Source organism: Arcicella aurantiaca, from assembly GCF_003148625.1.
Classification (GTDB): Bacteria; Bacteroidota; Bacteroidia; order Cytophagales; family Spirosomataceae; genus Arcicella; species Arcicella aurantiaca.
On sequence record NZ_QGGO01000006.1, the window covers coordinates 1 to 57,671 of the forward strand.

Consider the following 57,671-nt stretch of genomic DNA (forward strand, 5'->3'; position numbering starts at 1 on the left):
TGGTGGATTGGGTAATTGGTGGATTGGGTAATTGGTGGATTGGATAATTGGTGGATTGGTTACTGGTAGATTATTGGGTATATACCAATTCCCAATCTACCAGTACCCAATCCACCAGTAACCAATCGACCAGTAACCAATCGACCAGTACCCAATCTACCAGTACCCAATCTACCAGTACCCAATCCACCAGTAACCAATCCACCAATACCCAATCTACCAGTACCCAATCCACCAATAACCATTAACTAATTACCAATAACAAAAAGATGTAAATAAAAAAATGCAAAATATAGTTATAAAAACAACGCCAAATGATAACGTAGCAATCGTGGCAAATCCAACAGGATTAAAGCGTGGTGCGATAGTTTTAGATAGCGTTGAATTAATAGAAGACGTCCCGATGGGACATAAAGTGGCGTTACAAACACTTCAAGAAGGTGATGCTGTTATTCGTTACAATCAAATAATTGGGTATGCTAATCGTATTATCGAAAAAGGAAGTTGGATAAATGAAAGTAATATCAGTTTGCCACAACCGCCTAATTTAGAGGATATTCCATATATAAAACCAAATCTTCCAGAAGTTGAAGCATTAGACGGTTTTACCTTTCAAGGCTACAAAAATGCTGATGGAAGTGTAGGTACAAAAAACGTATTGGGAATTACCACAAGCGTACAATGTGTTGCGGGAATTACCAATTTCATCGAAAATAAAATTAGAAAAGAATTACTGCCACTTTATCCAAATGTTGATGATGTTGTAGCTTTTAATCATAGTTACGGTTGTGGAATTGCCATTGATGCTCCTGCTGCCATAATTCCTATTCGTACCATTAAACACATTGCCCAAAACCCAAATTTCGGTGGTGAAATTATGATTATTGGGTTAGGTTGTGAAAAACTTCGACCAGAACGTCTTTTGCCAGATGACAATAATCAATCTTCTATTCTCTATTTACAGGATGAACGTTTTGAAGGTTTTTACGAAATGGTTGATGGTATTATGGAAATGGCGGAAAAACATCTTCAAAAACTCAATCAACGTACAAGACAAACTTGTTCAGCATCAGATTTAGTAGTTGGAATGCAATGTGGCGGTAGCGATGCGTTTTCGGGATTAACAGGAAATCCTGTTTCGGGTTTTGCCGCTGATTTAATCGTAAAAGCGGGCGGAACGGTTTTCTTTTCAGAAGTTACGGAAGTACGAGACGCTATTCATTTACTTGTACCACGTGCAGTTGATGAAGAAGTTGCTCAAAAACTGAAAGATGAAATGGCTTGGTACGACAATTATCTGAATCTTGGAAAAGCCGACCGCAGTGCCAACACAACTCCGGGAAATAAAGGGGGAGGATTAAGCAATATCGTAGAAAAAGCTCTTGGTTCGGTAGCAAAATCAGGGCTTAGTCCGATAGTTGATGTTGTTTCTCCGGGTGAAAAAATACGTAAAAAAGGATTGAATTTCGTGGCAACTCCTGCCAGTGATTTTGCTTGCGGAACTTTACAATTAGCCGCAGGAATGAATATGCACGTTTTCATTACGGGACGTGGCACGCCTTATGGCTTAAATATGGTTCCTGTTATTAAGGTAAGTTCAAATTCAAAATTAGCAAACCGTTGGCACGATTTAATTGACTTTGATGCGGGTCCAGTGGCTTTTGGTGCAAAAACTATTGAAGAAATGGGTTGGGAGTTATTTCACCTGATTCTCGAAATAGCAAGTGGAAACAAAAAAGTAGCCACTGATAAATTAGGTTTATATAATGATTTAGTGTTATTCAACCCCGGACCATTGACGTAAGTGGTTATTGGTTACTGGTTATTGGTTACTGGTTGATTGGTTACTGGTTGATTGATTACTGGTTGATTGGTTACTGGTTGATTGGTTACTGGTGGATTGGTTACTGGTGGATTGGTTACTGGTTGATTGGTTGATTGGTTATTGGTGGATTGGTTACTGGTTGATTGGTTATTGGTAAATTAGTAATTGGTGGAAATGGTATTTTATAATAACCTTTTATCAAAAAAAATTGAACCAATAACCAATCCACCAATCCACCAATAACCAATTAACCAATTAACCAATAACCAATCCACCAGTAACCAATCAACCAATAACCAATTAACCAATTAACCAATTAACCAATAACCAATCAACCAATTAACCAATAACCAATTCACCAATAACCAATCCACCAACTAACCAATAACCAATCAACCAGTAACCAATAACGAACCATGAAACTTCCGAAAATTAAAGAATTCCATATCACACCCATTGCGGTAGTTGACCCGCCTTTACTCAATGCCGCAGGACTTCATGCTCCGTATGCTTTGCGTACTGTGGTGGAACTTGTTACAGAAGATAATATCAGCGGAATTAGTGAAATTCCGGGAAATATCGAAATTGACAAGGCTCTCGAAAAAAGCAGACAGTTTATCATTGGCAAAGACCCATTTCAGCTCAATCAAATTCGTGATATTTTGGTTGCCAATTTTGGGATAGATAAAATGTCTGACCGTGGTGATGCTCCTTGGGACCAACGTACTTTGGTACATATTTTTAGTGCCATCGAAGTAGCTTGTTTAGATATTATAGGCAAAATTGTCAACCGTCCTGTTGTTGATTTATTGGGAGGAAAAAGACGTGATGCCGTACCATTTTCGGCATATTTGTTTTATAAATACGAAGGTGCAGGTGGCGAATTAGCGTTTGGAACTGATCCAAATGCCACAGGTTGGGATGCTGCCCGACAAGCAAGTGCCTTGAATCCAACGGAGATTGTGGCACAGGCAAAAGCCATGTGTAAAGAGTTTGGTTTTCAGTCTATTAAATTGAAAGGAGGAGCTTTTGAACCACGTCAGGAAGTTGATGCTATTTTAGCTTTACACAAAGAATTTGGCGAAAACACACCGCTTCGTTTAGACCCAAATGCCCTTTGGACGGTTGAAACTTCCATTAAATACGGTAAAGAAATGGAAGGTATTTTAGAATATTTGGAAGACCCATGTCGTGGACAAGAAAACATGGCTACGGTAAGAAAAGCCCTAAAAACACCTTTAGCAACCAATATGTGTACGACTTCTTTTGAGGATATTCCAAGAAGTTACACTTTGGGTTCGGAAGATATTATTTTGTCTGACCACCATTTTTGGGGTGGTTTGCAAGACTCTATGAAATTGGCGAGTATTTGCGAAACTTTTGGAAGAGATTTATCTATGCACTCAAATTCTCACTTGGGAATTTCATTGGCGGCAATGGTTCATTTAGGAGCAGCCATTCCAAATTTCCGTTATGCTTTGGATACGCATTACCCTTGGCAATCAGATGAAATTATTGTAGGTGGCAGAATGAAATTTGAAGACGGAGCAGTAGCAGTACCAACGGGAGCAGGTTTAGGGGTAGAATTAGACAGAGTTGCTTTGGCAAAACTTCATGAAAATTATAAAAAATGTGGTTTGACCAAACGCAATGACGAAATAGAAATGCAAAAAGTACAACCAGATTGGAAGTTTAAAGCAACAAGATGGTAGGTGGTTATTAGTGAATTGGTTATTGGTAAACTGGTTATTGGTGTATTGGGAATTGGTTATTGGTCTATTGGTTACCCCAATGACATTTAATAGACCAATAACAAGTAACCAATTTCCAATAACCAATACACCAATAACAAGTAACCAATTTCCAATAACCAATAACAAATAACAAATAACCAATAAAAAGTAACCAATTCTCAATTATAAGTAAAAATTTAAAAATGGAATTATCTAAAATAAAATCATCGCTCGAAGACGGGCTTCTTTCTTTCCCCATCACAGATTTTAAAGAAAATGGCGAATTTAACGCTGAAACTTTTGCCGACCGTGTAGAATGGTTTGTTAGTCATGACGTTTCTTCGGTTTTTGTAGCAGGTGGAACAGGTGAATTTTTCTCAATTACAGCCGACGAATATGAGCAAATTGTGAATATTTCTGTAAAAGTTGTTGCAGAACGTGTTCCTGTTATTTCAAGCGTTGGTAAAAGTGTTTCTGAGGCAATTGCGTTTGCAAAAATTGCTGAAAAAGCAGGTGTTCACGCTCTTTTGCTTTTCCCTCCATATTTGACCGAATGCCCACAAGATGGCGTTTTTGAATATGCGAAAGCAATTATGCAAAACACCTCATTACCTGTTATTTATTACAACAGAGCAAACGGTGTATTATCGGCAGATTATATTAAAAAATTGGCAGAAGTTTGTCCTAATTTTATTGGTTTAAAAGATGGAACAGGCAATATGCAAGAACTCAACGATACGATTAAAACGGTCGGGAAACGTCTTTCATATATTGGAGGTGTACCAACTGCTGAAATTATCGCAGAAGCATATTTATCAATCGGCGTAAACACTTATTCATCGGCAGCCTTTAACTTTGTGCCAGAATTAGCCAATAAATTTTACAAAGCATTACGTGCAGGGGATTCGGCAACGGTCGAAAAAATCACAAAAGATTTTTATATCCCATTCGTAAGATTGCGTAGTAAAAAGAATGGTTATGCAGTAAGTCTCATTAAAGCAGGAGCAAAATTAATTGGTAAAAGTGCAGGAAATGTGCGTCCGCCACTTACAATGCCTACCGATGCCGAAGTAGAGGAACTGAAAAAGATTATTGAGCAAAGTATTTAAAAGTCGTTTATTATCCCAACAATTATGTCTCTAACAGGTAAAAATATTATCGGATTTGCCAGTTCATCAGAAGGGCAAGTTACCCTCAAAGCTATCAATCCAAGTACAGGAGAAAATCTAAGCACTGATTTTTTCAAAGCAACCATCAACGAGTTGAACTCTGCCGTTGAAAAAGCTGATAAAGCTTTCCAGATTTATAGAAAAAAATCAGGACAAGAAAAGGCTGCTTTTTTAGAAAAAATTGCCGAAGAAATTGAAACCTTAGGTGACACGCTTACCGAAAGATACATGGCTGAATCTGGTTTGCCACAAGGTAGAGCCGTAGGTGAAAGAGGCAGAACGATTGGACAATTAAAACTTTTTGCTCAATTATTAAAAGATGGCTCATGGGTAAATGCTCGCATTGATACCGCTTTGCCCGACCGTCAGCCATTGCCAAGAAACGATATTCGTTCAATGGAACGTCCTTTGGGAGCAGTGGGTGTTTTTGGTGCAAGTAATTTTCCATTGGCATTTTCTGTGGCAGGTGGCGATACCGCATCTGCTTTAGCCGCAGGTTGTTGTGTGGTTTTCAAGGCACATCCTGCCCATTTGGGAACTTCCGAATTAGTTGGTCTGGCTATTCAAAAAGCGGCAATTGAAACCAATATGCCCGATGGCGTTTTCTCTTTGCTTTTTGATGATAGTTTTGAAATTGGTCAAGAATTAGTAAAACATCCAAGTATCAAAGCCATTGGTTTTACAGGTTCGTACAGAGGTGGAAAAGCTATTTTTGATACGGCAGTTGCTCGTCCAGAGCCGATTCCAGTTTATGCAGAAATGGGAAGCGTAAACCCTGTTTTTGTTTTACCAAAAATCATTCAAGAAAAATCTCAGTCGATTGCTCAAAACTATGTGGCTTCGGTTACTTTGGGCGTTGGTCAGTTTTGTACAAATCCGGGAATGTTATTGTTGGAGAAAAATGCAGATTTCATTTCAGCATTAGAAACTCAAATTCAAGAAGCAAACGGCGGTGTAATGCTAACAACAGGTATCAAAGATGCTTACAGAAAAGGCGTTGAAAAATCTGAGAATTTGTCGAAAGTAATCGGAAAAGGTAAAACACCAAGTGGTTTTACTGCCGTTGAACCTGTGTTATTTCATGCTGATATTGATACATTAATTGCTAATCCGCATTTATCAGAAGAAATTTTTGGACCAACAAGTATTGTTGTAGAAGGAAATTCAAAAGATGAATTATTAGCAGTAGCAAAATCACTTGCTGGACATTTGACTGCAACCGTTTTTGGAAATGAAGAAGATTTGAATGAATACCAAGACCTTTTGGAGATTTTACAACAAAAAGTGGGTCGCCTCATTATCAACGGATTCCCAACTGGTGTAGAAGTTTGTCATGCAATGGTGCATGGTGGACCATTCCCATCAACTACCGATTCGAGAAGTACATCGGTTGGCACGGGAAGTATTACCCGTTTTACTCGCCCAGTTTGTTTTCAAGATTTCCCAGATTCTTTATTGCCAGACGAATTAAAATCAGGTAATCCATTAAATATTTGGCGTTTAGTAAATGGTCAAAATGAGCAATAGTTAGGTGTTGGGATTTGGGCATTTGGATTTAGGGGTACTATAAAGTTGACTATCAATGGCGAAAAATCCCAACCCTTAGTTAAGAGATTTGATGTGTACTTTACGGAAGTTGTCGTTCAAAACGACGACTTCCGTTGAGACTCAGATACGAAATGCCTTTTTTAAATTAGTATTATTGAATCCATCATTGCAATCCTCAATTTGTACCTACTTTTTCCAGAAAAACACTTAAACTTTCTTCGTGCGGTACTAGCAATTTTTTACGAATTTTCAGTCTTGCCGTTTCTACGCCCCTTGCCGAAATATTAAGCAATGGTGAAATCTGCTTATTGCTAAAATTCATTTTTACAAATGCACAAAGTCGCAATTCACGTTGTGATAATTCAGGACTGATACTTTTGAGTTTTTTAAAGAAATCGTGATTGACTTTTTCAAAATTTACATCAAAAATTTCAATAAAATCATTCCCAATTTTCTGAGAATTCAGTTTTTTATATATTTCAAATAATTTCTTCTTCGATTCGTCACTTTTGAGCAACGTTTTAAGTTCCTGCAAATCGACTTTAATCTCTTGAAAAACCTCAGATTTCTGACTTAACATAGAGGTATAATTTGCCAATTCTTTACTCTTAACAATAATATCTCTGTCCAATTCCTCAGTGTATTTATCTATTTGGGCTTTATCCTCTCGCAGTTTTAATCTTTCAAGTTCTAATTCTACTAATTTTTTAGATTTTTCAATTTCTATTCTTGTTTTAATATGCTCATTATCAATGCGTTCTTTGATTGTCAAGTAAAGGTGTCTTAGTCCAAAAAAAGAAACCAAAACGTAAATAAAATACGCAAAATTCGTTTGATACCATTTGGGTTTAATCACGAAAATCATCGTCATTGGTGCAGCTTCAAGACCAGAAAGGTTTCGTGATTTTACCGAAAATTCATACTTCCCTGGACTCAGATTGGTATATTCTTTAAAAGGATTTGCAGTCCAATTCGACCAATCTTTTTCATCATTATTTAACTTATAACAATACTGAATTCCAATATTTGAAATCAACTGCGGTACACAAAATTCAAGGCGTATTGTTTCAGCACCATTAGGAATTATTACTTCATTATTGCCATTATTGATAGGTAAATCATTCTCCGTTTGAGCAATAGAATAACACATTCTGCTCAGTTGTGTTAAGGCAGGTTGTAAAGGTTTTGTCTTTTGTGTGTTATATAAAAATAGTCCGTCGTGCGTACCTACAAACACTTTTTCGTTCTCAAAGGGTAACACGATTTCCATTCCTTTATTAAATATCCCTTTCAAATTGAGGAATAAATTTTTCTCAAAACTTGAGCTTTTATCCGTAAAAAAACCTAATTCATCATCTTCGATAGCCCATGTTTTTCCATTTGATTGAAAAATTCTACGTACATTTTTTATTGGATTTAATACTTTATTGAGTGTTTCAAATGGCGTAAAAGTGTTTGTACTTTCATCAAATTGATAAATACCAGTATTGGTCGTAAAAACGATTCCCCCATTATAATGGTGAACATTGATATTAAATGGAGATTTAAACCCATTGGTATTTGTGTAGTTTTCAATTGACTCAACTCGCTGATAATCATTGTCTATTCTAATTCTGAACACTCCTTTATAACCATGACAAACCCAATAAGTATTAGGAATTTTATCTGCCACAATATCTCTCGTGGATTCATTGAAACCGTTGATTTTATTTTGAATCAACCAATTTTCGCCAATATTCTTCACTAAATAAACGCCGTTGTAATTTGAGCCTAAATACCACCCTGATTTATTTTTGATGGGTGTCAATTTCCAAAAACCAGCTTGTGTTGATATTTTCTGATAACCATTATCGGTAATTTTCAAAATTCCAATGTTATGTGAAGCGATAATGTCATCCCCAAAACTTTGTACCGCCCAAGCTTGCCCTTTTAATTTCGGAATAGGTTTAAAATCAAAATTACCACTCATAATATTTTCGGGTAATTGAGAGAAAAATACACCTTGATTGGTTGCCAAATAGATTTTTTTATTCTTAATCAAAATATCGAAGATGGAAGCTTTATCGTAAATATTTTGATAGGAGGAACGATACGTTAAAAAATTCAAGCCATTATTTTTCAAAATCCAAAGGTCACCTTTTGAAGTTTGGAAAAGATTTATAATTGGATTGTTTTTGATAGAATTTTGAAAGTCTGGGTTTTGACTAATCGTATTATTTTTATAGTCGTACCAAAGCAATTTTGTACTTAATGTGCCTAAAAGATATAAATCGCCATCTTTATGAATGGCACAATTCAGTTGGTCTATTTCACTATCCGAGAAAACAGCTTTGAGGAATTTTACTTTCTGAGTTAGCGTATTTCCAGAAAAAATCTTCCCACTCCGAGTAACAATCAAGATTTCATTGGGAACTGTGGTTGGCAATATGGCAGATGTAACTTCATCTTGAAAATAATTTGGTGGGAAAACCTGCTCTAATTTTTTGCTGGCAAGATTTAAAGACAAAAAGCCCTTTTCCACATCTTGAATAAAATAGTTATTACCGATTTGACTACCATAAATAAATGTTTTCGGGGCATTCACGATTGTCGCTACATTTTTATGAATAATTATCAATTCATTATACGACATCAAAATAATGTGTTCTCCAATACTATTGGCTCTCCAAATATTCTCAAAATTTCGATTAGATAATTTCAGTTGATTAACCATTGAATGGAAAGCATATTTTCCAAAAACATCTTTTTTGAGTATCCCAAAATCATTATAACCGCCTGCATATATTTCGCCATTGCTTGTTTTTACTAAACTGTAAATAGATGAATTATTTGGCAAAAAAATCTTTCGCCAATTATTACCATCATAACTCACGGCTCCATCATAATTGCCAAAAAACATCGTCCCATCATTAGCTTCACAACCGATAGTAAAATGAGAATCACTTTTAAAATCATTTTTTGTAAAGCCAATAATCGAAGCTTTTGAGCTTATAGAATTATTGGAAGATGCTGTTGGTTGATACTGTGCAAAAACTACTGTAACACAAATCAATTGAAAAATAATAAGCTTAATTGTTGATAAAGTTTTTTTCATGGTGTTTTAACGACAAATAGATTTAATAACCATCATGACAACAAAGATACAATTTTATATATAAATAGTGACATTGATTAAATTTTGCAATTTGCTGATAATCAATTGATTGAATTTTTTAAGCGTAATTTTAACGTATAGGTTTTAATGTAAGAACGTAATTGAAGTGTATCTGTTTTTTATCAATAAAGTTACTCTCATATCTAATATTGTTCCCAGTTTTTAAATAACTCTCCAAGAGAATTAGACAATGTTTCTTCTTGGGTTTTTGAAAAAGCACAATTTTAATCCAAATTTTTAATCTTAAAAAATTTATGAAATTTAAAAATTACTTGTGTTTATTATTGCTGAGTATGAGTACACTTTCTGTTTTTGGGCAGACTGTAGAAGTGCGAGGAAAAGTAATTGATGCCAATTTGAGTATTGGGATTTCGGGAGTATCTATCTCAATCAAGAACTCCACAAGAGGTACGACAACCAGTGCCTCAGGCGATTATCAGATAAGTGCTTCAGCGAGTGATGTATTAGTTTTTTCATTTATTGGTTATAAACCTGTTGAAAAAGCAATTGGTAAGGCTTCTGTAATAAATGTAGCTCTCGAAGAAGATGTTAAAGGATTGAATGAAGTGGTGGTTATTGGTTATGGAACACAGAAAAAAAGCGTTGTAACGGGTGCCATTTCAAGTATTAAAGCCAAAGACCTTGAAAATATTCCGAGTGGTCGGATAGAAACGGCTTTACAAGGTCGTGTGTCTGGGGTTACCATTGCTGCTAATGCTGGTCAACCGGGTTCGGCATCAACGGTACGTGTTCGTGGTCTTACTACTTTTGATACTTACGGCGGTAATAATCCACTTTGGGTTGTTGACGGTGTGATAATTGATAATGGAGGAATTGGCTTTATTAATCAGTCAGATATTGAATCAATTGAAGTGCTTAAAGATGCAGCTTCTTTGGCTATTTATGGGGCTCGTGCTGCATCAGGGGTTATTTTAGTTTCTACTAAAAGAGGGAAATCTGGAAAGTTAAGCGTTAATTATACAGGCTTTGTAGGGAGTTCTTCTCCTGCTAAACAATTGAATTTATTGAACGCAAGCGACTACGGAACTGTCATGAACGAAAAGTCGGTAGCCGCAGGTGGTAATGTTTTATACCCAAATCCGTCTTCATTAGGTGCGGGTACAGATTGGCAAGGAGCAATTTTTAATAATAATGCACAAAGAGCAAATCACGAAATTAGCATCAGTGGGGGCAATGATGTTTCAAGCTTTTTCCTTTCAGCAGGAACACAAAATCAAGATGGTATTGTATTGAAAGATATTTCTGGGTATAGAAGAGATAATTTGCGTTTAAACTCTACGCATAAACTTTCAAAGTTGATTTCTATTGGTCAAACATTGGCATACTCTCACCAAAAAACGGTCGGAATTGGTAACACAAATAGTGAATTTGGAGGACCATTAAGTTCAGCAATAAACTTAGACCCAATAACGCCATTAGTTGTTACTGACCCAACGGCGGCGGCTTCTTCAATTTATGCAAGCAATCCTGTATTAAGAGATAAAGAAGGCAGACCTTATGGAATTTCTTCAATTGTGGGACAGGAAATGACTAACCCAATTGCATATCAGCAAATTAGATTAGGAAATTTTGATTGGTCGGATGATTTCGTTGGTAATGCTTTTATTGAAGTATCTCCGCTTTCAAATCTAAAATTCAAAAGTACAGTTGGAGCAAAACTTTCATATTGGGGAGGCGACTTCTTTACGCCAAAATACTATTTAAGTGCAACGTCGGGAGCTGCTAAAAATACTTTCAGCAGAAGTTCAAACACAGGTTTAGGTTGGAATATTGAAAATACCGTTTCTTATAACAAAAGTCTAAACAATCATAATATTGGCGTTTTATTAGGACAAGGTTTATATATTGACAACATCACAAGTGGTACAAGTATTACTTATTCTGACTTACCTGTAAACACTTACGACGACGCTTCTTTCAACTTTTCATTGCCTGCCGCTCAACGTACAGGTAGTGCATACACGGGTGTAGAACATAGAGTTACTTCATTATTTGGACGTTTAACTTATGACTTCAAAGAAAAATATTTGTTCACAGGAATTATCCGTAGAGATGGTTCATCAAGATTTGGCGGGAATAATAAATTTGGGATTTTCCCTTCATTTTCAGCAGGTTGGGTAGTTTCAAATGAAGATTTTTGGAAAGAAAATAATATCGTAAAATCACTTAAAATTAGAAGTGGATATGGTGTAACAGGTAACGATGCGATTCTAAACTTTGGTTATTTATCAACAATTGTAGGTGGAAGAAACTATACTTATGGTACAGGTGGCGTAGATATTATTTCTGGATTTAGCCCAAGTGCTCCTTCAAATCCTGATTTGAAATGGGAAGAAACGGCTCAAACTAACATTGGTATTGATGCAACTCTATTGAAAAATTTAACCTTAACCTTAGAAGTATATCGTAAAAAGACCTCAGGAATTCTCCAAACAATTACACTTCCAGGTTATGTTGGAGCAACAAGTAGCCCCGTTGGAAACGTGGCAGACATGGAAAACAGAGGTTTAGAAATTGAACTTGGTTACAGAAAACGCTTTGGAGATTTCAACTTTTCAGCAAACGGAAACGTATCATTCTTGAAAAATGAAGTAACCTATTTAGGAAACGGCATTTCATTTATTACTTCTGGAGCAGCAGGTTTTCAGTCGATGGGGTCAATTACAAGAACACAAGTTGGACAACCTTACAATGCTTTCTTTGGATTGCAAACTGCGGGAATTTTCCAGAATACTGCCGAAATCAACGCTTATAAAACTGCCGAAGGAAATGTTATTCAACCAAATGCAAAACCTGGAGATTTTAAATGGGTAGATACCGATGGAAACGGAGTAATTAATGATAATGATAAAACATTTCTTGGAAATGGTTTGCCAAAATACACCATTGGATTAAATGTGGCGATGGATTATAAAAACTTCGATTTTATGTTTTTTGCTCAAGCGTCGGGTGGAAACAAAATTTTCCAAGGACTTCGTCGCTTAGATATTTTAAATGCTAATTATCAATCAAGTGTATTGAGCCGTTGGACAGGTGAAGGAACTTCAAATACGTACCCAAGATTAACCAATAATGATACAAACGGCAATTTTGGAAAAGCCTCTAATTTTTATTTAGAAGATGGAGATTTCGTAAGATTAAAGATTATTCAATTAGGTTACACATTACCAAATGCTATTATTAGTAAAATTGGAGCTCAAAAATTAAGAGTTTTTGTCACTGCTGAAAACTTATTAACACTTACAAAATATACAGGTTACGACCCAGAAATTGGGGGAAATGTCTTCGGAATCGACCGTGGTTATTATCCACAAGCTCGTTCAATTCAATTTGGTCTTAACTTAAAATTTTAATGTAAAATTACAAAAAGATGAAACGTAATAAATTCAAATATTCACTCATTGCCATAGCAACTTCTGTATTAGCTTCTTGTAGTTCAAGTTATTTAGAAGTATTACCCAAAGGCAGTAGTTTAGAAGCAAGTTATTATACAAATCAGTCTGAAGCATTTGCGGGATTGGTGGCAGTATATGACATCATGCGAAAAAATTCTGGCGGTTTTGAAAACATGATAACGATGCTCAATGCAGGTTCTGACGACACCGTAGCGGGTGGTGGCGGTGCAACAGATGGCGTTGGACTACAAAGTTTTTCAAATTATACAATCAGTCCAACCACTGTACCCGCAAGTTATTGGGGCGACCATTATCAAGGTGTTTTTAGAGCTAATTTTTTACTCTCAAAACTTCCTAATATTCCGATGGATGCAACGCTGAAAGCAAGATATACTGCTGAATCTCAAGCATTAAGAGCTTTGTATTACTTTAACTTGGTTCGTTTATTCAAGAACATTCCATTAATTACAACGCCACTTGCATCAACAGAAATTTACAACGTTGTGCAAGCAGAACCATCTGCCATTTACGCACAAATTGAAAAAGATTTGAACGATGCTATTCCTGTTTTACCAATTTCTGTTCCTGCTTCAGATGCAGGACGACTAACCAAGGGAGCAGCACAAGCGTTACTCGGAAAAGTATATTTATATGACAATAAGTTGAGCGAAGCAGCAGCACAATTGGCAATTGTCAATGGAACACCAAACGGAGCAAATCCTTATGGATATAAATTGTTAAACAATTTTTCTGATTTATGGGTTGTTGCCAATAAATTTAATAGCGAATCTATTTTAGAAGTTACCCATACCTACGCAAGTAATGCGGGTTGGGGCAACTGGGGTTCAGGTACGGACGAAGGAAATTCGGTTGTACAAATGATTGGACCAAGAACTTTAACACGTCCAACAGGTTCAACTGCACCTGCTTATTATTCTGGAGGTTGGTCTTTCAATCCTGTTACACAAGATTTATACGATGTTTTAAAAAATGACCCCCGTTTTTCAGCAACCATTTTAGACGCAAAAGCTCTAAAAGCGGCTAAGCAAATTAACTATATATCTGGTTATCAGGATACTGGATATTTTATCAATAAATTTATGCCAAAGCAATCTGATGTTTCAACGGGCTTGGGTAATATCGAGTTAAATTTTAGACAAAACTCATATATTATCAGATTGGCAGATTCTTATTTGATGGAAGCAGAGGCATTAGGCGGTACTGGAGCAAGAGCTCAGGCATTATTAGATGCGGTACGTTCACGAGTAGGATTACCTTCTATTCCAGTTTCACTAAATGCCATTGCTAATGAACGTCGTTTGGAACTTGCTTGTGAAGGACACCGTTGGTTTGACTTAGTAAGAACAGGAAAAGCTGCCACTGTATTATCAAGTAAAGGTTTTAAAGCTGGAAAAAATGAAGCATTGCCTATTCCTTTTAAAGAATTGGAGAATACTAAAATCAAGCAAAACCCGAATTATTAAGTATAAGGTCTAAGTTAATTTTTAGAAATTACTTCCAAATCCAATATGGCTTAGGGACAAACTTCCCGAAAGTTAAAACTTTCGGGAAGTTAATCGGCTTAACGAAACGACATTACTTCCAGTCTCAATTTGGAAGTAATTTCCTCACATTTCATCAACAATCACTTGTTTCTTTTTAAATTACATTTTCAAAGGAAGATTACTTTCTTGAAAAAAATGTAATGCTTATTTCCAAACTCATTACCGATTCAAATTCCAAAATAATCTGTTAAATATCTAACTATCAATAGGTTAAAATATTTAATTCTATTGACTCTCCAACTATGCGTTCCTTAATATCAACTATTTTTCTCTTTCTGATTTGGGCTTGCGATGTAAAATCGACAAACTCAAATGTTTCACCACAACAACCGCCCACAACAACGCCAGTTGTTTCTAATAATCCTGTTTTGAGTTATTGGCTCACAACTCCCGACCAAACTATTTTGTTACAAAAGCAAGGTGACGTTACATTTTATAAAAGCACCAATGCTAATGTTTCTATTGAAGTTGATTCTACCCAAGAATTTCAAAGCATCGACGGTTTTGGATTTACCTTAACAGGTGGAAGTGCCAAACTTATCAGCCAATTAAGTGCTTCCGAAAAAAGTAATTTATTAAATGAATTGTTTGGTAAAGAGGCAAAATCAATAGGAATTAGTTATTTAAGAATTAGTGTTGGAGCATCAGATTTAGACGAAAAAGTATTTAGTTACAACGATTTAGAGCTGGGTCAAAAGGATGAAAACTTAGCAAAATTCAGCTTAGAGCCTGATAAACAATATCTTATTCCAATACTAAAGGAAATTATCAAAATAAATCCTTCGATAAAAATCATGGGAAGTCCTTGGTCGGCACCAGTTTGGATGAAAACAAATGGCAAGTCAATCGGCGGGAATTTATCGCCAGAATATTACCAAGTATATGCCAAATATTTAGCAAAATACATTGCCGAAATGAAAAAAGAAGGCATCACAATTGACGCCCTTACTTTACAAAATGAACCCCAACATGGTGGAAATAACCCAAGTATGGTAATGAGTTTCACCGACCAAGCTAACTTTGTGAAGAATAATTTGGGTCCACTTTTTCGTAAAGAAAATATCACAACAAAAATTATTGTTTGGGACCATAATTGTGATAATCCCGAATATCCAATCAATGTTTTGAACGATAATGAAGCAAATCAGTATATTGATGGTTCAGCATTTCACTTGTATGCAGGGGACATCAGTGCTTTATCAAGAGTACATACACTTCATCCAAACAAAAATTTATATTTTACCGAGCAGTGGACTTCATCAAAAGGGGCGTTTGGTGGAGATTTACAATGGCACGTTAAAAATGTGGTGATTGGTTCTGTAAGAAATTGGAGTAAAGTTGCTTTAGAATGGAATTTAGCTAATGATGCTAATTTTCAGCCACATACACCTGGCGGTTGTACAGAATGTAAAGGTGCTTTAACGATTTCAGGTTCAAATATTACTCGAAACGTAAGTTATTACATTATTGCTCACGCTTCTAAATTTGTTCCAGCAGGGTCAAAACGCATCCAAAGTACCACAAATAGCAATTTGCCAAATGCCGCTTTTATGACTCCCGAAGGGAAAAAAGTTTTGATTCTTGAAAATGACAAAACTACCAGTATTGACATCAATGTAAAGCAGTCTGACAAAATTGCTGTAATGACATTACCAGCAGGTTCGGTCGCAACAATAGTTTGGTAAAAAGTTTGAGTTTAATTTTAGATAAATTTTATGATTTTAAAAATGGGTGTCAAATTTTGGCATCCATTTTTTGTTTGTAAATCTTTAGCGATAAATTTTGTAGAAATAGATTTTGAGCATTTTTTACTTTTGATAATCTTTAATTATCAAAAGTAATTATATTTGTTAAAAATATAGAAAAATGAACTCAAATCTCGCTATCACAAAATTAGAATCTTCCAATGAATCAATTTCTCTATCCACAGAATTGAAAGAGAAATTAAACGAATATGGAAGATTAGGTTTACAAGGTGCTTATAATACTCAAAGAGCCTATAAAGCGGATTTGAAAAATTTTAATGAATGGTGCGATGCCAATGGGCAAGTCGCATTACCTGCTTCTCCAGAAACCTTAGCGGGGTATGTCGCACATTTAGCGGATAACTGTAAATGGGCAACCATCAACCGTCGATTAGCTGCCATTTCAAAATTACACCAATTACAAAACTTAGAAACGCCAACGCAAAATAGAGTTTTCAGAACTGTGATGGAAGGTATAAAGCGAGCAAACGGAATTCGTCAAAAGCAAGCACCAGCATTTAAACTCAATAAATTAAAGTCGATGCTTCGAGAAATTGAAACTGATAGCAATGCAAAATTAAGAGACAAAGCACTATTACTTTTAGGATTTACAGGAGCTTTTCGACGGTCAGAATTGGTAGCATTAAATGTTGAAGATTTGCAATTTACAGAAGAAGGTTTGATAGTTTCTATGAAAAAATCTAAGACAAACCAATATGGAGATTATGAAGAAAAAGCCATTTTTTATAGCCCAGAAGCTATTTTATGCCCTATTAGAACATTACAATCTTGGATACAAAGGTTAGAAAAAAATACCGATGCTTTATTTGTAAGAGTACGAAAAGGTGATAAAATAACGGAAGATAGACTCACAGACAAAACGGTTAATGACTTGGTAAAAACCTACTTGGGAGAAGAGTTTTCTGCACATTCACTTCGAGCATCTTTCATAACAATTGCTAAAATAAATGGAGCTGATGACTCAGAAATTATGAGACAGTCAAAACATAAAACCTCTGCCATGATTCAACGATACACTCGAATTGAAGACATAAAACAACATAATGCGGCGATGAAACTGGGTTTATAAACATGATTAGAATTAATTATTTAAGTCCAATCGAGAAGAATTATTTTTTTAACGGATTCTCAAGCGATTTGAAATATTAAAAAAACTTCAAATAAAAAACTTAATCTTTCTGAAAATCAACTCATTAGACCTTGAAATTATAGAAAATTATACTTCAAAAAGCTTATTTATTCAAAACAAAATTACTTTATGATTAATTATTGAACACTATTTATTATTTGTCATTTATTCGTATATTCAATTAGAAATTGTACCATACAAAGAGTAAAATTGACTAATCAATGAAATGTTTTCATTTTACTATTTATTATTTTCTTTTATTTATTTTTATTTTCGATTTATTCCTTTTAAATTTGATTCAACATTATGGCAATACTACCAAATCAGCGACGAGATAAAATTTTAGAACTACTTAAAGAAGACGGTTCAGCCAAAGTGGTTGATTTATCGAGACTCTTTAAAGTAACGGAAGTCACGATTCGGCAAGACTTAGAAAAGTTAGAAAGCGAAGGCTTAATTATTAAAGAACACGGTGGAGCTTATTTGAAAAATGTTGAAGACCAAGTAAGAAGTTTTTCATTAGTGCATCAAGACAATCTTGATAAAAAAGAAAGAATTGCTCAAAAATGTTTAGAATTTATTGAAAGTGGCGATACTATTATTTTGGATTCGGGAAGTACGACAACTGAAATTGCCAAGAAATTAAAAGGACTTAAAAACCTAACCGTCATTACAAATGCGTTAAATATCGCATTAATGTTGGGAACGGAGTCTGGGATTGAAGTTATTATGACAGGAGGGGAATTTAAACCACCAACCCTTTCATTAACAGGACAAAAAGCGGCAGATTTTTTTAAGGGATTGAACGTACAGAAACTATTTTTAGCAACGGCTGGAATCTCCTTAAAATCTGGACTTACATACCCGAGTATCAGCGACTTAGTGGTAAAAAAAGCAATGATTGATGCCGCAGAAGTTACTTATTTGGTAGCAGATAGTAGCAAAATTGGGAAAAGTGCTTTAGCAAGTTTAGGAGCGTTATCACTCATAGATTATATCATTACCGATACAGGAATTGAGGAAAAACATAAGCAAGTTTTTAATGCTAATGAAATAGAATTGATTATTGCTAATTAAATAGCCGTAGCCGTCAGGGAGACTAATTTTTGTGGTTGAAAATCTAAAATAATGTGAGGTCTGTTTATTTAATTCTCTCAAAAAAACTACTGAACTAAACTAAAAAGAGATAATTAAGTATCTAAATCAAATATTATTTTAATGTTGAACTGACGGCTTCGGTATTTTTTAAAAGAAATATCCCAAAACAATTTCCATAAATCAATAATGAAAAATAAGTTACTCTTCGTCTCGTTCTTGGCTGCATTGACGCTTTCTATATCAGATAATTTCGTCTCTGCTCAGGCATCAAATTCAATTATAAAAAAGACGGTTTCTTCAAAACCACGAACAATCGTTACCACCGATGGAGAATTAGACGATGTAGATTCATTCATTAGATTATTACTTTATTCAAACGAGTTTAATATTGAAGGCTTAATTATTTCAAGTTCTCAGTGGCATTATAAAGGTGATGGAAAAGGAACAAAATTCACCTCTGAAATGGAAACCACTAAAAAGATTTATGGAGAAAGAACAGAATTGCGTTGGCCCGGTACAGACTGGATTTACAATTTGGTGGACGCTTATGGAAAAGTGTATCCAAATTTGAAAAAACACTCTACTGATTATCCTAAACCAGAGCATCTGAAAAGTTTAATCAGCATTGGAAATATTGACTTTGAAGGTGAAATGGAGAAAAATACAGATGGCTCTAATTTTATCAAAAAGAAACTACTTGATGACGATATGACACCGCTTTATTTGCAAGTTTGGGGTGGTACAAATACCATTGCAAGAGCATTGAAGTCAATCGAAGATGAATACAAAAACACCCCAAAATGGCAAGAAATTTATGCAAAAGTGTGCAAAAAAGCCATTATTTATGCGATTCTCGACCAAGATGCAACGTATAGAAAATACATAGAACCTAACTGGAAAGACATCAAGGTTTATTATAATTCAAATCAGTTTTGGAGTTTTGCTTACTTCTGGAAAAGAGCCGTTCCACAAGAACTTCACCCATATTTGGAAGGTAAGTTTATGAACAATATCATAAATAATCATGGGGCATTAACAAAAATGTATTATAGCTATGGCGATGGAAACCCTCCTGCGGGCGAAATTGACGATATTTATAGTAGCATGGAAAAAGCTCAAAAAAATCAGTGGGGAAGTTTTGGGCAATATGATTTTATCTCAGAAGGAGATTCCCCTGCTTACTTGCATTTGGTTGATATTGGTTTAAATAATCTTAACAATCCACAAGATGGTGGTTGGGGCGGACGTTTGGTACAATCAACCAAAACACCAAGCCGTTGGGAAGATGGAGAAGCTGCCTCAGATTATAATCCATATACTAAAAAAATGGATAAAGCTTATGCACAAACTCGTTGGATTCCTGCCATTCAAAATGATTTTGCTGCTCGTGCTGATTGGTGTATTAAAGATTATAAAAATGCAAATCACGAACCTAAAATTAAATTAAATACTGCCTCAAAATTAACGGTTGCTCCTAATAGCACCGTAAAATTAAGCGGAACTGCAAGCGACCCTGACGGCAATACTGTAAATTATCATTGGTGGCAATATGACGAAGTAGATACTTACGGAGGTAAAGTTTCTATTCAAAATGCAGATAGTAAAAGTGCGTCATTCAAAATGCCAAGTGACATAAAAAAAGGAGAAACAATACATTTAATATTAGAAGTAAAAGACAATGGAATTCCGCAACTAACTCGTTATCAGCGAGTTGTTGTAATGGTAAAATGAATACTTTGAATGGGGGCAGATGTAACACGGGAATTTCTTCCGTGAAGCAGAGTCAAGTCTATTTGTAGAATTCACGGGAAAGATTCCCGTGTTACAAATAATATAAACGATTATTTAAAAATATGAAACAATTAAGTTTAGGCGTTATCATCGGGAATCGTAATTTTTTCCCTGATAGTTTAGTTGAATTAGCACGAGTTGAAATCATTGAAGTGCTAACAAAAATGAACATCAAACCAATTTTATTGGATAGTAACGATACAAAATTAGGAGGTGTAGAAACATTTGGTGATGCTCAGAAATGTGCTACATTATTCAGACAACACGCCGACGAAATTGTAGGTGTATTGGTGGTACTACCAAACTTTGGTGATGAAAAAGGGGTTGCAGATACCCTCAAAATGGCAAACTTAAATGTGCCTGTTTTAATTCAAGGTTATCCAGATGATTTAAACAAATTGGATGTTGCTCGCAGACGTGATTCGTGGTGTGGCAAAATTTCGGTTTGTAATAATTTATACCAATATGGAATTAAATTCTCATTGACATCTCAACACGTTGTTAGACCATCTGACGCAAGTTTTCAGCAAGAATTGAAAGATTTTATGGCTGTTTGTAGAGTTGTAAAAGGTCTGAAAAATGTAAGAATTGGAGCAATCGGAGCAAGACCAACTGCCTTTAATACAGTACGTTACAGTGAAAAAATCTTACAAAGAAACGGTATTTCAGTAGTTACTTGTGACCTTTCTGAAATTCTTGGAAAAGCTAATAAATTAACAAAAGACGATTCAGTTGTAAAAGAACGTTTAGAGAAAATCACTAATTATGCCAAAACGGGAAAAACGCCAAGTGAAGCGTTAATTCAGATTGCCAAATTAGATGTTGTTCTGAATGATTTTATGGCTGAAAACGTACTTGATGCAACGGCTATTCAATGCTGGACTTCATTACAACAAAATTATGGTTGTAATGTATGTACAAGTATGAGTATGATGTCTGAAAATATGTTGCCAAGTGCTTGTGAAGTTGATGTAACAGGAACGCTGTCAATGTATGCGATGCAATTAGCGTCTGGTTCGCCAAGTGCTTTGGTAGATTGGAACAACAATTATGCAGATGATGAAAACAAATGCGTTTTATTCCACTGTGGAAACTGGGCAAAATCATTCTTACCAGATATTGAAATTAGTAACGCTCCAATTTTAGGAACTACCGTTGGCGTAGAAAATACCTACGGAGCATTAGATGGAAGAACACCAGCCATGCCTTTAACTTACGGACGTTTAAGCACAGACGATTCAAAAGGAATTATCAAAGCGTATATAGGTGAGGGTGACCTTACTGATGATGCACTAAATACATTTGGAAACCGTGCCGTTGCCAAAATTCCTGATTTACAGAAATTAATGCAATACGTTTGTAGAAATGGATTTGAACATCACGTAGTAATGAATGCGTCGAAAACAGCAGGCATTTTGAAAGAAGCATTTGAAAATTATATGGGTTGGGAAGTTTACCAACACTAATATTTAGAATAATTGTAAAAATAAGGATACCGTTTAACTTCCCGAAAGTTTTAGAACTTTCGGGAAGTTCGTCAAAGTCAAACATGGTACGTTTAAATTTACAAATTTCATTAAAAAGAATAGATTTGGAAAAGGTCGAGATGGTTTTGTGGTAAAAAGCAAAACCATTCTCAAATTTAATGAACTATTTGGTTGAGGTAAAGTATAAATAATTTCAAGATGAAAAAGCTTACAAATTTCCTTCATAATTGTACCAAAGCAAACATACTTTTTTGCGTAACAACCATTATCTCAATCGTTTACACAAATAATTTATTGGCTCAAATTACGGATAAAACAAAACCACGAATTGTAATCACTGCTGACCCAGAATTAGATGATAACAATTCGCTTATTCGTTTTATTTTGTACAGTAGCGACCTCGACGTTGAAGGACTCATTTATACAAGTAGTGGTTTTCACTGGAAAGGCGATGGAAAAGGAACAAAATGGTTTGTTCCAGGAAGAGAATATGCTCGTTTTGGCTTAAATGAATGTCCATGTACTTCGTGGCGTTGGGCTAAGGATGAACGATTTATCCATGATATTGTAGATGCTTACGAAAAATCATATCCAAATTTAAAAGTTCATAATCCAGAATATCCTGACCCAAAAATATTAAAGTCAAAGATTAAATATGGAAATATTGAATTTGATGGCGAAATATCAAAAAATACCGAAGGCTCAAACTTAATCAAATCATTGATTTTAGATAATAAGCCCGGTCAATTGTACATTACTGCTTGGGGCGGACAAAGCACTATTGCAAGAGCTTTAAAATCAATCCAAGAAGATTATGAATTTACTGTTGAATGGGAAAATATCAAGAAGAAAATCAACCGAAAAGTTGTCCTTTTACCTTCTGGCGACCAAGACGATACTTATGCAACCTACATTAAACCAAATTGGCCAGACATTGAATACAGACAATTTAGTGGCGGACCAAATTATGGATATGGAGCTCAATTAAGAGCTACCAAAGGAGATTCTTTATATTTAACAGCATCATGGATGAAAGAAAATGTATCAGACAGAGGAGCTTTGGGTAGTTTATACAGAGTTTGGGGCGATGGAAAACAGATGGTAAAAGGAGATAAATTAGATTATTTTGGATTGTCGGGACACTCTAACGAAGAACTCAAAAAAATGGGTTATGCGGTTTGGATGCCTGTTCAGCCAAAAGGAACTTGGTTGGGCGAAGGCGATAATCATACCTTTATGAATATGCTTGGCAATGGTTTACGTGCCTATGAATTAGGCACTTACGGAGGTTGGGGCGGTAGTGTAAATAGCAAAAGAGAAGCTATCAATTTTGCAACTCCAACGGATACAAGTGCCAATGCAATGGCAAATATGTTAGGTTCGATGAACACGAAAAATGCCGAGGGAATGGCTTATCCAAACTTTTTTCCACAGGCTCAACAAAGTTTTGCGGCAAGATTAAAATGGGCGGTTACGCCTCAATATACAAATGCCAATCATGAACCCATCGTTAATGTGGAAGGAACTATGACAGTGATGGCTTCGGCAGGTGAAAAAATTAGATTAAATGGAATGGTGTCTGACCCTGACGGAAATACCGTTACCCCAAAATGGTGGCAATTGAATGTTGGAACTTATCTTAACAAAGTGCAAATTTTAACACCAAATGCTTTGCGAACAGAAGTTCAGATTCCGAAAGATGCCGTGGGTGGACAAACAATTCATTTGATTTTTGAAGGAACTGACAATGGAACACCGTCGCTAACAAAGTATCAGCGAGTAATCATTCATGTTAGAAAATAAATAAAATTTGGATTTTCCATAACAGTAATTTCGGCTTCTGAGCCAGTTTTGGAATAAAACCTAAATAAAATGACAAGTATAGAATTGCAAGAGAAGTCTCGGATTTATAGAAGAAAAATCCTCGAATACATCTACAAAGCCAAAGCAGGTCACACAGGTGGAAGTTTATCTTGTATCGACATTCTGAATGTATTGTACAACGATACGATGAATGTAAATCCTGAAAATTTCAAGTCTGGCGACAGAGACAGATATATCCAAAGTAAAGGACACTGCGTTGAAGCCCTTTTTGTGGTTTTGGCAGATAAAGGATTTTTCCCAGAAACCGACCTTGAAACATTGTGTAAATATAAGTCGCATTATATCGGGCATCCAACTCGTAAAGTCAATGGCGTAGAACAAAATACGGGGGCTTTGGGTCATGGTTTACCAATTTGTGTTGGTACAGCTTTGGCGGCAAAAATGGACGAAAAATCTTACCGAGTATTTACTTTATTGGGTGATGGAGAATTGCCAGAGGGTTCAAATTGGGAAGCATTTTTATCAGCATCTCATTATAAGTTAGATAATTTATGTGCCATTTTGGACTACAATAAATTACAAATTACAGGTAAAAATGCCGATGTTTTAAATACCGAACCTATTGCTGACAAGCTAAAAAGTTTTGGTTGGGCAGTACGTGAAGTAGATGGAAACGACCCTCAAAAATTAAAAGAAACATTAGACCAATTACCTTTTGAGGAAGGAAAACCAAGTTTTGTGATTGCTCATACCATCAAAGGGAAGGGTGTAAGTTACATGGAAAATCAATTAAAATGGCATCATGGCGTTCCTTCTGCGGAACAATATGAATTGGCAATTTCTGAACTATCTTAATAATGAATGATATAAAAATGCCCACGGTAGGGCTTGCAAATCTTGAAGTTTTTGCCGCCACACTCGAATCGCTCGCTGCGGTGGATAGAAATATTATTGCTGTAACAAGCGACTCACGAGGTTCTGGTAAATTAACGCCTTTCGGTCAGAAATTTCCAAAACAAATTGTTGAAGTCGGTATTGCAGAACAAAACTTAGTTGGTGTTGCCGCAGGTTTAGCTTCGGCAGGCAAAACCGTTTTTGCGGTATCTCCTGCTTGTTTCTTGACGGCAAGAGCCTTAGAACAAATTAAAAATGACGTTGCCTATTCTGATAATGCAGTCGTGTTGGTCGGAATCAGTGCGGGGGTAAGCTACGGAGCATTGGGTACGACGCATCATAGTTTACATGATTATGCCGTTTTGAGAGCCATTAATAATTTAGTGGTGGTTGCTCCTGCTGATAATTTTGAAACGGAACAAGCCATTTTACAAGCAGCGGCTCTTAAAAAACCCATTTATTTGAGATTTGGGAAAAAGAATATGCCCGTTGATTTAGTTATTAGTGATTGGTCGGGCGGTGTTCCGCAATTGGTTACTGGTGAAAAAACCGATAACCAATCAACCAGTAACCTGTTTCAACTCGGAAAAGGAAGAGTAATCAGAGAAGGTTCAGACCTAACTTTTATCGGCACAGGAGAAACTGTTTTACCTGCTTTTGAAGCTGCTGAAAAATTAGCATCTGAACATGGAATCCAAGCAAAAGTGGTGAGTATGCACACCATTAAACCGCTGGATTATGAATTAATAAATACGATTGCTTCGGAAGGGAAACCGATAATCACAGTTGAAGAACACATGGTGAATGGAGGTTTAGGTGAAGCGGTTGCATCATATTTAATGCAAAATGCACATCGTAACTCATTCAAAATCATGGGAATTCCTGACGAATATACTGTTACGGGTTCACAAAATGAGATTTTCAAGCATTATGAAATCACGGGAGAAGGCATAGCGAAAGAGGCATTAAAATTATTGGCTTAATGAAAAAATATAAATTTTCTCTCTGGATACTACTCATTCTAAACTTCATAAACTTTTTTTCTCATGCTCAATCGAAAGTACAGCAATGGGATAGATTTGAAGTAAAACTTGAATATAAATCACAGAAAAATAATTTCTCGGAAGTCAATATTTCAGCGATTTTTACAGGAAAAGACACCACTATTTCTGTTCAAGGTTTTTATGACGGCAACAATACTTTTGTTATTCGATTTATGCCAAACAAAATGGGTATTTGGAAATATAATACCCAAAGTAATGTATCTGAATTGAATAACAAAAAAGGTGAATTTGAATGTGTAAAAGCAGAAGGTAGCAATCATGGAATGGTGAAAGTCAGCGAAATTTATAATTTCAAATATGCTGATGGAAAACAATATTTTCCGCTCGGAACAACTGCTTATGCTTGGACACACATGGCAAATGACGTTCAGGAGTTGACGCTTAAAACCTTAAAAAACACAGGTTTTAATAAAATCAGAATGGGCGTTTTTCCTAAAAATTATGATTTAGTAAAGGAAGAACCAACACTGTACCCTTATCAAATTAAATCAACGAAAAAAGATTCGTTAGGCAAAGAAATTAAAGTTTGGGATTTTACACAATTTAACCCTGCCTTTTTTCAACATTTAGAAAAACGAATTGATGAATTAAAAGATTTAGGGATTGAAGCAGATTTAATTATTTTTCATCCTTATGATAAAGGACGTTGGGGTTTTGATGAAATGTCAATGGAGGCTAATTTGCAATATATCAAATACTTAACAGCTCGACTATCATCTTTTAGAAATGTTTGGTGGTCGATGGCGAACGAATATGATTATGTAAAAAGCAAAACCGATGCTGATTGGATTACGCTCACAAAAGCCGTTGTTAAAAATGACCCATACCGACATTTATGCTCAATTCATGGAAGTACAGGTAGATATTTTGACTATTGGCGACCAGAATTTACACACGTTTCAATCCAAGACGAAGCCCCTGTGATGAATTATGGTGCAGCTCCAATTGTGCGAAATATTTATAATAAACCCACCATTTTTGATGAAGTGGGCTATGAAGGGAACCTCAAACATCGTTGGGGAAGATACAGTGGCGAAGAAATGAACCACCTGATTTGGATGGGCTTAATCGGTGGAACGTATGTTACCCACGGAGAATCTTATATGTTCAAAGACCTCAGAGATACCATATTTTGGGGAAAAGGAGGAGAATTTAAAGGAACAAGTTGGAAGCGAATCGCTTTTATTCGGAATATTTTAGAAAAAGCCAATGCACCCATTGAACAAGCCGACCTAAGTAGAGATAGCAAAATTGCGACAACAGGAAAGGGAGTTTATTTTATCTATTTTGGAAAAGATATGAATGAAACTTGGCTGTTCAATTTGCCAAGTAAGAATGCCAATTTTGAAAAAGTAAAAAAGGGAAATCGTTATAAAGTAGAAATTATTGATACTTGGGACATGACGATAAAAGAAGTTCCAAGCATTTTTGAAGTCGGAGAAGTGAACGATTATCGCCTTTATGACAAAGACTTAAAACAGGTTAGATTGCCCCTGAAACCATATATTGCTTTGAGAATTACGAAAATAATTTAATTAGAAACATGAATATCAATTAAAGATTGTTTCTTAAAATGCGAGCACCAATAATTTTTATGGATATTTCTGCGTATGTTTTTGCGTGAAAATGGATAAATTTTGAATTATTCGTATAAAATCGAAATTTATGAATATTTTTGAATAAAAATATGCGTATGAAAAAAACAGAATCTTTAATGCTGACAAAAGAATTCGTCAATCTTATGACTGAAATTGACGAATTTAAAGGGGCTTGGTTAGCTTTGGGAAATATTGCACCAGACCGATTGTTACAACTTAGAAAAGTGGCAACGATAGAAAGCATTGCTTCGAGTACCCGTATTGAAGGAAGTTTATTGACTGACCGACAAGTTGAAAAATTGATTGGTAACCTTCAAATTCAAAAATTTGAGACTCGAGATGAGCAAGAAGTGGCAGGGTATGCAGATTTGATGTCAATCGTTTTTGATAATTATAACGATATGCCATTGTCTGAAAATTTCATCAAACAACTTCATGGTTATTTGATGACGTACAGTGAAAAAGACCAATGGCACAAAGGGCAATATAAAAAATTTCCGAATCACGTTGTCGCCACAGATGGTTTTGGACAAGTTATAGGTATCGTTTTTGAGACAACAACACCCTTGGAAACACCAGTTAAAATGCAAGAATTGGTGGACTGGACAGTCGAAAATTTGAATAAAAGAGACTGGCATCCACTGTTAGTGATTGCCTTTTTCACCGTTGTTTTTTTAACCATCCATCCTTTTCAAGATGGAAATGGACGAATTTCAAGAGTTTTGACCACCTTTTTATTACTAAAAGCAGGTTATCATTATGTGGCTTATAGTTCTCTTGAAGCAGTGATTGAACAGAGAAAACCCGATTATTATTGGTCATTGAGACAAACACAAACATCTCTCAATCAAGATGAACCCAATTGGTCACCGTGGGTTTTGTTTTTTCTAAAATCGCTAAAACAACAAAAAGATAATTTAGAAATTAAGATAAAACGAGAACGCTTATTACTGACACAATTACCAAATATGTCGCAAACAATTTTGGATTTACTCAGAGAAAATGGCAGAATTACCATCAAAGAATTACAAATCTCGACACAATACAATCGCAATACTTTACAAAAGCATCTTGAAAGTTTAGTCAAAACAAATCAAATTCAACAAAATGGACAAGGTAAAGGCACATGGTATTCGTTGATATAATTAAAATCAAAATATGAAAAATTATCTCTTTTTAATTTTATTGCTATTAGGCTGTCAGACAAAAACGACTGATAACTCGCCTAAAAAAGTAGCGGTAATCATTTCAACGCTCAATAATCCTTGGTTTGTAGTGTTGGCGGAAGCCGCTGCTGCAAAAGCAAAAGAATTGGGTTATGAAGCAAAAATATTTGATTCTCAGAATAATACGGCACTCGAAACTGACCATTTTGATAATGCCATTGCCTCTGGATATGATGCCGTTTTGTTCAATCCTACTGATGCCGATGGTTCAGTTGTGAATGTAAAAAAGGCGAAAGAAGCAGGTGTAGCAGTATTTTGTATTGACCGAGAAGTGAATTCTGCCGATGCAGCTACTTCGCAAATTCTTTCAGATAATTATTCGGGCTGTGTTTCTATCGGAAAATATTTTGTTGAAACGATGAATAAAAAAGGCAAATACGTTGAATTGCTTGGTTTGGTGGGAGATAATAACACTTGGAATCGTTCAAAAGGTTTTCATTCGGTAGTTGATAAATTCCCAGAATTGAAAATGGTTGCTCAACAAAGTGCCGATTTTGACCGTAATAAGGGCTTGGAAGTAATGGAATCAATTTTACAGGCACATCCAGATATTACTGCCGTTTTTTGTGGCAACGATGCGATGGCGATGGGAGCTTTTCAAGCATTAATTTCTTCTGGAAAAGCCAATCAAGTAAAGGTTTTTGGTTTTGACGGTGCAGACGATGTGTTGAGTTCAATCAAAAGCAAAAAGATTTCAGCGACGTGTTTGCAGTTTCCAAAATTGATGGCACAAACGGCGGCTATTTTTGCCGACGAATATTTTAATGGTAAACGAGATTTTCCTAAAAAAATGCCCGTAGCCGTTGAATTAGTTTCACAAAAAAACATCGCCGACTATGAATAAGATTCTAAAAAATATTCTTGGAATAATCGTTTTAGGAGTTGTTGCTTACAACTCTGTGTATTTTAAAAAGTTGGACGAAGTTAAAAAAGGTAATGGCAAAAATACATTAGATGCAAAAGCTTATGCAAACAGTTTTTATCAGGATAAAATCTTGCCAAATTCTAATAAAGCCATCGCAATCAATGAGTTAACTGAAAAATTGAAATCGAATCCCGAAGAAACTTTCAAACAATTTGCACATTCATTGGGTATCGGGAATATTCGTTATTTTTTGATAAAAGCTACAGGAAATGTTACGAAAATCAACGAAAACACCATTGATATTGAAGTAGATGGAAAACCATATTCAGTAGCTACTGAGTTTATTTTTGGTAATGCTGTTAGAGATGCTTCTGGAATCATAACGATGACTACTTTTGATAATACAATGGATTTCAACAATGTGTCCTCAGAATTAAATGAGATTATTCGTAATAAAGTTGTACCAAATTTAAAGAAAAAAGCAACGCTTGGAAGTCAAATTAGTTTGGTTGGAGCAGTAGAATTAAATCAAAAACACTTGAAATTGAATGAGATAGAGGTAATACCAGTTTCACTTAATGATAAGTGATATTCTACTTTAACTTCCCGAAAGTTCTTTCACTTTCGGGAAGTTCTCAATAGGATTCAACTTCCCGAAAGTAGAAATAACTTTCGGGAAGTGCTAAAAAAATATCATTCATAACTCATCATTCAAAAACCATGATTTTACAAGTCCAAAATATAACCAAACGTTTCTCTGGTGTTGCGGCACTTGAAAATGTCAATCTTGCCTTCGCAAAAGGAAAAGTTACTGCTGTGTTGGGTGAAAACGGAGCAGGCAAATCAACTTTAATGAAAATTTTGTCGGGTGTTTATCCCGATTACGAAGGACAAATTATCTATAAGAATCAATCTGTTCATTTTGCCAATACAAAAGATGCTCAAAATGTAGGAATCGCTATTATTCACCAAGAATTAAATTTAATTCCATATCTGAGCATTCAAGAAAATATTTTTCTTGGGCGTGAACTTACCAATTCTTGGGGTGTACTTGATAAAAAAGCTATGTTAGCAAAAACTTCTGAATTGCTAAATACGCTTAAATTATCGCTCAATCCAGAAACATTAGTTGCTGACCTTAAAATTGGACAACAACAAATTATAGAAATTGCCAAAGCTTTATTGCTTGATTCTGAGGTGATTATCATGGACGAACCTACTTCTGCAATATCAGATTCGGAGGTTGAAGTGCTTTTTAGTATCATCAACGATTTGCTAAATGCTGGGAAATCAATTATTTATATTTCTCACAAATTAGACGAGCTTCGCAAAATTGCTCATAATTATGTGATTCTTCGAGATGGGAAAAGTATTGATTCGGGAGAATTAAAAGATATGACCCATGATGAACTGATTGCCAAAATGGTGGGTCGGGAAATTAAAATGATGCAAAGAAACGTTCCAGATTTCTCCGAAAATAATTTGTTAAAAGTTGAGAACTTATCTTTAAAATCAACACAGAAAAATAAGGATTCAATTCTCAAAGACATCAATTTCCATCTTAAAAAAGGTGAAATTTTAGGAATTTGTGGTTTAATGGGAGCAGGAAGAACCGAACTATTCGAAACGCTTTTTGGCTTACACCCACAAAATATTGAAGGTAAAATATCAATAAATGGAAGTGATTGTAAATTCAAAAAACCGTCCGATGCCATTAATGCGGGTTTAGCTTTTGTAACCGAGGACCGCAAGCACGAAGGTTTAGTCTTAGGAATGTCCGTTAGAGAGAATTTATCAATTACTACCTTAAAAGATTTACAAAAAGGATTTTTTGTTGATGAAAAAGCGGAAGTAAATTTAACAGCCGACTACATTAAAACGCTGAATATCAAGACATCAAGTCAAGAACAATTTGTAAAAAATTTAAGCGGTGGCAATCAACAGAAAATTGTAATAGCCAAATGGTTAGCAACAAAACCGCAGATTTTATTATTGGACGAACCCACCAGAGGCGTTGATATTGGGGCAAAAAATGAAATTTATAAAACCATTGTCCAATTAGCAGATGAAGGTTTGGGTATAATTGTCGTTTCATCAGAATTACCTGAAATTATGCTATTAGCTGACCGTATTTTGGTGATGGCAGAGGGAAAAATCACCGCAGAAATGCGTAAAGAAGAAGCCACAGAAGATAAAATTTTAAAAGCAGCAATTATCTGATTTACGATTTACGATTTTAGATTTACGAATGGTAAATGGTAAAATGAAATCGTAAATCATAGATTCTTAAATCGTAAATATGAAAAATATAGCTAAATTCCAGTCACTTATCGCATTATTTATTTTATGCGTTTTGATAAGTTTTTTGTCGGATAAATTTTTGACAGTTAATAATGGGTGGAATGTTTTACGTCAGATTTCAGTCAATATTGTTATTTCTGTGGGCATGACATTGGTCGTTCTCACCGCAGGAATTGACCTTTCCGTAGGCTCAATTTTGGCAATTAGTGGAGCTGTCACGGCAGGTTTGCTTAAAAACGGCATTGCCATTCCTTCGCTCAATTTGTTCATCGGTTTTTCTTTGTTAGGAGCAATTTTAGCGGGTTTAATCGTTGGGTCGCTATCAGGTTTTTTTAGTGGATTTACCATTACTCGTTTCAAAATTCCTCCATTTGTTGCAACGCTCGCCATGCTGACCATCGCTCGTGGTTTGACGATGCTTTATACCGAAGGTTTCCCAATTTCAGAATTAGGTGAAAACTTCGCTTTCTTTGGTACAGGCTGGCTTTTAGGCATTCCCGTACCTGTTTGGATATCAGGATTAGTAATTTTAGTAGCCGTTTTAATGACTCAAAAAACACGTTTGGGGCGTTACATTTATGCGATTGGTGGCAACGAAAATGCGGCAAGATTATCAGGAATTAACATCAATCAAGTAAAAATATTTGTGTATTCTGTGGCAGGAATGTTAGCAGCCGTTGGTGGTATTTTGGTAACTTCTCGTTTAGATTCTGCACAACCAAACGCAGGAATTAGTTACGAATTAGATGCTATTGCAGCCGTAGTAATTGGCGGAACATCGCTTTCGGGAGGCAGAGGAACAATTATGGGTACAGTTTTGGGTGCAGTTATTATTGGTGTTTTAAACAACGGTTTAGTTTTACTTGACGTTTCGCCATTTTGGCAACAAGTGGTAAAAGGATTAGTGATTTTGGTTGCGGTAATTATTGATAAGCAAAACAGTAAGCAGGATTAAAGCAGGTTAATATTTTAGGGTAAATACTTACATTTGTTTAAAAACAATCTCAACACAAAATTTATCCTAAATACTAATGAAAAAACTGTTTTTACTTCTTCTTTTAAGCGTTGAAATATTCGCTCAAAAAAACAATTCACTTCCAAGAAGTACGCCCGAAGCTGAAGGAATTTCTTCCGAAGCAATCAACAATTTTATTGATGCAGTTTCAAATAGTAAACACGAACTGCACAGTTTTATGATTGTCCGACATGGAAAAGTTGTCGCTGAAAGTTGGTGGAATCCATATCGTTCTGATTTAAAACATACCCTTTATTCAACGAGTAAAAGCTTTACGGCAACCGCAATTGGTTTTGCTGTTGCTGAGAAAAAACTTACGGTTGACGACAAAGTAATTTCGTTTTTTCCCGAAGATTTGCCTGCGAAGGTGAGTCCAAATTTGGCGGAATTAAAAATCAAAGATTTATTGAGCATGAGTGTTGGGCATGAAAAAGAAAATTCTGCCATTATTGCCACAACCGACAATTGGGTGAAAGGCTTTTTAAATACGCCTATTGCTTATAAACCCGGTACAAAGTTTTTGTATAATTCACCCGCAACTTATATGTTATCGGCAATTGTGCAAAAAGTAACGGGACAAAAAGTTATTGATTACCTAAAACCACGATTATTTGAGCCTTTGGGAATTTCGGGTATGGATTGGGAAGTTGACCCTAAAGGTATCAATACAGGCGGTTGGGGCTTGCGACTCAAAACCGAAGATATGGCAAAATTTGGTCAGTTATTCCTTCAAAAAGGTATTTGGAATGGCAAACAAATTTTACCTGCTTCATGGATTGAAGAAGCATCAACCATGAAAATCATGCAAAATCCTGATGCTCCACAAGCCAAAAAAGACTCAAGTGACTGGCTACAAGGTTATTGCTACCAAATGTGGCGTTGTAGAAATAACGGTTTTCGTGCAGACGGAGCGAATGGACAGTATGTAATTGTGTTACCCGAAAAAGACGTTGTAATTGCCGTAACTGCTGAAACCACTGATATGCAGGGTGAAATCAATTTAATTTGGAAATATCTTTTACCTGCATTTCAAGCTAAAAAATTGCCCGCAAATAACACTTTGTTTTCAAGTTTAAAGGCAAAAGAAGCAAGTTTAGCCTTAGCAATACCGAGTAAAAATGTTCTTTCTGAGTCTGAAACAAAAGTTTCTGGTAAAAACTTTGGGATATTTTCAAGCAATAGAAGTTTTGAAACTATTTCATTCGATTTCAACAATGAAACTTGTATCGTAAACTTAAAATCTGATTCTACGACGCACAAACTTGCATTTGGTGCGGGAAAATGGGAATTGGGTGAAACAACAAAATTTGGTCCTTATTTGGTAGAACGTGGCAGAGCAAACCGAGTAGGTTTACCTGCGTTTAAAGTTGCTGGTAGCTATACTTGGAAAAATGCCAAAACCTTAGAATTAACCCTTCGTTACATCGAAAGTCCACATACTGAAACCATCGTTTGCACTTTTGATGGCGACTATGTGAACATTGATTTCCAAAGTATTTTTAACCAAAAGGCAAAACGTTTTATCTCGAAAGGTGTTTTAGTAAATAATGTCTCGAATCCTGCGAAATTGATAATTAGAGGTGATGACATGGGTTATTCTCATGCTGGAAATGAGGCACTTATCAAGTCATTTACGGAAGGAATCGAAACCTCAATTGAAGTAATTGCTCCTTCACCTTGGTTTCCAGAAGCAGTAAAATTATTAGCTCAAACACCAAAAGTGGACGTTGGTTTGCATTTTGCCATAACCAGCGAATGGGATAATATCAAGTGGAGACCTTTAACAGATGCACCGAGTTTGAGAAACAAAGATGGGTATTTTTACCCGATGCTTTTCCATAATCCCAATTATCCGAAACAAGCAGTTATTGACAACGATTGGAAAATTGAGGATATTGAAAAAGAATTAAAAGCACAAATTGAATTGGCGTTAAAATATATTCCTCGACTAAGCCATATTTCTGGACACATGGGAAGTACAGGTTTTACTGAAGAGGTAAAAAATATGGCTCGTCGGGTAGCAAAATCTTATAATTTGAAAATGGTTGACGTTGATTCTCAGAAAGATAACGACATTGCTTATGTTGGTTTTGATTTCAACAATAAAACTACCGAAGAAAGAATTCAAGGATTTATTGCGATGTTGGACAAATTAGAAAATGGTAAAAACTATGTTTTTGTAGAACATCCCGGACTCGATAACGACGAATTAAAGGCAATTTCTCATATCGGTTATGAAGACGTTGCACAAGGACGACAAGATGTTACAACCATTTTTACCAACGAAAAAGTAAAAGAAGCAATCCTTAAAAAAGGAATCAAATTGGTGAGTTATAAAGAGGTTTTTAAATAAGTAAGAAATTTAGAATTGATAAGGTAATCAAAACATAGTCAACTTTTGAAAAGTTGACTATGCTAAAGTTGAAATAAAATTATTAAAATTAAATATGAAATTCGTTTTAGCTATCGACCAAGGAACAAGCAGTACCAAAACATTGATATTTGACAATGCGGGAAAAGCTGTTGCGAAAGGTTGTGTTGATTTAAAGACAAATCATTTCGATAATGGTTTTGTGGAACAAGACCCAGAAGGAGTTTATCAAAATGTGTTGGATTCTGTTCAAGAATGTCTTGAAGATTTTTCGTCAAAAGGATTTGATATTCAAGACATTGCTTCGTGTGGAATTAGTAATCAACGTGAGACTTTTGTACTTTGGGACAAAGCAGGAAACGCTCAAAGTCCTGCCGTTGTGTGGGCTTGTAAACGTTCAATTTCTATTTGTGAAGACCTAAAATTGAAAGGTCAAGAGCCATTAATTAAAGAAAAAACAGGCTTAATCATTGACCCTTATTTTTCGGGAACAAAATTGCTTTGGCTTTTGCAAAATGATTCGGAATTAAAAGCTAAAGTTGAAGCAGGAGAAATATTTTTTGGAACGGTTGACTGTTGGGTTTTATACAAAATGACCAATGGCAAGTCTTTCAAAACGGATTACACCAACGCTTCAAGAACCTTATTTTTCAATATTCATACCTTAACTTGGGACGCTGATATTTTAAAACTTTGGGGATTAGAAAATCTAAATTTACCAGAAGTATGTCCTTCATCTTCGGATTTTGGAGTATTCGATTTACGATTGTTAGAACAGACTAATAGTAATCGTAAATCTCAAATCGTAAATCGTAAACTACCCATTACTTCATTAATCGGAGATTCTCATGCGGCTACTTTTGGAGAAGGTTGTTTTGAACAAGGTACTGCCAAAGTTACTTTAGGAACAGGGAGTTCAATTATGATGAATATTGGCTCGAAACCAGTGACATCTGCCAATGGAATGTTAACAACCATTTGTTGGAGTACCGAAAACCGTGTTGATTATGCTTTGGAAGGAGCAATTGTGTCTTGTGGTTCAACGATTGAATGGCTAAAAAATGAATTAAATCTATTTCAAAATCCTGCCGAAACCGCTGAAATGGCAAATTCAGTTACGGATAATGCTGGTGTATATTTAATTCCTGCCTTTAGCGGTTTGGGAGGTCCACATTGGCAAATGAACCGTAGAGCTTCCATTGAAGGAATGACTTTTGGCACGACTAAAAATCATATCGTTCGTGCGGCATTAGAAAGCATTCCGTATCAAATAAAAGATGTTGTTACCGCAATGGGGCAAGATATGCAAGCTCCTTTGAAGTCAATTTCTGTCAATGGCGGTATGACTCGAAATGAATTTGTCATTAAGTTTTTAGTTGATTTATTAGGTTTATCACTCAAAAAACAACAAAATGCCGATGTTTCGGCTTTGGGAGCTGCATATTTATCAGGACTAAAAAGTGGCGTTTACGAAAGCATTGAACAGCTAAAAGCTATTAATCAACGCCAAACAGAAGAAATTTCACCTAATTTGAGCAACCAAATTGTTCATAAAGGCTATGAAGGTTGGCAGAAAAAAATCAACTTTCAATAGATTTTTGTATCATTCTAAAGGGAAAATTAACCTTCCTGCCCAAAAAATGGGTATAAAGTTTAATTTTCCCTGAATTCCGAAAGGAGCATTTGAGAAAATAATGGCTGAATCAATATGCGAATTGTGTTCTAATAAATAATGTAAACTCTTTAATGAGCCATTTTTCCCCGATTTTACTTCAATTGGAAATATTTTTCCTTCACGAACAATCACAAAATCTACTTCTGCACTACTTCCGGGGCTTGTTCTTGCCCAATATGTCAAATCTTCTTTTTGTGAAGCAATGATTTGTTGAGCCACAAACTGCTCTGCTAACATTCCATTAAATGCCGCAGTAAGATTCTTTTTCAAATAGACATCTTGAAAAGACAAGTTACTTTTTCTAAGCAAAAGCCCAATATCAAGATGATAAAGTTTGAATTGCTTTCCTGATGGAGTAAGTGGCAAACCTGAGATAGACACATTTTGAACCGAATTTAATAACCTTGCAGTACGTAAAACTTCAACGCCTTTTTTTATAGTTGGACTCGAAAAACGGTCAGACAAATGTGTATAAACAATTTGATTACTTATCAGCAAGGCACTTTTTTCTAAAATATCATTCAATGCGTCGCCATCAACTATTGGTTTGTATTTTTTAAAATCTTGTTCATAAGAGTACAGCAAATTGTCTTGAATTTCTTGTACATCTTGAAAATTCTGATTATTAATAAAACTCTGCACACATTCGGGCATCCCTCCTATCACAAAATAATTATTAATTTCTTCATTCAAAATAGTTGTAGCGATTTCTGGCAAATATCTTGGAGGTTCATTCAAAAGGTTAGCAATAGATTCTTTTCCTTTTGCCAATAAAAACTCATAGAAAGTCATCGGATTCAAATTCATCACATCCACTCGACCCACTGGAAAAGGTTGATTTCTAAATTCAAAATCTAATAATGAACCTGCTGCAATTAAATGTAAAGTCTGTTTATCTTCATAAAAATATCGCAAACTTCCCAATGCTTCTGAGCAAGCTTGGATTTCATCAAAAAAAAGAAGGTCGTTTTCTACATCTATTTTTTGCCCTAAAACAAATTCCAATTCCAATAAAATTCTATTGACATCAAAATTTGTTTTGAAGATGACGTGTAAATCCCGTCTTTTTTCAAAGTTTATTGTAATGACTTTCTTATCAAAAAACTCCTCTCCAAATTTTTGCACCAACCACGATTTTCCTACTTGTCTTGCCCCATTTAAAATAAGCGGTTTTCTATTCGGCTTCAACTTCCAAACAGCCAATTCATTTAATTTTTCTCTATACATAAAATCTTATATTTTAATGATACAAATATAAGAAATTTAGAATAATGGTTATTATTTTAAACTATTGATTTAAAATAATAACCATTATTCTAAATCATCAGTTTAAAATTTTAGGAAAACGACAAATAAATATTACTCTTCCAATTTATTCTACTAAACAATATCGCCTCCTTACAGTAACAGAACATAAAAATTGTTATTAAATCAAATTACATTTTACTATCTTCACAAAAGGTAAAATAAAATTCGATAAATATGAAAATAGGATATGTAAGAGTGTCAAAAGAAGAACAAAACGAAGAACTTCAATTAGATGCTCTAAAAAAATATGGTTGTGATAAAATATTTCAAGAGAAAGTTTCGGGCGTTTCAAAGTTAAGACCCGAATTTGAACGAATGAAAGATATTTTGAGAACGGGTGACGAATTAGTAGTTTGGGATATTGACCGATTAGGCAGAACCACACTCGAATTGATTATTTTAGTCGATGATTTAAACCAAAAAGGAATATTATTTAAAAGTCTTTCTCAGTCATTAATTGATACAACAACCGAAACGGGCGAATTTATTTTCAAGCTATTCGCATTATTGGCTGAACATGAACGAAAAAGATTAATTCGCAGAACAAAAGCGGGACAAGAAGCCGCAAGAGCCAGAGGAAGAATGGGTGGAAGACCGAAAGGTTTATCACCACGCTATCAGGAAATTGCTCCAATGGTAATAAGTGCTTATAAGGAACAAAGAAGTATTCGAGAGATAATGAAGGCATTTTCTATTCCTTCCACTACTACGGTCTATAAAATTCTGACTGATAATAACGTTCCTTTTCAAGTGTATAATAAGAAAGAAGAAAATTAGTGCCTAATCATATTTTCTTACGTTGAAACGACTTTATTAGGGTTGCTATCGTTCTGAATGATAGCAACTCTATTACTGCCAATAAACTATTTTTTCAAATTCTTTATATGCTCGGCAACATTGAGCATAGTATCAACATAAATCTCATTTTCATGTTCTTTCAAATAGTGAACTAATTGACTGTGAGCCTCTTTTGAAACATTCAGACCATGTTCACCGCCTACGCCATGAAAAAGAAATACTAACATTTTTCCAGTATTTTGAGCTTGTTTCACTAACTCAATCATCTTCTCGCCCGATGTTCCTTCCATACTGTAACAGTCAACATCCAAAAGATTTTGCTCCTCAAAACTGTGCATTTGACTTCTCACGGCACGTGCAGCTACAAATTCACTGGCAAGAGACTGTATAAATTCACCTTCAATTACCTTTTTATGCCCACAAGTGAAAGCAAAAGTGCGTTTAGTTTTATCATCAATAGCGTTGAGATAAGTATTACACATTTTGATTTCATCTTGAATTTTTCTCAAACTGTATTTACTTAAATCGTACTCAGGTTTTACCCAACTCATGCCCTCTCTGGTTGCATCGCAGGGATGATAAAGTGTATGATTTCCTAATTCATGTCCGTTCTGAGCAATTTTTCGCCAATCATTCACCCGTTTTGTCCCCGCATCAGAAGAGGCAGTTAGATAAAATGTTCCTTTCAAATTCAAAGAATCCAAAACTGGAGCTACAATATCAAGATGTACATTCAAGGCATCATCATACGTCAAAACGACGGAGCATTTTTTCCCTTTCCACGGTTTGGAATCGTCTAAATTTTCAGCATCAGTTCTAAAAGGCGAAGCAGGCAAATTTGCTGAATTATAAAAATTTACCCCTTCTGGATTATCTTGCCAAGCATAACGAACATATTTAGGCGTTTTTACTGTCTCGTTCGATAATTCAATTTTATCTTTCCCAACAATTCGGGCTTTTGCCCAAACGAATTTCTTGTCGTAATCAGCAATTGAAAACCAACGTAATTCTTCATTATCTTTTGAAACAATGCCCTCTCCTACGTTCTCAAAAGTTAAAATAATTTTATCATTTTCAATCTCTTGGCTTTTAAATGTAGGTCCAGCATAAACTACCGATTGGTCATGATAAGCGATATTTTGAGCCGCCAAAGCCAATCGTTTAGCAATATCTTTTTTGTTTAAAGGATGAATATCGTTCCATTCTCCTAAATCAATGGTTGTGGTTACAGCAGTATTTTGTAGTGTCAAAGCCTTATTTTGAGCTTCTCTCATTCTTGCCCAATTGCTTTCGGTTGGCGTATAATTTACTTCCTGATAATTAGCTAATTGCACGACAAAAAAAGGCTTTTTATCATCATTCCAAAGTCTTCTCCAATCCGAAATCAACGTTGTAATTAAACCATCATATTTCTCTGGAAAAGCCGTATTACTTTCACCTTGATACCATAAAAAACCCTTCACAGAAGTTTGTAAAACTGGGGAAATCATAGCGTTAAATAAAGCTGTTGGTTGATTTTGTTTTACCAAACCGCCACTAATTGTATTTTGATTTGTAGGCTGATAAACTTCTCCAACTTTGTATTGCCATGTTCCTTTTAAATCAATTTCTTCGCCATTGGTAGTCATAAAATACGGTTTATCTGGAACAAAACCGCCTTTTCCTGCCGTGTTAGTTACTCGGATTACAAAAGTATTTTTACCTTCTTTAAGCAAATCAGCAGGAATTTCGTAACGTCTTGGTGGATATTGATAGGTGATATTGCCAATCTTTTTTCCATTTACATACATTTCGTCAGCATCTACAATTCTTCCCATGTAAAGTTTCACCGACTTTCCAAGCCAACTTTTAGGAATTTCAAATGCTCGTCTGAACCAAACAACGCCGTTCAAATCCTTTACCCCTTGGTCTTCCCAATATCCAGGAATATTAAAATTTCGCCATCCTTTTTCTTGATAAGTTGGGTTTTCCCAATGTTCAATACTACCCAAATCTTTCACGGCAACCTGATTTTTTACCATAGAACGCCGATTCTGAGAATTTACGTAGCTACTATCTTTATTTTGATTGATAGTTTTCTGTATGTCTTCCATTTTTTTAAAACCACCTTCACTTATCCAAGCCTCAATGGGCGTACCTCCTACCGAACTATTAATCATACCAATGGGTACTTGATATTTTTCGTAAAGGTCACGAGCAAAATAGTATGAAATCGCCCCGATAGATAAAATATTATTGGTGGTTGCCGTTTTCCATTCGCCTTGAGGGAAATCATCTTTTGGGGAGTTTAGGTCGGTAAGCGTTGGCACAAAAAAGTAACGGATAGCAGGATAATTTGCCGAAGTAATATCTTCTGGGAAACGTTCTTTGATACGCTCCATCGTAATGGTCATATTACTTTGCCCACTACAAAGCCAAACATCACCAAAAGCAATATTTTTGAGGGTTATCTCATTTTTTCCTTTCAAAATCATATCAAAGCCAGTTCCAGCCGATTGTGGAGACAAAAGAATTTCCCATTTTCCTGCATCTGTTGCAACCGTTTTAAGATTTTTATTCTTAAAAACAAGCATGATTTTTTCTTTGGGAGAAGCCCAACCCCAAATTTTAATCGTTTGGTCACGTTGCAAAACCATATTATCAGAAATGAGTTTTGGTAAACGAATTTGTGCCAAAGTGACAGTACAATTGGTAATAAAAAAAAGCAGAAGTAGTTTAAATAATCTCATGGCTGAGTTACGCAAGGGTTAAGAAAAATTCTTATAAAACAGAATAACCAACTTTTAAAGGTTGGTTATTCTCCAATTTCTAATGAAAATCATTTTACCGATACGGTTCAATGGTTTGTATTTTCCCATCAGCATCATACTGAATTTCAGTTACTTTGATGCTACGCAAATGGGTTATGCCTTCCGACAAACTTGAATCGTGATAGAATAAATACCATTTTCCTGATACCTCACAAATGGAATGGTGCGTCGTCCAACCAACCACAGGATTCATAATTCTTCCTTGATATGTGAATGGGCCATAAGGATTATCACCTGTTGCATAACATAGAAAATGGGTATCGCCCGTTGAGTATGAAAAATAATATTTCCCTTCATAAAAGTGCATCCAAGATGCCTCAAAAAAACGACGGTCGTTATCACCTGCTAAAAGCTCGTTCCCGTTTTCATCCAAAATTAAAATCGCTTTTGGTTCTTCGGAAAATTGAAGCATATTATCAGTCAATTTTGCCACCAAAGGACAAAGGGCTGGCTCGTCTGCCGAAGGTTCTTGATTACTTTCAGCATAAATATTATTCCGATAACTTTGAAGTTGTCCGCCCCAAAGTCCACCAAAATACATATAATACGAACCGTCTTTATCTTCAAATACCGCTGGGTCAATCGAATAACTTCCCTCAATTGCCAAAGGCTCAGCTTTGAAAGGACCAACGGGAGAATCTCCAACGGCTACTCCAATTTGGAAAATTCCATCTGCTCTTTTGGCAGGAAAATACAAATAATATTTCCCATCTTTTTGGGCTGCATCAGGAGCCCACATTTGGCGTTCTGCCCATGCAACATCACTTACATGAAGGGCTACCCCATTATCAACTGCCTCACTATCAACAGAATTCATCGAAATGACGTGGTAGTCTTCCATCGCAAAATGACTTCCTAAATCATCAAATGGAATACCTGCCTCAATGTCGTGTGAAGGATAAATGTAAATTTTACCCTCAAAAACATGAGCTGAGGGGTCAGCCGTATAAATATGTTTGACAAGCGGTTGTGAAATCGCTCGACTGTTTAAATCTTGAAAATCAATGTGTTCTACGCTTACTTCTGGCATTTTTATGATGATTAATTTCTAAATAAGTATTTGGAATAAATAAATTGATATTGTGTAGGAGCGGTATCGCATACGCCCACATCTCGACTTTTTGGGCGTATGCGATACGCCCCTACGTCATGATGACAATATTTAATATTATTAATTAATTTGTTATTCTTACTTTCACTGTTTATAAGTTATCTCAACTTCCCGAAAGTTATTTACCCGCAATGGATATTGTTTCGGGAAGTTCACTACCCCAAACTACTTTCTTCTTTCTTTCAATTCTCTTTCAAGTTTCAATTCCATCGCTTTGTCAATTTCATAGCCAATCACTAAAATTGCTCCGAGAATAAAAATGATTCCGGGATAAATACTCACAGACATTTTAATCCCCGAGACTGCTTCTGCCGTTTGGTTCGCTTGTTCTGCCACATAACCATAGTTTGAAAGTAAAGCTGCACCGATTGCTCCACCAATACTCAAACCTGCTTTTAAACCAAAAATCATGGCTGAGAAAATAATGGCAGTTGCCCGACGATTATTTTTCCATTCGCTATAATCAGCCACATCCGCAATCATTGCCCAAAGTAGTGGAATCGTTACGCCATAGGTAAATCCGTGTAAAATTTGGGTGATGAAAACGATGTCGATTGAATCCGTTGCATAGAAATTAAACATGATTAAACACAAGGCTGAAAGCGTCAAGAAAATGCCAAAAATGTTACGTTTTCCGAATTTATCAGCCAAAGGTTTTGAGAACATAATACCCACAATCATGAAGATAATTCCACCTGCATTGAACAAACTATTGGCTGAAGTTGGGGCATCTTCTGGCCATTCAAATTTCCCTAAACCTAAACCTGTGATGGTTTCGTTCAAGCCAACAATGAAGCGATTAAAACCAATGCTCTCCAAAAATGTGGCTTGTGCTTCGGGATTCAAATAATACTTGAAATAGTAAATGTACATTCCTCCTTTCAAGGATAAAGTAATGAAAACCAAAATGGTAAGCAAAAGCATAATCACCCATGGACGGTTTTTTACTAAATCGGAAAGGTCTTGTGAGATACTGTTTTTCTCGGTGACAGGCGGTACAATTCTTTCTTTGGTGGTAAGAAAAGTAATGATAAAGCAAATAACCCCTACGACTGCAAAAAAGAGCATAACTTTCTCAAAACCAACGGCTTTATCGCCATGACCCAAAGAAAGTGCCAAAGGTAAAAGTAAAGATTGAATGATGAATTGAGCCACCATTACCGCCACAAATCGGTAAGAAGATAGACTATTTCGGTCAGACATATCGCCCGTCATCACCCCACTGAGGGCAGAATAAGGAAGATTATTGGCTGAATAAACCAATACCAAAGATAGATAAGTGATTAATGCGTAAATGACTTTTCCCGTTTCGCTGAAATCGGGCGTTGAGAAAGCCAAAAGGGAAATCACACCAAAAGGAATAGATGTCCAAAGTAACCAAGGGCGGAATTTTCCCCAACGAGTAGAAGTTCTATCGGCAATAATTCCCATCAAAACATTGAAAAATGCTCCAATAATTCCACCCGTAAAGATGATTAAACTGGCTTTTCCTGCGGGAATTTTATACACATCAGTATAAAAATAGGCTAAAAAAGTCATTAGGGTTTGGAAGATTAAATTGGCGGCTAAATCGCCAAGACTGTAACCAATCTTTTCTAAAACAGATAATTTTTGAGATGTTTGATTCATAATTTTGGGTTTGGATAAATTAATTCGTGGTTGTTTTCTTTAAGTTGATAAGTGAATGATAGGCTTTTTTGCCCTCAAAAGTTCTGTCGAAAAGTAAAGGATAATTTGTGCGGTTTTTGATTGGCCAACCATTCAACCAAGAATGACTGTCATTTACTCCCCAAAATGTCACTCGACTTATTTTATCTTTATGCTTTAAGAATATTTTAAACAAATTTTCGTAGCGATTGGCAAGTTTATTTTGAACAGAATCAGGCAAAGAGTCTTTGTACGGATTCATTTTAGGGTTTTCTTCAAAACGTTGGTTCACGTCAGCACCTTTCAAATCCCAAGGATTGGGCAAAACCGTATAATCCAATTCTGTAAAAGCTACTTTTATTCCTAATTGAGAAAACTCAATAATGGCATCTTCAATATCTTTTAGGTTCTCACTATTAATACTCCAATGTCCTTGAATACCCACTCCATTTATTTTTGTGCCACTGGCTTGAAGTTTTTTGATAAGTTCAATTGCCCCTTTGCGTTTTGCGGGTTGTTCAATGTTATAATCATTGTAATAAAGTTCAGCTTTAGGGTCAGTTTTAGCGGCTAAATCAAAGGCTTCTTTAATGTAATTTTCACCAAATTTATTCAGAAATACAGATTTTCGTAATGTTCCATCGTCATTAAGTGCCTCATTTACAACGTCCCAGCTATTAATTTTCCCTGCATATCTACCCGCCACCGATTTGATGTGTTCAGTCATAAATAACCGCAAAGAATCAGCACTGTTGATTTTGCTCACAAAAGCAGGCAATTGAGAATGCCAAACCAAAGTATGCCCGACGATATACATTTTATTTTTCTGTCCAAACTCAACAAATTTATCAGCTTCAGCAAAATTATATTGGTTAAATTCGGGATGAATAATTTGAGATTTCATGATATTTTCAGGCGTAATAGCATTGAATTCTTGTTTGATTAGCTCATTTGCTTTAGCATCTTTTTCATAAATATGCTCTACGCCCAAAGCTGTACCAATCAGGAAATCATCATGAAAAGCTATTTTTAGCGAATGAGAATTTTTCTGTCCCAAAACCATATTTGAAACCAAAAAGCTAATAATTAGACCTTTGAAAATTGTTTTTTTAATACGCTGATTATCCATAGTTTATAACTTGTTTACTTTTTTATAAAAATCCTCAAGCCAAATTATCTGGTATTGGCTAAGGTTGAACCCAAAATCATTGGCTTATTCTTTAAAGACAAAGCACTAACAATTTATGGTCATACTTACAAGTCTAAAATTGTGACCACTACCGCAAAGGTGAAAGTTTTTTTTTATTAAAATATTCAAATTAGAAATAAAAATACTGCTATTCCTCAATAATTACATATTAGAAATGCTTAGTTAATCTCGTAAAAACTTCCTGTTTTGAGAAATAAGTATTGTATTTTGAAGTATTTGAAGTGAAATTTTAAAGGATAACAGAGCAAGGGGAATGCTCATTTTGAAAAGATTTTGGTAAAATTGTGGATATACAAGAATATAAATAGGGATTAGAATTTATACCAGTTTTAAATATTCGGAGCGTATTTTACGGAACTCATACACGCAATATCTTTTTAAAATTAGTATTAGTTATTGGGTGAGAATAATCAAACTCATGAAAACTTAAAAGACATAGTTTTTAGCAGTTCGAAAGAGAAAATTTGAATAGGTGCATAACTTAAAACTATCTTATGTGTGGATTACATCTTCACCAAAACCTTCTTCAATTTTCCAGCATGACAAATTTCTTTTCCGTCTAAATATATCCTAAATCCTTTCCCTTTTTGATATTTTTTGCCTGTTTTATCCCAAAGAATTGTTAGGTTTTTCCCGTGATATTGTACTTTATCTAAACAAAACCAGTCCCATTGTTGGGCAGTAATGATGGGCGAAACTTCTAAGATATTGTCTTCTCGTGGCTTTAAACCGACTAAATCATTAATTATCAAATCGGCAAAACCTGAGTGATTGTAGAATTTACTTCGAGGATTATCGCCTTTCAACCATTCGCCATTTTTCTCATCTTGATATTCTCCTAAATACAATTTTCCATTCATTTGATGTGAATTGGCGTATTTCCAAAGTTCATCATAAAAAAGCTGTTTACTCGCCTTTCCATGATTTTTGTAATTATTCAAAACATTAGACAAACCTTTGAGTGTCTGGGTAGTAGCAAAAGGCCAAACCGCTCCGTCCCACTCGCAACTATGTCCCGAACCATGTGTTCTGAACAAAGGATGACGACGCTCTGCCGTAGTAATGCCCCATTTGGCATTAAACCCCAATGTATCTGATAAATGATTCCATTGACTTGCATAATTGGCTTTATCATCGGGCAAATTAAAATACCAAGGAATAAAACCAAGTGCCTCACGAGCATTGCAAAGTGTATTTCCTTTTTCTAATTTTACCTTAAAAAAAGTTGCTTTTTCGTCCCAAAGAGAATCCATTACCGCTTTTTTTAAGAAAATTGCTTTTTGAATATATTTAGAAAAGATGCTGTCGTTCTTCGCAATTTTTGCCATTTTTGAAAGTGCCAAAGCATTTCCGTACATATAACTGTTGATGGTCGGGCGAATATTTTTATCCTTTCTTCCCCCACTGATAGATTCTTCCATCGCATCTTTTACATCAAATTGATAGAACATTCCATTGTGTAATTGCTTTTCAGTTTCCCAAAGTTTATAGTCGTTTGAGAGCGTAATTAGATTTTTTTCGATGAAAGATTTGTCCAAATTGACCAAATAACGATTGTAAACGGCATCATCAATCCAACTGCTAAAACCATGAAATCGTTGAACGTTATGTTTAGGGTCGATGTGTAACCAAAAATTGATATAATCGTCTGCTATTTTTTGATTGTGCAACCAACGAGCTTCGTAAATATGATGCCCCAAAGCACTACTGATGGCATTATGCTTGCCTGCGTGTTTGGCAGGTGTGATAAATTCTGTGAAAATAAAGCCATCGAAAGTTTGTTTTAAGTGCTTTCGCATTGCCCACCAACGATAATAATATACGGTCTGAATCACCGAATCAGGACATTCAAAAAGGGGGATATTTTCTGATAACCATTTGAAAGATTCTTTGTTTGGAATATAATTTACAACGGCTTCTTCGCTATCCAATGCGTTGAATTGCGTTACATATTTGGCTAATTTTTCATCATTCAATACGGTACTTTTCTGACTAAATGACGTATTAAATGACAAAAAGTAAATCAAAAATAGTAAGTAATTGCATTTTCCTATAATTTTCATTTTCAGCTAATATTTAGTAAAATTAAAGGTTAAGCTTCTCCGAAGCTGTTGGAATTTCCCATTTTTTTCTACAAATGTTATACTTCTCCGAAGTAATATTAAGATTAATTACTTCGGAGAAGTATGACCTTTGTAGTAAGTTATAGAATGTTCAACACAGCTTCAGAGAAGCTTAACCTTAATTGTTTTTTAAAATTTTATGGGATAATTTACGAACATCCCATTTCCTAATAGTACTTAAAACAGTGTTTACTCAAACAACCAATCTATATTTTTGGCATTTCCTGCCAAACCTGCATCGAATACTTTTAGGTCTTGTTTTCCTTCCACAAAACCCAAAACTAAGGCAACACCTTTGCCCAAAGTCAGCGTATTTGCTCCTGCCTCAAAAGTGTAAGTATGGATATTCACAGAACCCCAATTTCCTGCCAAAAGAGCATTCGTAATTTTAGCTTCCGACTGTCCATAATTATTGGCAGAAGCATCTATTTCAAGTTGTGGTTTAGGCAAGAAAATACTCTTTTTTGCACTATACATTTGCTGACTTTCATTGAAATATCCCACTAAAACTTTCACAGGTATTTTGCATGAAAATTCCAATTTTGTGCCTTCCAATATTTGTTTATTTTTAGAGAACTGAACGCCTTTTAAAAACTTCAATTCAGGAGCTATTTCATTAATAATCAAAGATGTATCTGACAAAAGTGTTTGTCCTTTTTCTGATAAATATTGTCCATCAATTTTAGAAATGAAAGAAATTTCAGCAGGTTTAAGATATTGTATTTCAGCCTTTTTGTCTGATTTTACATGATGCAAAGAATCAATACAAAACTTAAAACGATTTAATTCTTTCTGGAAAACGGGCAACATTTCTTTCCAATGAATAAAAGTTGCATCAACGCCACGCATCGGGATTTTGCGTTGCTTAGTTTGCATACTGTTGGCGTACAAATAGGCGTCTTTTGTAAGGTTTGTCAAGGTTGAATAATGTTTCACACTCTCTTCCAAACGTGGTAAAGCCTTTTCTAAATCATGCACATTATTACTGTATTTAAACCGTAAAATATCCAATGAAGCCAATGCTTTTTCGGCATAAAAATTAGCCATTGCATGATAACAACGAACATCATTTTTCAATCTTTCAAATTCAGCTTTATCTTTAACCGACTGACTATCAATGGAATTAATAGCATCAAGAGCTTTTTGAGCGTGTTTTTTCACTTCTTCGGCAATTTGCAAGGGAGTTTCTCCAATATGTTTTTCGCCTTTCCAATCTTTTTCGGCATAATCAATAATTTTCTCACCTTCGGGAGCTTCTGATTCGTACAATAAATTCAGTAAACTATAACGATACGGATTTATTAATTGGGTCATTAACATTCCCAAAGTCAAAGTCTGACGATTGCCGTCTGTAATGCCGTATCTACGAAGCAGTTTAGGAGCAATTTCGCCTGTTTCTTCATAAGCCAAAAGCACTTTTTTTGCTTGATTTTCATTCAACCCAAACTTTTTTGCAATATGATTTTGCCAAAAAACTTCTTCCTCATTTCGTTCACGATTTGACTTCCAAGCATATCTCGCCCATGTTTTATACCACATTTCATCACGGTCGAGTTGCAAAATTCGTTGAGACGTTTTGTCGGCTGTATAAGGCCAATCCCAATACGAAGCCTGTGGATACAAATGCAAAGCGTTCGCCTCATACACATTGTGCATTGCCTGTACCGATTTCTGAATAAAGTCGGGTGAACTATATCGGAAAGGCTCTAAATTTGACAATAAATGGACATTTTCAACATGAACCGTTCCAATTCTGCTCAATTTTCGGTGCAATTCTGCCCATGAACCTCTTGGTGTATAGGTCGTCAGAGCTTCACCATTATACTTTGCCATTGTATATAAATTTTTGTACAAAGGCAAAGCATCTTTCATCACTCTTGGAGCGTCAGAATCATGAGCTCGTAAAACAATGGGCGGTTCGTTGTTACTATGAATCGCTTTCAAACCATCTTGTACTCCCGGAATAATCGTTTTCGTAAACCAATCGACATCGTCTTGTCCTGCTCCTTCCATCGCTTCGCCGAGTGTAATTAATAAGCCAACATTTGGATATTTCTCCACAAAAGCAGCAATTGATTTACGAGTATAATCCGCAATCAATGGGATTATCGGGCGATTTCTGTCTTGTGTCTTAATTTTATGATGCTCTGCAAAAGGCTTTGAAACGATGATATTATAAAACATTTGAATCACCCAAATACCTCTTTTGTCGGCTTCTTGCGTTAAAAAACGATACATTTCTTCATTTTTCTGGAAGGTTGCTTCGTCAACCTCTACCGCATACGGATAATCTTTTAGTTTTACCAAAGACGCAAACGGATGCCCATTCCACAGATAAAGCGAATTGTAACGATTCTCAACCATCATGTCTAAATACTTCAACCACAATGCTTTATCATAAAACCAAGGAAACGACTCGGGTGTATATGGATACTCGTAAACTTCACGGTCGGGTAAAAGTTTTGGTTTTTGAAGACCAACACAAGTGCCACGCAAAACCATTTCGGGAACTTCTGTAACAGAGAGTTCTTGTGGAATTTTCTTGTTCTCTTTGATTCTATTAGCTAAGTCTAAACAAGCGTACAAAACGCCAGAATCATCTTTCCCGATAAGCTGAAACGGTTTTTTATCTGTTTTCTGAATCAAATAGCTTTCTTTCTTTTTAATTAACAAAGTATCTGCTGAATAGATTTTCAGCAGATTTTCGCCATTTTTTCTAATGACAATATCATTATTTTGAGCTTGCGAAAAATCATTTGTAGAAATTTTTATTTGATAACCGAATGAGCGTAAAGATTCACTCAGTTTTTCAATTCCAAAGGCTTGTCGCACACCTGATTTTCCATCCGTATAAATGGTAATTTTGTTTGATTTTTGAGCGATTAATGGCGTGAAAATCAAGCAGAAGAAGAATATTTTTAATATCTTGTTCATTTGGAGACAGGATTGAATCATCTTGTTTGAGATTAGAAACTAATATAGAGATTTAAACCTCACCCCCAACCCCCTCTCCAAAAAAGAGGGGGCTTTTCCCTCAGAGTAATCTCCCCTCTCTTGCGGAGAGGGGTTGGGGGTGAGGTTTTTCTACTGAAAAATACTTTTCAAATATGCCGTATTTGCTCCGTAATTTCCTTTTACGTCACGTGGTTTTGTGGCATCTCTTGACCTTTCAATTACCAACCACCCAGACCATTTCATTTTATCCAATGTCTTTTTGATTTTTTTCATGTCAATTTCGGGGTCATTTTGTAGCCAAACACCATCTTTATTGGTGCAGTGCATCATGCTAATACGTTGTTTACCGAGCGTTTTCAATTCTTTGTACAAATCTCGTCCTTCTTTTAAAGGCGTTGAGAAATTGAAATAAATTTTAATGGCTGGACTACCAATTTCTGCTAATAACTTTACTTCTTCGTTAGCACTCAGAGCCGTTTCAATAGCGATGGTTACGCCTGCTTTTTCTGCTAATTTCCCTGCAATTTTCAGCCTATTTACCACCGAATCACGAACACTTGGATTTTGTTTTAAATCGCACTGAACGCCCATTGGCAAAAAACCAACTTTTACATTCATCAATTGCATCGTTTTTATACAATCTTCAATGGATTTTAGGTATTCTTCTCTTCCGCAAAATGACTGAGCATAATAACCTGTCATGGCTAATGAACAAAATTCAATATTTTGCTCTTTGGCTTTGTCAATAAACTGTTTTCGGATAGAATCAACGGCTAACTGATTTTCAAAAGTTGGGCGTTTTCCTAATCCGCCCATATCAAGTTCTAAACCGTCTGCACCTATTTGTTTGGCAAGTGTAATTGCTCCTAATTTTTGTCTTTTCAACAACATTAAATCTATCACCGCAATTTTGTATCGTTGATTATTTTGGGCATATAAACTTCCAAAGGAAATAATCATGCAAAGAAGTATAAGTATCTTTTTCATAGGTTCTTTTTAGTAACACAGACTTTAGTCTGTAAATTTTACGAACAGACTGAAGTCTGTGTTACTTTTAATTCGGAATAACTTTGATAGCATTTGCAGGCAAATTCTCACCTTTTTCACCAAAAACATACATGGCTGGATATTTTTCAATCGTACAAGTTGATTCGTCAATTTTGCCTGTTTTGTCTTGTACTTTTTTCAAATCTAAATTGAAATGTTTGGCTAAAAAATCATATAAAGCCAAGCGTTTGCTGATTCCGTAATCGTGTCCTTCTTTGGCAAGATGTACGTTTTCTACATTATCTGTTTTCTGATAAAATCCATAGATATTTTTCAAAAATGGAAATTCTGTTTCGGGAACGTGTTGCGTCCAATCTTGACCGTCTGATAAAATTAATTGTGGTTTTGGAGCTGCCATTGCCGCAATTTCTACATTATTTGTGCCTTCTCCGCATAAGTGAACGCCCTTTCCACTTTCGCATGGACAACCACCGCTATGATAAGAAGAGAACATCACAACAGGAACGGATAACGTAATTCTATCGTCGATGGCAGACATCAGCATCGTTTGACTTCCACCGCCTGAGCCACCTGTAATTCCTACTCGTTTTGGGTCGGCTTCTTTCATACTTAAAAGCCAATCTAAAATTCTGATTCCGTTCAAAATCTGGATTTTTTGAGCAAAACTTGTACGATGGTCTTCCGTCTTGAATTGTAAATTTGACTCTCCCCAAGCAAATAAATCATAACTAAAAGCCATTGCTCCCATTTTGGCTTGCATGGCACAACGTAACTGACAATCAGCACGATAACGTCCATCGCCAAAATGCCCATCAGGATTCAACATTACAGGCACTAATCCTTTCATTTTCAAAGGTTTGTACAATGAGCCACAAACATAAATTCCTGACATTGTTTCAATTGCAACGTTCTCAACAGTATAACCATCAAAGGTTCTTTTATTGGTGATAATCGGTTGAGAATTTGGTTTTGCAGGCAAAGGAGACAAGCCCAATGAAGTCATAAAACAGCTTTTGAGGGCGATTTTTCGCTTGTTCCATGAGGCGGTATCTTTATAAAGTGTTGCTAAATATGCTAATTGCAATTTGCCTTCTTCGGGTGTTTTTAGATGATATTGATAGGCTTGCAATTTGTATTTTCGTTCACCTTCTTTGGTAAAAGTAATATCTTGAGAAGCAAAAATATTCGTCATTGTTTTCTCTAAATCTGGACGAAAACGCCAATTGGCATAAGTAACAATTTTGTCTTTTACCAATGCTTCTGGATAGCGAATTTTAACTTGAAAACGAGTTTCTATTTCTACAATTACGTCTTTCAAAGGACGTTTAAAAGCATCTTCTGAATTTTGTCCAATCGAAACAAAACTCAATAATAAACAGTAAAGAATGATTATTTTTTTCATGATTGTTTTGGAGTATTAAGTACAAAGTATTATGTATTAAGAAGTTAGTATCTGATAAAGCTTAATACATTGTACCTAATACTTAATACTTTTTTGCTCTTTCCACCAATTACTAAATAATAAATTTTGGTCAATTTCTGGTTTTGGGAAGAATAAACTTGCCAAATATCCAACCACAATCACCACAATATGGCTATACACGCCAAGCATTAATTTATGATGTGGAAAATTGAATTTTCCTAAGTCGAGTAGCAACGTTTTTTCATCTCCAAGTCCAATTTCGGTTGAGGTTAGAAAAGCATACGCAGTGAAGAAAATACAGACGGCAATCCCAATATTTACCCCTTGCGTATTGGCACGGTCGCTGAATAAGCCCAATAGAAAAATACCCACGATTCCGCCTGAGAAAATGGCGTAAAGTGTAAATACAATTCCTAAAACGCCTTCGCTACCTGCTTGTAAATAGAAAAATCCGATTAATAAAGACACCACTCCCGACAAAACCACGATTAATTTGCTCATTTTCAGATATTCTTCATCGGATTTATTGGGGCGAAGTTTTTTGTAATAATCTTCTACTCCAACGGCTGCCAAAGCATTCAAATCGGCACTGAGACTACAAATTGCGGCTGAAATAAGGGCTGAAAGGATAAAACCAACAATACCCGTTGGCAATTGGGTCATCATAAAATAGGGAAAAACGGCATCGGTATGAACACTTTCGGGGAGAGGATTTTGTTGATAAAAAACAAACAAAAGCGTTCCGATAAACATAAACATCATCCAAACAGGAACAGTCAAGAATATACCCATCAAGGAAGCACGAATGGCAGATTTATCCGTTTTTGCGGTTAAATAACGTTGCACAACGGTTTGGTCTGTTCCATATTTTTGAATGGCATAAAATGCTCCATTTATCACCATAACGATAAAAGTCAGCTTTGAGAAATCTAAATCATAAGGTCCAAAACCTGTATGGTTATTGGCTGAGGCAACTTTCCAAGCTTCTGGCAAACCACCTTTTATCCCAAAAATCAAAAGCCCCAAACACACAAATCCACTCAATAAAAGCATAAAACCTTGAAAAACATCTAACCAAATAACCGCTTCGATACCTCCTTTCAAGTTTACCATAATAATAATGCCACCGATAATAAACATAATCAAAGCAGCATTTCCGCCTGTGAGGTTGCTCAATGCAACAGCCATTAGAAAAAGTACCGTTCCCATCGAAGAAAATTGTCGAAGAATGAATGACGAAGAGCTGTAATAGCGAGCAAAACCGCCAAAGCGTTTTTCAAAATATTCGTAGGTACTTAATCCGATTACTTTACGAAAAATGGGTACGATAAACCAAATGGAAAAAAGCAAAACCAAAGGAACCATCAAGCCTTGAACAAGCAAAATCCAATTGGAAGAATAGCCTTCTCCCGGATAGCCCAAAAAAGTTACGCTACTGATAAGCGTTGCCAACAACGACATTCCGATTGCCCAAGATGGGACTTTACCTTTTGCTAAAAAATAGGTTTGGGTAGTTTTTTGTTTCTTGGCAAACAAAAAACCAAAATAGAGCGTCAAGCCCAAGAAAAATAATATAATGCCATAGTCGATGGCGTGTAAAGTGCTGTGATTCATTTGTTTGCGTTATTTGCAAATTCAGAACTGCCAAATTTTACTTGGCCATTCGTAACTACCCGGTTTTATGGTAATACTAATTTTTTGATTTTCCTGAGGTTTCAAACAAATAACTCCTTGCGAAAACTCGTTGGTGGGTATAAAACTTTTATAAGATAATGTTGCCAAAATTGCCGCCGCAGTTGCTCCCCCCTCAATTAAAAATTGGTCGATTTGACATTTTTCTGAGACTGTTTTTACGACTAAGCTCATCCATTTTGCCAGTTGTTGGGGCAAAACTTTGACATCTGCCAAATCGCCAATCGCAATAATTATTGTTGGTTTTGTTTCAAATAATACTAATATTTCTTTCGCCCATTTTTCAAGAGCAAATTCTGTTGGTTTTTCTATAAATAACTTAATTGGCAAGTAACTAACTGCTTCATTTTTAAGATACTTTTCTTTTATTGCCACAACACTTTTTTGATAAGTTGTTCCGCTGATATACAAGGTTTTAGGCTTATCAGAAAGTGGTTTTAATTCCTTGATTTCTAATTTTTGTTGCTTGAAACTCCTTGCTAAAATGGCATCAAAAAAATCAGCAGCACCTACTAATAAAGTATCTTTTGTAAGGACAGAAGCCCAAAAATCAACATCTTGTTTAGAGCTTGCTTCACAAATAAAAATTCCATTTTGTGATACTTTTTCGGCTGGTTTTATAAACTTTACTTCATTATTTTCAGCCCGAATCATGCTCAAAACATTTGCATCACGAATGGCAAATTCTGGGTCATTTGCAAAAGATGTTTCTTCAATTGAAATGCCATTTACAAAATACTTTCCTTCAATAATTGTTCTTCCCAGCGATGGATTTGCGGGAAGAATCAACGTTTTTTCAAAAGGATTTTTCGTTAAAATTTCATTGATTTCTGTTAAAATATGTCCTCTTAAAACAGAATCTATTTTCTTGAATATAAATTGAGGTTTGGTTTTCGCAATTTGTTCTGCTAAAATTCTGGTTTTCTCCTGAGCTTCTAATGCTGACAAAGACCTTGTATTGGCAGAAATTACTACTAAATCTGCTTGGAAATCAAGGTTTAAGGTCGTTAAAATTTCGACATTTAATCCATATCTCAAACCAATTCCTGCAATTTCTGCCGCTCCCGTTAGGTCGTCTGCAATGACAATTATAGGAGATTTCATCTAAACGGCTACACTTTTACGATACTTACTCAACTGAACTGCTGATTCTATCGCCAAAACCATTGCATCTTCGCTGGCGATGCCTTTTCCTGCAATTTCAAAAGCCGTTCCGTGGTCAACAGAAGTACGAATAATTGGTAAACCCATTGTAATATTTACGCCTTTTACGCTATCCATTTGGTTTTTCTCGGCATTCCATTTAAAACCTGTCAACTTAAAAGGAATATGTCCTTGGTCGTGATACATTGCCACTACACCTCCATAATAACCCGTTGCGGCTTTGGCAAACATGGTATCTGGCGGAACAGGGCCTTCTACATCATAACCTAATTTTATAGCTTCTTCCACCGCAGGTAAAATTTCTTCGGCTTCTTCTGTTCCAAATAATCCCGAATCTCCTGCGTGCGGGTTTAGTCCTGCAATACCGATTTTCAGGTTGGTTTCTCCCAACGAAATCATACCATTATGTAGCAATTCTACGACTTGCAAAATGCGTTCTTTTTTCACCAAATCACAAGCCTGACGCAATGAAACGTGCGTAGAAACGTGAATTACCTTCATTTTATCTTCCACCAAAAGCATTGCATATTTTTTTGTATCGGTATAATGTGCATAAATTTCTGTATGTCCTGCAAAATGATGACCCGCTTCGTTGATAGATTTTTTATTGATTGGCCCTGTTACGGTTGCATCAATTTCATTGTTTAAAGCTAAATCAATTACTGTTTTTACTGATTGAAAAGAAGCTTCTCCACACATCGCAGAAATTTCTCCGAACTGCAATTTTTCAATCTCCACATTTTTTAAATCATAAACATCAATAACGCCAAATTCAAACTTGGCATCTGCTACTTTCGAGATAGCGTTAATTTGAACATTAAGATTGAGTTTTTGTTGGATATTCTTGAAAACATCGGCACTACCAGCAATTAAAGGGCGACAGATTTGATATAAGTCTTGGTGCAAAAGTGCTTTTATTGCTATTTCGGGACCAATACTTGCTGGGTCGCCCATGGTAATTCCTATGATTGGTAATAATGACATGATTTTGTTGGTAATGTTGTTAAATGCAAAGCATTTGATTTTTATATGATAGAGTTTAAGTGTTTTGCTTCTTTAAGCCGACTGAAAAGCCATTTTGCTAAAATCGCTTTGATTAAATTTTTCTAACAGTAAAAATAATTCTTGCTCAGGCAGGGCTTGTAATGGTGGCATCACAATTGGTTTACACAAACCACATTCGTTCATCAAAACTTTTAACGCCCAAAGTGATTCCCCGAGAGTACGTCCTCCTTGATAAATATTCCCGAAAAAGTCAGAATGTTTTTGCATTTCTTTGGCTTTCTCGACATTTCCTTCAATGATGGCATTTTGCATTTCTTGATAAATGGCAGGCATAAAATTTCCTGTACTCGGAATAATTCCGTCACTACCCAAAAGCAATGCTTCGGCAGAAAGGGCTGCCCAACCCATAAAATGACTAAAATCTTGTCTGGTTTTCCAAAACTTAATCGACTGATATAATCTTTCTACGTTTCTTTCAGAATCTTTCAATCCAACAATATTTTCATGAAAACTCAACTCGTTTACCATTTCTAAGGGTAAAGAAACGTGGGTTGTTGCAGGAATATTATAAATGATTAGCGGAATAGGAATGGCATCAGCTAATTGTTCAAAATACTTATAAATCTGCTTGTTGGTTAATGGATAATAAGATGGCGTTGTTACTGCAACCACATCAATACCACAATCAGAAGCTTCTTTGGCATATTCAATTGATTCTTCTAAGCAGTTTGAAGAAATACCTGCGTAAAGAATTGTTCCTTGTTTTTTTGAAAGTCCAGCCTGCTTCAAATACGCTGATTTCACAGAGTTTGATAACGAAGCACCTTCACCCGTTGTACCCAAAATAAATGGCAATGTATTGTTTTGATAAAAGTTATCAAACATTATTTCTACCGATTCATG

Annotated in this window: 37 protein-coding genes (1 of these 37 running past the window's edge); 23 read left to right on the forward strand and 14 right to left on the reverse strand. The window is 35.5% G+C overall.

The genetic code is table 11. The features are described 5' to 3' along the window. The first annotated feature begins 283 nt into the window (after window positions 1-283). The 4 genes from garD (at window position 284) to LV89_RS07080 (ending at window position 6,254) form a co-directional block, all read left to right on the forward strand. Window positions 284-1,804, forward strand: coding sequence for a galactarate dehydratase (garD, locus tag LV89_RS07060; protein WP_109742178.1), 1,521 nt, complete (start codon window positions 284-286; stop codon window positions 1,802-1,804). A 437-nt stretch (window positions 1,805-2,241) separates the two neighbouring features. Further along, the gene (locus LV89_RS07070) at window positions 2,242-3,537 is read left to right on the forward strand and encodes an enolase C-terminal domain-like protein (RefSeq protein WP_109742179.1); all 1,296 of its coding nucleotides are present in this window, start codon (window positions 2,242-2,244) and stop codon (window positions 3,535-3,537) included. 224 nt (window positions 3,538-3,761) lie between these two features. Next, window positions 3,762-4,667, forward strand: a complete 906-nt coding sequence (gene kdgD, locus LV89_RS07075; RefSeq protein ID WP_109742180.1) for a 5-dehydro-4-deoxyglucarate dehydratase — start codon at window positions 3,762-3,764, stop codon at window positions 4,665-4,667. Window positions 4,668-4,691: 24 nt separating this feature from the next. Beyond that, the gene (locus tag LV89_RS07080; RefSeq protein WP_109742181.1) at window positions 4,692-6,254 is read left to right on the forward strand and encodes an aldehyde dehydrogenase (NADP(+)); all 1,563 of its coding nucleotides are present in this window, start codon (window positions 4,692-4,694) and stop codon (window positions 6,252-6,254) included. A 196-nt stretch (window positions 6,255-6,450) separates the two neighbouring features. On the opposite strand, the gene LV89_RS07085 is transcribed toward LV89_RS07080, so the two are convergent. Next, complete coding sequence (locus LV89_RS07085; RefSeq protein WP_109742182.1) at window positions 6,451-9,369, reverse strand: triple tyrosine motif-containing protein; 2,919 nt, start codon at window positions 9,367-9,369, stop codon at window positions 6,451-6,453. Between the two features lie 314 nt (window positions 9,370-9,683). On the opposite strand from LV89_RS07085, the gene LV89_RS07090 reads away from it, so the two are divergent. The 18 genes from LV89_RS07090 to LV89_RS07180 all read left to right on the forward strand — a co-directional run bounded on the left by LV89_RS07090 (window position 9,684) and on the right by LV89_RS07180 (window position 36,433). Beyond that, window positions 9,684-12,803, forward strand: coding sequence for a SusC/RagA family TonB-linked outer membrane protein (locus tag LV89_RS07090; RefSeq protein WP_109742183.1), 3,120 nt, complete (start codon window positions 9,684-9,686; stop codon window positions 12,801-12,803). A 17-nt stretch (window positions 12,804-12,820) separates the two neighbouring features. Next, window positions 12,821-14,329 (forward strand): RagB/SusD family nutrient uptake outer membrane protein, encoded by a 1,509-nt coding sequence (locus tag LV89_RS07095; RefSeq protein WP_109742184.1) that lies wholly within the window; start codon window positions 12,821-12,823, stop codon window positions 14,327-14,329. Window positions 14,330-14,652: 323 nt separating this feature from the next. Then, a complete protein-coding gene (locus tag LV89_RS07100; RefSeq protein ID WP_109742185.1) occupies window positions 14,653-16,095 on the forward strand; it encodes a glycoside hydrolase family 30 protein in 1,443 nt (480 codons plus the stop codon). Window positions 16,096-16,276: 181 nt separating this feature from the next. After that, on the forward strand, window positions 16,277-17,245 hold the full coding sequence (locus tag LV89_RS07105) for a site-specific integrase (protein ID WP_109742186.1): 969 nt from the start codon (window positions 16,277-16,279) through the stop codon (window positions 17,243-17,245). Window positions 17,246-17,617: 372 nt separating this feature from the next. Beyond that, entirely contained in the window at window positions 17,618-18,382 is a 765-nt protein-coding gene (locus LV89_RS07110) for a DeoR/GlpR family DNA-binding transcription regulator (RefSeq protein WP_109742331.1), read from the forward strand. 207 nt (window positions 18,383-18,589) lie between these two features. Beyond that, on the forward strand, window positions 18,590-20,134 hold the full coding sequence (locus LV89_RS07115; protein ID WP_109742187.1) for a DUF1593 domain-containing protein: 1,545 nt from the start codon (window positions 18,590-18,592) through the stop codon (window positions 20,132-20,134). A 122-nt stretch (window positions 20,135-20,256) separates the two neighbouring features. Next, on the forward strand, window positions 20,257-21,660 hold the full coding sequence (locus tag LV89_RS07120; protein WP_109742188.1) for an L-fucose/L-arabinose isomerase family protein: 1,404 nt from the start codon (window positions 20,257-20,259) through the stop codon (window positions 21,658-21,660). 219 nt (window positions 21,661-21,879) lie between these two features. Further along, window positions 21,880-23,484 carry a DUF1593 domain-containing protein gene (locus LV89_RS07130; protein ID WP_109742190.1) on the forward strand — a complete coding sequence of 535 codons (1,605 nt, stop codon included), beginning with the start codon at window positions 21,880-21,882 and terminating at the stop codon, window positions 23,482-23,484. A 69-nt stretch (window positions 23,485-23,553) separates the two neighbouring features. Continuing rightward, the gene (locus LV89_RS07135) at window positions 23,554-24,360 is read left to right on the forward strand and encodes a transketolase (RefSeq protein WP_109742191.1); all 807 of its coding nucleotides are present in this window, start codon (window positions 23,554-23,556) and stop codon (window positions 24,358-24,360) included. Between the two features lie 2 nt (window positions 24,361-24,362). Next, window positions 24,363-25,382, forward strand: coding sequence for a transketolase family protein (locus tag LV89_RS07140; RefSeq protein ID WP_109742192.1), 1,020 nt, complete (start codon window positions 24,363-24,365; stop codon window positions 25,380-25,382). Next, window positions 25,382-26,998, forward strand: coding sequence for a DUF5060 domain-containing protein (locus LV89_RS07145; protein WP_109742193.1), 1,617 nt, complete (start codon window positions 25,382-25,384; stop codon window positions 26,996-26,998). Before LV89_RS07140 ends, LV89_RS07145 begins: the two co-directional genes overlap by 1 nt. Before the next feature lie 158 nt (window positions 26,999-27,156). After that, complete coding sequence (locus LV89_RS07150; RefSeq protein WP_109742332.1) at window positions 27,157-28,206, forward strand: Fic family protein; 1,050 nt, start codon at window positions 27,157-27,159, stop codon at window positions 28,204-28,206. Window positions 28,207-28,219: 13 nt separating this feature from the next. Beyond that, window positions 28,220-29,131: a D-ribose ABC transporter substrate-binding protein gene (locus LV89_RS07155; RefSeq protein ID WP_109742194.1), complete on the forward strand. Its 912-nt coding sequence runs from the start codon at window positions 28,220-28,222 to the stop codon at window positions 29,129-29,131. Further along, window positions 29,124-29,741 carry a DUF2291 domain-containing protein gene (locus tag LV89_RS07160; protein WP_109742195.1) on the forward strand — a complete coding sequence of 206 codons (618 nt, stop codon included), beginning with the start codon at window positions 29,124-29,126 and terminating at the stop codon, window positions 29,739-29,741. The genes LV89_RS07155 and LV89_RS07160 overlap by 8 nt, the downstream gene beginning before the upstream one ends. Window positions 29,742-29,872: 131 nt before the next feature. Next, complete coding sequence (locus LV89_RS07165; protein WP_211321170.1) at window positions 29,873-31,372, forward strand: sugar ABC transporter ATP-binding protein; 1,500 nt, start codon at window positions 29,873-29,875, stop codon at window positions 31,370-31,372. 79 nt (window positions 31,373-31,451) lie between these two features. Further along, window positions 31,452-32,408: an ABC transporter permease subunit gene (locus tag LV89_RS07170; RefSeq protein WP_109742196.1), complete on the forward strand. Its 957-nt coding sequence runs from the start codon at window positions 31,452-31,454 to the stop codon at window positions 32,406-32,408. 76 nt (window positions 32,409-32,484) lie between these two features. Beyond that, window positions 32,485-34,821, forward strand: a complete 2,337-nt coding sequence (locus tag LV89_RS25575) for a ChbG/HpnK family deacetylase (protein WP_211321171.1) — start codon at window positions 32,485-32,487, stop codon at window positions 34,819-34,821. Between the two features lie 94 nt (window positions 34,822-34,915). Continuing rightward, entirely contained in the window at window positions 34,916-36,433 is a 1,518-nt protein-coding gene (locus tag LV89_RS07180; protein WP_109742197.1) for an FGGY family carbohydrate kinase, read from the forward strand. Window positions 36,434-36,442: 9 nt separating this feature from the next. On the opposite strand, the gene LV89_RS07185 is transcribed toward LV89_RS07180, so the two are convergent. Further along, entirely contained in the window at window positions 36,443-37,741 is a 1,299-nt protein-coding gene (locus LV89_RS07185; protein ID WP_109742198.1) for an ATP-binding protein, read from the reverse strand. A 255-nt stretch (window positions 37,742-37,996) separates the two neighbouring features. On the opposite strand from LV89_RS07185, the gene LV89_RS07190 reads away from it, so the two are divergent. Further along, window positions 37,997-38,599, forward strand: a complete 603-nt coding sequence (locus LV89_RS07190) for a recombinase family protein (protein ID WP_109742199.1) — start codon at window positions 37,997-37,999, stop codon at window positions 38,597-38,599. A gap of 86 nt (window positions 38,600-38,685) precedes the next feature. Here LV89_RS07190 and LV89_RS07195 read toward each other — a convergent pair whose 3' ends face one another. The 12 genes from LV89_RS07195 to LV89_RS07250 form a co-directional block, all read right to left on the reverse strand. Then, window positions 38,686-41,349, reverse strand: a complete 2,664-nt coding sequence (locus LV89_RS07195; protein ID WP_109742200.1) for a sialate O-acetylesterase — start codon at window positions 41,347-41,349, stop codon at window positions 38,686-38,688. A gap of 94 nt (window positions 41,350-41,443) precedes the next feature. Continuing rightward, the gene (locus tag LV89_RS07200; RefSeq protein WP_109742201.1) at window positions 41,444-42,460 is read right to left on the reverse strand and encodes a glycoside hydrolase family 43 protein; all 1,017 of its coding nucleotides are present in this window, start codon (window positions 42,458-42,460) and stop codon (window positions 41,444-41,446) included. A 246-nt stretch (window positions 42,461-42,706) separates the two neighbouring features. After that, a complete protein-coding gene (locus LV89_RS07205; protein ID WP_109742202.1) occupies window positions 42,707-44,170 on the reverse strand; it encodes an MFS transporter in 1,464 nt (487 codons plus the stop codon). 19 nt (window positions 44,171-44,189) lie between these two features. Continuing rightward, the gene (locus tag LV89_RS07210) at window positions 44,190-45,317 is read right to left on the reverse strand and encodes an endo-1,4-beta-xylanase (RefSeq protein WP_109742203.1); all 1,128 of its coding nucleotides are present in this window, start codon (window positions 45,315-45,317) and stop codon (window positions 44,190-44,192) included. A gap of 584 nt (window positions 45,318-45,901) precedes the next feature. Further along, the gene (locus LV89_RS07215) at window positions 45,902-47,461 is read right to left on the reverse strand and encodes an MGH1-like glycoside hydrolase domain-containing protein (protein ID WP_109742204.1); all 1,560 of its coding nucleotides are present in this window, start codon (window positions 47,459-47,461) and stop codon (window positions 45,902-45,904) included. 249 nt (window positions 47,462-47,710) lie between these two features. Continuing rightward, window positions 47,711-50,455 carry an alpha-d-galacturonidase gene (locus tag LV89_RS07220; protein WP_109742205.1) on the reverse strand — a complete coding sequence of 915 codons (2,745 nt, stop codon included), beginning with the start codon at window positions 50,453-50,455 and terminating at the stop codon, window positions 47,711-47,713. Between the two features lie 150 nt (window positions 50,456-50,605). Further along, a complete protein-coding gene (locus LV89_RS07225) occupies window positions 50,606-51,463 on the reverse strand; it encodes a sugar phosphate isomerase/epimerase family protein (RefSeq protein ID WP_109742206.1) in 858 nt (285 codons plus the stop codon). Window positions 51,464-51,530: 67 nt separating this feature from the next. Next, the gene (locus tag LV89_RS07230) at window positions 51,531-52,886 is read right to left on the reverse strand and encodes an acetylxylan esterase (RefSeq protein WP_109742207.1); all 1,356 of its coding nucleotides are present in this window, start codon (window positions 52,884-52,886) and stop codon (window positions 51,531-51,533) included. 75 nt (window positions 52,887-52,961) lie between these two features. Beyond that, window positions 52,962-54,521, reverse strand: a complete 1,560-nt coding sequence (locus tag LV89_RS07235) for a sodium:solute symporter family protein (protein WP_109742208.1) — start codon at window positions 54,519-54,521, stop codon at window positions 52,962-52,964. Between the two features lie 21 nt (window positions 54,522-54,542). Further along, window positions 54,543-55,703 (reverse strand): four-carbon acid sugar kinase family protein, encoded by a 1,161-nt coding sequence (locus LV89_RS07240; RefSeq protein ID WP_109742209.1) that lies wholly within the window; start codon window positions 55,701-55,703, stop codon window positions 54,543-54,545. Then, complete coding sequence (gene pdxA, locus LV89_RS07245; RefSeq protein WP_109742210.1) at window positions 55,704-56,747, reverse strand: 4-hydroxythreonine-4-phosphate dehydrogenase PdxA; 1,044 nt, start codon at window positions 56,745-56,747, stop codon at window positions 55,704-55,706. Between the two features lie 72 nt (window positions 56,748-56,819). Next, window positions 56,820-57,671, reverse strand: the 3' portion of a protein-coding gene (locus LV89_RS07250) for a dihydrodipicolinate synthase family protein (protein WP_109742211.1). The gene runs 75 nt beyond the window's last position; only the last 852 of its 927 coding nucleotides appear in the window; its start codon lies beyond the right edge, outside the window; the stop codon is at window positions 56,820-56,822.

What these genes read in the sequence shown, in the direction of transcription:
- garD (WP_109742178.1), top strand. Translation starts at nt 284, where the DNA reads ATGCAAAATATAGTTATAAAAACAACGCCAAATGATAACGTAGCAATC.
- LV89_RS07070 (WP_109742179.1), top strand. Translation starts at nt 2,242, where the DNA reads ATGAAACTTCCGAAAATTAAAGAATTCCATATCACACCCATTGCGGTA.
- kdgD (WP_109742180.1), top strand. Translation starts at nt 3,762, where the DNA reads ATGGAATTATCTAAAATAAAATCATCGCTCGAAGACGGGCTTCTTTCT.
- LV89_RS07080 (WP_109742181.1), top strand. Translation starts at nt 4,692, where the DNA reads ATGTCTCTAACAGGTAAAAATATTATCGGATTTGCCAGTTCATCAGAA.
- LV89_RS07085 (WP_109742182.1), bottom strand. Translation starts at nt 9,369, where the DNA reads ATGAAAAAAACTTTATCAACAATTAAGCTTATTATTTTTCAATTGATT.
- LV89_RS07090 (WP_109742183.1), top strand. Translation starts at nt 9,684, where the DNA reads ATGAAATTTAAAAATTACTTGTGTTTATTATTGCTGAGTATGAGTACA.
- LV89_RS07095 (WP_109742184.1), top strand. Translation starts at nt 12,821, where the DNA reads ATGAAACGTAATAAATTCAAATATTCACTCATTGCCATAGCAACTTCT.
- LV89_RS07100 (WP_109742185.1), top strand. Translation starts at nt 14,653, where the DNA reads ATGCGTTCCTTAATATCAACTATTTTTCTCTTTCTGATTTGGGCTTGC.
- LV89_RS07105 (WP_109742186.1), top strand. Translation starts at nt 16,277, where the DNA reads ATGAACTCAAATCTCGCTATCACAAAATTAGAATCTTCCAATGAATCA.
- LV89_RS07115 (WP_109742187.1), top strand. Translation starts at nt 18,590, where the DNA reads ATGAAAAATAAGTTACTCTTCGTCTCGTTCTTGGCTGCATTGACGCTT.
- LV89_RS07120 (WP_109742188.1), top strand. Translation starts at nt 20,257, where the DNA reads ATGAAACAATTAAGTTTAGGCGTTATCATCGGGAATCGTAATTTTTTC.
- LV89_RS07130 (WP_109742190.1), top strand. Translation starts at nt 21,880, where the DNA reads ATGAAAAAGCTTACAAATTTCCTTCATAATTGTACCAAAGCAAACATA.
- LV89_RS07135 (WP_109742191.1), top strand. Translation starts at nt 23,554, where the DNA reads ATGACAAGTATAGAATTGCAAGAGAAGTCTCGGATTTATAGAAGAAAA.
- LV89_RS07140 (WP_109742192.1), top strand. Translation starts at nt 24,363, where the DNA reads ATGAATGATATAAAAATGCCCACGGTAGGGCTTGCAAATCTTGAAGTT.
- LV89_RS07145 (WP_109742193.1), top strand. Translation starts at nt 25,382, where the DNA reads ATGAAAAAATATAAATTTTCTCTCTGGATACTACTCATTCTAAACTTC.
- LV89_RS07150 (WP_109742332.1), top strand. Translation starts at nt 27,157, where the DNA reads ATGAAAAAAACAGAATCTTTAATGCTGACAAAAGAATTCGTCAATCTT.
- LV89_RS07155 (WP_109742194.1), top strand. Translation starts at nt 28,220, where the DNA reads ATGAAAAATTATCTCTTTTTAATTTTATTGCTATTAGGCTGTCAGACA.
- LV89_RS07160 (WP_109742195.1), top strand. Translation starts at nt 29,124, where the DNA reads ATGAATAAGATTCTAAAAAATATTCTTGGAATAATCGTTTTAGGAGTT.
- LV89_RS07165 (WP_211321170.1), top strand. Translation starts at nt 29,873, where the DNA reads ATGATTTTACAAGTCCAAAATATAACCAAACGTTTCTCTGGTGTTGCG.
- LV89_RS07170 (WP_109742196.1), top strand. Translation starts at nt 31,452, where the DNA reads ATGAAAAATATAGCTAAATTCCAGTCACTTATCGCATTATTTATTTTA.
- LV89_RS25575 (WP_211321171.1), top strand. Translation starts at nt 32,485, where the DNA reads ATGAAAAAACTGTTTTTACTTCTTCTTTTAAGCGTTGAAATATTCGCT.
- LV89_RS07180 (WP_109742197.1), top strand. Translation starts at nt 34,916, where the DNA reads ATGAAATTCGTTTTAGCTATCGACCAAGGAACAAGCAGTACCAAAACA.
- LV89_RS07185 (WP_109742198.1), bottom strand. Translation starts at nt 37,741, where the DNA reads ATGTATAGAGAAAAATTAAATGAATTGGCTGTTTGGAAGTTGAAGCCG.
- LV89_RS07190 (WP_109742199.1), top strand. Translation starts at nt 37,997, where the DNA reads ATGAAAATAGGATATGTAAGAGTGTCAAAAGAAGAACAAAACGAAGAA.
- LV89_RS07195 (WP_109742200.1), bottom strand. Translation starts at nt 41,349, where the DNA reads ATGAGATTATTTAAACTACTTCTGCTTTTTTTTATTACCAATTGTACT.
- LV89_RS07200 (WP_109742201.1), bottom strand. Translation starts at nt 42,460, where the DNA reads ATGCCAGAAGTAAGCGTAGAACACATTGATTTTCAAGATTTAAACAGT.
- LV89_RS07205 (WP_109742202.1), bottom strand. Translation starts at nt 44,170, where the DNA reads ATGAATCAAACATCTCAAAAATTATCTGTTTTAGAAAAGATTGGTTAC.
- LV89_RS07210 (WP_109742203.1), bottom strand. Translation starts at nt 45,317, where the DNA reads ATGGATAATCAGCGTATTAAAAAAACAATTTTCAAAGGTCTAATTATT.
- LV89_RS07215 (WP_109742204.1), bottom strand. Translation starts at nt 47,461, where the DNA reads ATGAAAATTATAGGAAAATGCAATTACTTACTATTTTTGATTTACTTT.
- LV89_RS07220 (WP_109742205.1), bottom strand. Translation starts at nt 50,455, where the DNA reads ATGAACAAGATATTAAAAATATTCTTCTTCTGCTTGATTTTCACGCCA.
- LV89_RS07225 (WP_109742206.1), bottom strand. Translation starts at nt 51,463, where the DNA reads ATGAAAAAGATACTTATACTTCTTTGCATGATTATTTCCTTTGGAAGT.
- LV89_RS07230 (WP_109742207.1), bottom strand. Translation starts at nt 52,886, where the DNA reads ATGAAAAAAATAATCATTCTTTACTGTTTATTATTGAGTTTTGTTTCG.
- LV89_RS07235 (WP_109742208.1), bottom strand. Translation starts at nt 54,521, where the DNA reads ATGAATCACAGCACTTTACACGCCATCGACTATGGCATTATATTATTT.
- LV89_RS07240 (WP_109742209.1), bottom strand. Translation starts at nt 55,703, where the DNA reads ATGAAATCTCCTATAATTGTCATTGCAGACGACCTAACGGGAGCGGCA.
- pdxA (WP_109742210.1), bottom strand. Translation starts at nt 56,747, where the DNA reads ATGTCATTATTACCAATCATAGGAATTACCATGGGCGACCCAGCAAGT.